The following is a 56,318-nucleotide window of genomic DNA, read 5'->3' as shown; positions in this document are numbered from 1 at the left end:
GCGGATCCAGGCGCAGCGAGCGGCGGAGGATGAACTGGCCGATGCCCCGGGGTGACAGGTGCGTGCGGCGCAGCGAGAAGGCGATGACGAAGCCGCTGAGCACGAAGAACACCTCGACGCCGCGGTGCCCGAAGTGCGCCAGGCGGACCATCCACTCGGATACCACGCCCGCCCCGGCGAACGTGAAGAGGCCCACGGCATGCGGCAACACCACGGCGAGCGCGGCGAACCCGCGCAGTCCATCCACCAGCGTCATCCGGCGGGCGGACGTCCCCGCCTCTCGGGAGGGCTCGGCCTCCAGGCGGACGGACGAGGGCCCGGAATCGGCCGGGCCCGGCGTTTCAAGGAGGGGAAGCGTCGAGGGGGAAGACATGCGGGGCGCGAACAATCGAGCGCGGCTCAAGCATCCGCCGTCGCCGCTACGGGGGGTTTGGGGCCTGCCTGGGGCTCGACCGTTACCCGGACGACCCGGGGGCCTTCCACCTCCTCCACCTGGATGCGCCACATGTCGAGCTTGAGCGAGTCCCCCTTCTCCGGGATGCGGCCCAGCTTCGCCATGATGTAGCCCGCGATCGTCGTCACCTCGACGTCCTCGTCATCGATCTCGAACGAGACGTCCAGGCGGTCCTCGAGGTCATCCAGTTGGGCCGTGCCCGGCAGCTCGAAGCGACCCCCCGGCAGAGAGCGCACCTCGTCCACCCGCCGGCCGAGCTCGGCCACGTCGCCCACCACCTCGGCCACCACGTCCGCGATGGTCACCAGCCCCGACGTTCCGCCGTGCTCGTCCACCACCAGGGCCGTCTGCCGGCGCCGCCGGCGGAACTCGTTGAGCAGCTGCTCCAGCGTCACGTGCTCCGGCACGTACAGCACCGGCCGCTGCACCTGCGACAGGCTGCGCAGCTCGCCCCTGGAGAGGAGGAAGAAGAGGTCCTTCACGTTCACCACCCCCTCCACCTCGTCCATGTTCCCCCGGCACACCGGCAGCCACGTATGGCCCGCGGCGCGCGCGTCCGCGACGCACTTGTCGAGCGGCTCCTCCATGTCCAGGAACTTCACCTGGTTGCGCGGCACCATCACCTGGCGCGCCGTCTTCTGCGCCATCTCCAGCGAGCGCTCCAGCAGCTCCGCGCGCGCCGTGGTGATGGCCCCCGCCTGCGCCGAGCTGTGGAGGATGACACGCAGCTCCTCCTCGCTGTGCGCCTCCTGCGACTCGTGCGCGGTGTGCAGGCCGAAGGCCTTCAGCACCCAGCCCGCCACGCCGTTGAGCAGCCAGATGGCCGGGTAGAAGACGAAGTAGAAGACCCGCATCGGCAGCGCCACCGCGATGGTCGTCACCTCGGCGCGCTGAATGGCCAGGCTCTTGGGCGCCAGCTCTCCCACCACGATGTGCAGGAAGGTGATGATGGCGAAGGCGATGGCCACCGACAGCGAGTGGGCCAGCGCCACGCCCGCCGCCTCCGGAACCAGCCGCGTCAGCACCGGCTCCAGCAGGTGGGCGAACGCCGGCTCACCCAGCCACCCCAGGCCCAGCGACGCGAGCGTGATGCCGAACTGCGTGGCGGACAGGTAGGAATCCAGCTTCTCCACCATCTTCAGGGCGGCGCCAGCACCCGGCCGCCCCTCGTCCGCCAGGGCCTGAAGGCGGGTGTGGCGGATCTTCACGATGGCGAATTCGGTCGCCACGAAGAACCCGTTGGCCAGGACCAGCAGGATGGCCAGTCCGAGGAAGACCCATTCCATAAGAAGAGCTCAGGCGCTCAGAAGAGCGCCTCGAACTCGGGGTCGCCCTTCAGCGAGTCGAACATCGTATCCGTGGCCAGCCAGCCCTGCACCTTCTGTCGATCCACCGCCACGGCCTTCTGCAGATAGGTCAACGCATCCGGCCGGCGGCCCCAGAGGGCGTAGAGGGCGGCCAGGTTGTAGTTGAGCAGCAGGTCCTCGGCGTTGAGGGCGCGCGCCTTGTCGTAGGAGCGCTCGGCCTCGGCGTAGAAGCCCTTCTGGGCGTAGCAGATGCCCAGGTCCAGGTGCGCCTCGAAGTTCTCCGCGTCCAGGCGGACCACTTCCTTGAGCTGGGTGATGGCCGAGCGGTAGTCGCCCTCGTCCATCAGCAGGGCGGCGAGCTCGTGCCGGGGGAAGGCGTCCTGCGGATCCAGCTCGATGGCCGTCTGCAGCTCGCGCATGGCGTCCTCGATACGGCCCTGGTCCGCGTAGGTGAGACCCAGGTTGAGGTGCGCGTCCGGGTACTCCGGATCCAGCTCGATGGCCTCGCGGTACTCGGCCACCGCCATCTCCGCCGCATGCGTGGAGAGGAAGCAGGCAAGGTTGTAATGAGCCGTGGGGCTCTCCGGCTCCAGCTTCAGCGCGGTGAGGTACTCGCCCAGGGCCTCGCGGAAGAGCTTCTTCTCGGCGTAGACGGTGGCGAGGTTGTCGTGCGCGTGAGCGGAGTCGGGGTCGAGGTCGATCGCCTTCTTGAACTCCTTGATCGCCTCGTCGAGCCACCCGCGATCGGCCAATTCGATGCCGCGCGAGTTGTGCTCGTCGGAGAGTACGATGTTGTCCTTTTCCCGGGCCATGAATTCGCGGGGCAATCTACGCGCCGCCTCTTTCAGGGCGCAAGGAAGAGTCACTCCTCCCACCGAGGGCTCGGTGGGACCACCCTCAGGCTGCCCCGACGGGCCCGCCCCAGAGGGAGACCGGCGCAGGAAAGGGGTGCTCGCCCCCTCCCCTGGCAACCAGGAGAGGAGGCGGATGGCGAACTACTTGCGGCGCTCGCGAGCGCGGCGGCGCTTGAGCGACGCCTTCTTCGAGGAAGCGCGATTGGACAGCTTCTTCTTGCTGCGGTTTCCCTTCTGGGCAGGCATCTTCTGGTACTCCGTATTAGCGGAAGTGGGCCGCACTGGCGGCAGCGAATCGCCCTTTTTTCACGCTCCCGGCCCGGAAGTCCACGGAATTTCTTGGCCCCGTCCGTCCTTGCCAGGGGCCGGACAACGGGGCACAACCCCGACCCAAGACCGATGATTGACAAACTCGAAGAGGTGGAGCGGAAGTTCGAGCGCCTCACCGCCGACCTGTCCAACCCGGACATCATCAGCGACACCGCGAAGCTGCAGAAGGTCTCCAAGGAGCGTGCTGGCCTGGAGAAACTGGTGGAGACCTTCCGCACGTACCGCAAGGTGGTGGACGACCTGAAGGAGGTCGAGGCCTGGCTTGGCAGCTCGGACCCCGACGAGAAGGCCTACGCCCGCGAGGCCCTGCCCGGCCTCAAGCAGCAGCGCGAGGAGTTGGAGCAGCAGCTGAAGATCCTCCTGCTGCCCAAGGATCCCAACGACGAGAAGAACGTCATCCTGGAGATCCGCGCCGGCGCCGGTGGTGACGAGGCGGGCCTGTTCGCCGAGGAGGTCATGCAGATGTACCTCCGCTACGCGGACCGCAAGGGCTGGAAGTCGGAGATCATCGACATGAGCCCGGGCAGCGTGGGCGGCGTCAAGGACGTCACCATCATGCTGTCCGGCGAGGGCGTCTACAGCCACATGAAGTACGAGTCCGGCGTGCACCGGGTGCAACGCGTGCCGGCCACCGAGGCGCAGGGCCGCATCCACACCTCCACCATCACCGTGTCGGTGATGCCCGAGGCGGAGGACGTGGACATCAAGCTCAACCCGGCCGACATCGAGATGCAGGTGATGCGCTCGACGGGCTCGGGCGGCCAGAGCGTGAACACCACCGACTCCGCGGTGCGCCTCATCCACAAGCCCTCGGGCATCGTGGTGAAGTGCCAGCAGGAGAAGAGCCAGACCAAGAACCGGGCCATGGCCGAGCGCATGCTGCGCGCCAAGCTCTATGAGATCGAGCAGGAGCGCATCCGCAACGAGCGCGACAGCATGCGCCGGGGCCAGGTCGGTACCGGTGACCGCTCGGAGAAGATCCGAACCTACAACTTCCCGCAGGACCGGCTGACGGACCACCGCATCGGCCTCACGGTGCACAACCTGCCGGCCATCATGTCCGGCGGCGTCGAGGACGTCATCACCGCCTGCCGCACCCACTATCAGGCCGAGGCCCTCAAGCAGCAGATGGGTGGAGGCCCCGGCGCCAGCGCATGAGTGGAGAAACCTGGACCATCCGCAAGGTCCTCACCTGGACGACGCAGCACTTCGAGAAACGAGGGGTGGACGCGCCCCGGCTCACCACCGAGGTACTGCTCGCCCACGTGTTGAAGACGACCCGGGTGCGCCTGTACGTGGACCTGGACCGGCCGATGGAGAAGGAGGAGCTCGCGACCTTCCGCGCCCTCATCGAGCGGCGCATGGCCGGCGAGCCCACCCAGTACCTCACCGGGGTGCGGGAGTTCTACAACCGCCCCTTCAAGGTGGACTCGCGGGTGCTCATCCCCCGGCCGGAGACGGAGTTGCTGGTGGAGGCCGCCCTGCACAAGCTGCCCAAGGACGGCCCCGGCACCGCGCTGGACGTGTGCACCGGCTCGGGCTGTATCGCCATCAGCCTCGCGGCCGAGCGGCCCCAGGCCACGGTGCTGGCCACGGACCTGTCCCCGGACGCCTGCGCGCTGGCCCGGGAGAACGCCCAGGCCCTGGGTGTGGCGGACCGGGTGACGATCCTGCAGGGCAACCTCTACGCCCCCCTGCCCCCGGACGCCCGCTTCGACCTGGTGGTGTCCAATCCCCCCTACATCGCCTCCGGGGAGATTCCAGGCCTGTCCGCCGAGGTGCGCCGCGAGCCCCATATGGCGCTGGATGGCGGACCGGATGGGCTCGTGCTCATCCGCGAGGTCATCAAGGGGGCCCGCCGTGTCCTCAAACCTGGCGGGCTGCTTGCAATGGAGATTGGCGAGACGCAGGGAGCCGCCCTCGTGGCACTCCTCCAGGCCGCGGGTTTCGAGGACGCGCGGGTGGAGAAGGACCTGGAGCGGCGGGATCGCCTCGCTTTTGGGACACAGCCCGTGGCCGTCGGGCCACAGGGGTAAGACGGGACAGATGGACAAGATCATCGTGAAGGGTGGCCGCCCGCTGCAGGGCGAAGTGAACGTATCGGGCGCGAAGAACGCGGCGCTCCCCATCCTCGCCTCGGCGCTGCTGGCGGACGGCAAGAGCACCTACCGCAACGTGCCGGACCTGGCGGACGTCAAGACCATGCTCAAGGTGCTGGAGACCATGGGCTGCGGCACCGAGCGGCTCACCGGCCGCAAGAAGGACGTGTGCGAGGTGGCGGTGGAGGGGCCCATCACCCCCGAGGCCCCGTACGATCTGGTGAAGACGATGCGCGCCTCCGTGCTGGTGCTCGGCCCGCTGGTGGCCCGCTTCGGCCGCGCCCGCGTGTCCATGCCGGGTGGGTGCGCCATTGGAGCCCGCCCCATCGATCAGCACCTCAAGGGCCTCAAGGCCCTGGGCGCGGACATCACCCTCACCGAGGGCTACGTCGAGGCCAGGGCGAAGCAGCTCAGGGGCGGCACCGTCAACTTCGACGTCATCACGGTGACGGGCACGGAGAACGTGATGATGGCGGCCGTGCTGGCCAAGGGCCGCACCGTGCTGGAGAACTGCGCGCGCGAGCCCGAGGTGGAGGAGCTCGCCCGGGTGCTCAACAAGATGGGCGCCCGCATCGAGGGCGCGGGCACCTCCATCATCACCATCGACGGGGTGGACGCCCTCAAGCCGGTGGATCACGCCATCCTTCCGGACCGTATCGAGGCGGGTACGCTCATGGTGGCAGCGGCCATCACCGGCGGTAACGTGCTGGTGAAGCACGCCGTCCCCGAGCACCTGGAGTCCGTCATCCTCAAGCTGCGCGAGACGGGCTGCACCATCACCGCCGAGGAAGGGGGCCTGCGGGTGAAGGCCCCCAAGGTCGTCGACTCGGTGGACGTGAAGACGACCGAGCACCCCGGCTTCCCCACGGACATGCAGGCCCAGCTCATGGGGCTGATGACGGTGGCCAGCGGCACCTCGGTCATCTCGGAGAGCATCTTCGAGAACCGCTTCATGCACGTGCCGGAGCTGCACCGGATGGGGGCGGACATCACCATCCAGGGCCACACGGCGGTGGTGAAGGGGGTCAAGAAGCTGTCCGGGGCCCCCGTCATGGCCACGGACCTGCGCGCCAGCGCCTCGCTCGTCCTGGCCGGCCTGCGCGCCGAGGGGAAGACCGAGGTGGCGCGCATCTACCACCTGGACCGTGGCTACGAGCGCCTGGAGCGCAAGTTGCGCAAGCTGGGAGCCGACATCCGCCGGGTAAAGGCCTGAGCCTGGGGGGCCTCCAGGTTTGCGCACGTGAACACATTGCAGCGGCCGGGTTGCATCTCAAAAATCATGCGACCTATCATTCTCTGAACGCCCAGGGGTGGCAGCTTCCCTGGTCGCCCCCCACGGGAGCGTAGCTCCCCCCTACAGGAGAATGACCCACCCCATGAATTGCCCCGGTTGCAGCGTCGAGATGGCCGATCTCGAAGGCGACCACGAGACGTTGCGCAAGTGTGGAGAGTGCGGCGGGCTGTGGATAGACGTCGCGGATCTCAACCGGATCCTCCTCCACAACAACCTTCCCGGGCTCGAGAGCCAGGGCGGCAAGGTGGACGCGGAAGCGCTCACCGGCCAGTGTCCCGAGTGCCAGGTGGATCTCATACGGGTCGACGGTGGTGATCGTCAGCACCCGCTGAACTACGACACCTGCGAGTCTTGTGGCGGCATCTTCCTCGAATCGGAGTTCGCCGACGCCACGGACGCGAAGGTCGCCGAGCAGGAGATCATCGACTTCTTCCGCCACTTCAGCGTCAAGAAGAAGTCGGCCGCTGGCTGACGCCCCACCGAGGGCGCCCCTCTCGTGCCACCCTCCGGGCCCGTACCAACGGGCCGGGAACACCCCTGTTCCGTCCTCCCTCCAGTCCCCCTCCCGGGATGAAAGCGTCGGGTTGCTTGTTGGCGAACCTTGACACCCGGGCGCCAGGGGATTGAGTAGGCGCCCGAATGCCAAGAGGGAACGGAATGCGACGTCTGGGGTGGGTGTGGCCGTGCGCGCTGCTGCTCGCCGGCTGTCCGAGCGGCTGCGCCAACAAGGACTCCGAAACGCTGGATGCGGGACCGGTCGTCACCGGGCCCCAGCAGCTCGGCGAGAAGGAGCCCAACGACCGACCCGAGCAGGCTCCAACCCTCGGGAGAGACTCGACGGTGAGCGCCAGCCTGGGCGCGGATCCGTCCAAGCCCGACGAGGACTGGTACCGGCTCGCCCCGGACAGCCCGCGTGTGGCCGACGTCAGCGTCTCCGGCATTCCCGGCGGCGACGTGGTGCTGGAGGTGTATGATGCCCCCGGTATCCGCAGCGCTGGCATCAACAGCGCGGGAGAGGGCAAGCCCGAGCGCTTCCCCAACCTCTACGTCGAGCGCGAGCGCTGGGTGCGCGTGGCCTCGGCGCGCAAGGGGACCGGCGGCGCCTATACGCTCGAGGTGCGCTACCACATCCCCGAGGACGGTGTGGAGCGCGAGCCCAACGATCGGGCCGTCGATGCCTCCCCACTACAGCTCGGACAGGCGGTGGCGGGCTTCCTCGGTCATGCCGGTGACGAGGACTGGTACCGGCTGGAGCTACCCGAGTCGGTCGCCAGCACCCCGTCGGCTCCGGCTCCGACTGGAACTCCGGCTCCAGCTCCCGCCCCGGGCGACTCCACGGGCGCCGGGCAGCCCGCCACGGACCCGGCCCAGGCTCCCTCCGAGGGCATGGGTGCTCCGCCTCCGCCGTCCGGCTCCTCCGCCGAGACGGCCCCGGCCACCCCGTCCGAGGAAATGGCCAACGCGCCCACGGAAGAGGCCAACCCGGCAGGTACCGGCACGCAGCCTCAGCCGGGAGGCTTCCAGATCCCCATCCCCGTTCCGGGCCAGGGATTGCAGCCCGCCGCGCCAGAGGAGCCTCCTGCGGTGGCATTGAAGATCGAGCTCACCGGCATCGAAGGCGTGCGTCCGGAGCTGTCGGTGCTCTCGGCGGCCGAGGCCCCCCTGTTCACCACGCCCAAGGGCAAGGAGGGTGAGGGCTTCTCCCTGCGCAACATCGGCGTGCGTGCGAACGATCGCGTGGTGTACCTGGTGGTGAAGAGTGGCTGGACGGGGACGGGCAAGAACGCGAAGCGCGGCTTCAACTCGGAGAAGTCCTACACGCTCTCGGTGTCCCTGGAGGAAGCCGGGGCGAACGCGGAGCTCGAGCCCAACGACGAGCTGTACAAGGCCACGCCCCTGCAGGTGTCCGGCACGGGCTTCAAGGAGGGTTTCCTCTCGCCCAAGGGGGACGTGGACAACTTCGTCCTGAAGACGACCGAGCCGGTGCTGGCCAGGGTGGAGCTATCCGGCGTGGAGCGCATGGATCTGGAGCTGTCCGTGGTGCAGCCCCCCGAGGGTGAGGGCCAGAAGGAGACGGTGCTCCAGCGGGCCAACGATGGCACCATCAAGGAGCCCGAGCGCCTCAACAACGTGGCGTGCAGTGGCACCTGCTACTTCCGGGTGCAGAGCGCCGCGCGCAAGGTGGAGGGCAAGTGGGTGCGCGACTACGAGAACGCGGAACAGCCCTACCGCATCTCCGTCACCACCGTCCCCGACGACGGCAGCCAGGAGCGCGAGCCCAACAACACCGCCAACCGCGCCACCGAGATCATCCCGGGCAAGGCGGTACGTGGCACCGTCTATCCCCTGAAGGACGTGGACTACTACCGGCTGGACTTGTCGGAACGGCCCGTGCGGACCTCGTTGAGGGCCACGCTGCTGGGCATCCTCAAGGTGGACGTGGGTCTGTACCTGCACCGCCTGGGCGAGGACGGAAAGCTGTCACTCGTGCAGACGTCCGATCGCGCCAAGGGGGATCAGCCCGAGGTCATCCGCTACAGCGCCGAGCCGGGCGTCTACATCCTGGAGGTCCGCGATGCGCGCAACCGCGAGGCCAACTTCCAGGACGCGTACCAGCTCACCATCGAGGAAGGCGAATAGCCCACCCACCCCGCTACTTCTCGTTGACAAGCCGCGTGCGGAACCCTACTTTGAGACTGCTTGCGACGCGGTGGTAGCTCAGCTGGTAGAGCACGAGCTTCCCAAGCTCGGGGTCGCCGGTTCGAACCCGGTCCGCCGCTCACCAGAGGCCGACAGTTCCTCGCCAATCGAGGGATTGTCGGCCTCTTCTTTTTCCGGCTCACGGTGCCTGTCACGAAACGATCGGGTCTCCTCCCTCCCTGGAGGAGTTGCCGACCCTGTCGTTTCCCGTGTCATTTCGAGCACCCGACCTGCCTCGGAGTGCGGGCGGTGCCACCGAGGGAATTATTTCTCGCGGCCAGTTGTGCAGAATCCGCGTGAATTCATTCGTTACCCGCCTGCTCCGTAGCCGTTCGACCCTCCTCTTCCTCGTCGCCGCCCTGCTGCTGATGGCCCAGTACGCCATGGCGGCTGCCCCCGAATCGGAGCCGGGGGCAGGTAGCGCCGAGCAGGCCTCCTCCTTCCTCGAGCTCGTCTCGCGTGGCTTCAGCGGCGCCCTGCGTGCCGTCGTCGTTCCTCCAGGCGAGGCCCTCCAGCCCCACTTCTCCGTTCACGAGAACCTGAAGGAGGCGCGCTGGCTCGCGATGGGCTCCAACACCCAGGCTCCCACCCCCGTCACCGACGAAGGACTGAAGGCGCCGGGTCAGCCGGGTGTCTGGAGGCTGGGGTCCGCGGTGCACGCCGTCATCACGCCTGTGCGCTTCGACGGCTCGAAGACCCACCTCAACGGCTACCACATCGGCCGTTGGCCGGCCCGCACCGCCAACCGCACCGGCCGCTACGCCCCGCCGGAGCTGCTCATCGAGGTGACGCCCCAGAACCAGGACTTCGCCATCTCCGAGCACTTCCGCCTCCGCAACTTCCTCACCAAGGACCAGGCCTCCGTCTGGCCCAAGTACCTCGCGCTCGATCTGCGGCTGGTGGACAAGCTGGAGCTGGTGCTCCAGGAGCTGCGCACCATGGGCTACCCCGCGAAGGGGCTCCATGTGATGAGCGGCTTCCGCACGCCCCAGTACAACGGACCCGGAGAGAATGGCCGCGCGAAGTTCAGCCGCCACACCTACGGCGACGCGGCCGACGTCTGGCTCGACGATGACGGCGACGGGCAGATGGATGATCTCGACGGCAACGGGCGCATCGACGTCAAGGACGCCGAGGTGCTCGCCCGCGCCGTCGACCGCGTGGAGCAGCGCGTGCCCGAGCTCGTCGGCGGCTATGGCACCTACCGCGCCAACCGCGTGCACGGGCCCTTCGTGCACATCGACGTGCGCGGCACTCCCGCCCGCTGGAGCAAGCGCTAGCCGCTCACGCCTCCGCAAGTCGCGGAGGACCCACCCGCCGGGGGCGCCGGATTCACCTCCAGCGCCCGCAGCACCTCCGGGTCGTGATGGTAGAGATCCTTCCGGAACTCGACCTGCCCCTCCGCGTCCACGAAGGCCGTCCAGTAGAACAGGTACACCGGTACCGGCGCGGGAAGCTCCACCCTGCGCGGCCCGCCTCCCGCCTCCATCGCCGCCGACAGGGACGCCTCCGTCCAGCCCTCGTGGCCCCGCAGCATGAAGTCCGCGAGCTTCGCCGGCTCCGCGACCCGGATACAGCCGTGGCTGAAGGCCCGGTTCGTCCGCTCGAAGAGCGCCGGGTTGGGTGTGTCATGCAGGTAGATGGAGAAGCGGTTGGGGAAGATGAACTTCACCCGGCCCAACGGATTGGAATCGCCCGGTGCCTGCATGAAGCGATAGGGCAGCGTCCCCTCCTCCAGCCCGCTCCAGTCCACCGAGTGAGGATCCACCTCCGCCCCCGTGGCCTTCTCGAGCACCTTCAATCCGAGCGCCTCGGCCGCCCCCGCATCCTCCCGCAGCTTCGGCAGCACCTCGTTCGTGGTGATGCCGCGGGGCACGTACCACGCCGGGCGGAGCACCAGGTACTCCACCTCATCCATGAAGACGGGCGTGCGCCACGCGGGTGTCCCGATGATGACCGGCATCCGCAACACCGTCCGGCCCTGATCCACCGCCTCGAGCTCGAAGGCAGGTAGGTTCACCCTCACGTGCCGCGGCTCCAGCGCCCTCGGCGCCCAGCGCCAGCGCTCCAGGTTCACCAGGATCTGACCGATGCGCTCCTCCACGGGCACCCGCAACGCCGCCAGCGTCTCCTGACCCACCATGCCGTCCACTTCCAACCCGTGCCGCCGCTGGAAGCGCTTCACCGCCGCCTCCAGTTCCGCGTCGTACAGGTCCTCCGGCGGCGGAGTCAGGGGCGACTCCGGGACCTCCATCGTCGCGAGGACGAGCTCGTCCACCATCGCCAGTGTGCCCACCCCCGGAGTCCCCGGATGGAGCAGCCGCTCCTCCGGGGCCGGCGGCAGGTCCCCCGTGGCGCGTAACCGTTCCCGCAGCACCACCACCCGCGCGTCCTTCATCCCCCGCTCGAGCAGCTCACCCTCGGGAATCAGGGGCCAACCCCCAGCGGCGGCGATGGCCCGGTAGCGCGCGAGCGCCTCCCTCAGCCGCACGAACCCCTCGTCGTTCGGAGAGAGGCTCCGCAAGGCACCGGCCAGATCGCCGCTCGCGAGGAGCCCTTCCAACACCGCCGCGAGCGCCTTCGCATCCGGAGGGCTCGTCCGCCAGTGGATCCGCCGCGAGGGCACCTGCCCGGACAGGAGATGCGAGGCATAGGTGAGCACGCTCGACGTCAGCCCCAGCTCCACCTCCACCCACGCGTCCTCCGGCCCGCCGCCCAGCGTCAGCCGACGCAGGGACGCCTCGAGCGCCGAGCGGTGGTAGCGCTCGGGCCGCAGCCCCTCCGCCTCCGCCTCGCAGAGCGCCGCGAGATACTGCCCCACCTCGGGCCGCACCCTACCCTCATAGGAAAACCACGCGGGTTGGAAGCCGCGTGTCTCGTAGAAATGCAGCAGGGCCTTGGACGTCTCCCTCGAGTCCTCCTCCGCCCGGGCCCGCACCGCGGATTCGAACGGAGGGGGGGCTCCACCCGCGCCCGCCCCGAGCGCGGGCATCCCGAGAAGCAAGCAGCACAGCAGGACAAGCCAGGAGCGCATGGGATGACGGTAGGCATCTCCGCGGCACGAAACAGGCGAGCAGGCATACCCGCTCGCTTCCTCAACCGTTCAGGTCGGGAGCTACCCGGCCAATCAAGCCTTGACTGAACGTTCTTTCAGTCACACTCTGAGAGCGTGAAACCCCGTCCCGTCTCCAATCCGCCCAACCCCTGGGACACCACAGCGGTGGAGTACCTGGAGGAGATTCCTCCCTCGAAGCTGGAAGTGCTGGAGGATCACAGCCGCGAGGTGCTGGGGCGCAACGACAGCCCGGACGTGGGCTTCACCTGGAGCGTCAACCCGTACCGGGGCTGCCTCCACGCGTGCGCGTACTGCTACGCCCGGCCCTACCACGAGTACCTCGGCTTCGGAGCCGGCACGGACTTCGAGACGAAGCTGGTGGTGAAGCCGCGCGCCGCGGAGCTGCTACGCGCGGCCTTCGAGCGCAAGAGCTGGAAGGGGGAGACGGTGGCCTTCAGCGGCGTCACCGATTGTTACCAGCCACTCGAGGCCTCGCTGCGGCTCACCCGGAGTTGTCTGGAGGTATGCGCCGAGTACCGCAACCCGGTGGGCATCATCACCAAGGGCCCCCTCATCGAGCGGGACCTGGACGTGTTGCGGACGCTCGCGCAAGAGGCGCGGCTGTCGGTGTACATCACCCTGCCCTTCCACGACGAGCAGGTGGCACGCGCCATGGAGCCGTACGTGGCCACGCCCCGGAGACGCCTGCAGACCATCGAGCGGCTGGCCGCCGCGGGCATCACCGTGGGCGTGGCGGTGGCGCCCCTCATTCCCGGGCTCAACGACGAGGACATGGCACGAGTCCTCACGGCGGCGCGCGAGGCTGGCGCCACCCGAGCCTTCTACACGCTGCTGCGGCTGCCCGGTCCCGTGCAGGCCGTCTTCGAGGAACGCCTGCGCGAGAAGCTCCCCCTACGCGCCGAGCGGGTGCTGCACCGCATCCGCGAGACGCGAGGAGGCCAGCTCAACGATTCACGCTTCAGCGTCCGCATGAACGGCGAGGGGCTCTACGCGGAGACCCTCCGCAAGCTCTTCGACACCATCGCTCGCCGGGTGGGTCTGCATACCACCTGGGCGATGGATGAGGCGGAGAAGGAGAGCCCCTTCCGTCGCCCCATGAAGCCGGGCACGCAGCTCAGCTTCTTCTGAACGTTCCCCTCCAAGGGGTCTGCGTAGGGATTCGAAGGCGGTCGGAACCGTCTAGAAGCGCGTACGGCCATCCGAACCTCAGGACGCTCGAAGGGAACAAGAAACCGGCGCCCAGGGCCTTACCACTGGGGGGACTTGACGTGACCCGACTGGCACGGCGAGTGCTCTTCGCTCAAGCGCCATGTTTCAACACCCCACGTATCGAGCGAACCCCATGAACCGACGACTCCTCACGACGCTTCTACCGATCTGCCTCCTGGGCAGCCCGGCCTGCATCGATGTCCCTGACATCGACCCACCGGGCCAGACGGTGGGCAACTTCTCCCTGTCCATCGACCCGAGTCAAGCCAGTGTCCTCCAGGGCGGCAGCCGGGGCATCCAGCTCTCGCTGAGTCGCAGCGGAGGCTTCACCGACAGCGTGACCGTCCAACTGATCAATCCTCCCTCTGGAATCAGCGCGCAGCCCGTCACGATCGGCGCTGACAGCACTTCCGCCACGCTGACCATCTCAGCAACGAGCAGCGCTGCTCCCGGTCCCAAGACGCTCACCGTGAGAGGCACCTCGGGGACGCTCGCGCAGGATGTCACCGTGTCCCTCACCGTGGCACGTCAAGGGGACATCCTCGTGCAGTGGGCGAGCCCCAGTCAGTCCAAGGCCTACGCGAAGGATTCCCTCCAGATTCAGGTGCTGGTCGAGGGAGGCACGGCCGATTCCGTCGACTTGTACAAGGGAACGGACTTCCTGACGCGCCTGTCGGGGCCCTCCTACCAGTACACCTGGGATACCAGCCAGGAGACCGAGGGCGAGTACCAGCTCACGGCTCGCGCCACGGTTGGCGGTGACACCTTCACCAGTAGCACCCGGACCATCGTGGTCGACCACACGGCGCCCAAGGTGAGCACGCGAGCACCGGCCCCTGGAGCCACATCCGTCTCGGTCCGAGACACCATCCAGGTAAGCTTCGACGAGGCGCTGAAGGCGTCGTCCGTGACCGACGCTTCCGTGGTGTTGAATACGGGGGGCGCATCGAACATCGCCAAGACGCTCTCGTTGTCGACGGATGGAAAGACGCTGACCATCAGCCCCTCGGCGCCGCTGTCACTCCCCGCCGATGTGTCCATCACCCTGGGCACGACCACGGCTCCGCTGATGGATCTGGCGGGCAACGTGCTGGTGTCCTCGTCCTCCTGGAACTTCACGGTGCCCACCTGGCTGCCGCTCGGTGGAGCCATCAGCGCGGTGACAGACAACACGCCCGCGGAAAACGTGGCCATGAAAGTGGGTACGGATGGCAACCCCGTGATTGCCTGGTCCGAGTCCGCTGGTGCCACGAAGAACATCTACGTCAGGCGATGGACCGGCACGAAGTGGGAGGACCTCGGAACCGCGATGAGTGCGGTCGCGGACACGGGTACGCATGCCGACAAGCCTGCGCTCACCCTGGATGCTTCGAATCGTCCCATCGTGGTGTGGCAGGAACTCACGGCCCCCTCTGGATCCGACAACCTGTATGGGCGGCGGTGGACTGGCACAACCTGGGATGCCCTACCCTCTTTCAACCTGGATTCAGCCACCTCTGGTGATAATGCATCCATTGTATTTGATAGTGTCGGCAACCTTCTCGTCTCCGCGACCCTGGTTTCAGGGGGAACCTTTGAGCGGGGACTCTTCCGCTTGATGCCCACTGCGAATAGCTGGGAATCGCTTTCGGGCAGCTTACCAGAAGGCTATACGCGACCGAAGGTCTCCACTCTAGCCACAGATGCCTCCGGAAACTGGTTCCTCGCTTTGCGTGTTCTCGATTCGGATGGTTCAAAAGGATACCAGTCCATCCCCGTTCTGAAAAAGGGACCTGCCACGAACTGGGCTCAACTGGGCGCTCCCGTGACAAGCCCGGCCAAGAACGGATGTGTTTCAGCATCTCTTGCCGTGGACGGCAGCGGCCAACCGTTCATCGCCTGGGAAGAAGGCGAAACACCTACGAGCCATGTTCACGCGGCATTCTGGCATCAGGACAGCTCGTCATGGCGGATGCTCAACACCACGGTCGACGCCAGTACGACATCGAACAAGGATCCTTCTCTGGTCTTGGATCACAGCGGGAATCCCATGGTCGCCTGGAGCGGTTACGCCTCTCCCGAGCAGTCCATCTGGGTGAGCCGCTGGAACGGAAGCACCTGGCAGCAAGTGGGTTCGAGGCTCAGCGCGGTCACGGGTCCCAGCACCTCTGGCTTCCGGCCGGCTCTGGGTCTCGACAAGAACGGCGAACCCCTTGTCGCATGGCATGAGTCCGACGGCACGGTGTCGAACGTCTACGTCTACCGCTACAACTATTAATCGCGGTCGAAGGACGAGGGCCGTGCCCGTTTCCAGGCACGGCCCTCGTCTTCAGTTCCGCGGTCTCGCGTGAAGCGCTACCAGACCTCGCAGCGCTGCGCGGCCGGGCGCACCATCTTCGCGCCTTCCTTGCACTGGAAGGCCTTCTGGAACTCCGGCAGGTTCACCACCGGCCCGTTCACCCGCCAGTACGGCGGCGAGTGCGGATCCACCACCGCCATCTGTCTCGCGAACGCGTCGCGGTACTTCGAGCACCACGACTGCGCGTACCCCAGGAAGAACTGCTGGCTCGGCGTGAACCGGTAGCTGTTCGCCTGCTTCGCCGCCTCCGGGTCCCTCGCCAGCCACGTCTCCATCGCCGCGTGCGCCAGCTTCAGGCCACCCAGGTCCGCCACGTTCTCGCCGAGCGTCAGCGCCCCATTCACCGTCAGCTCGTCAATCGCGGTGTAGCCGTCGTACTGCTCCTTCACGCACGCCACGCGCTCGCGGAACGCCTTGTCCGAGGCCTGCGTCCACCAGTCGCGCAGGTTGCCGTCCGCGTCGTACTGGCGGCCCTCGTCGTCGAAGCCGTGGGTGATCTCATGCCCCACCACCATCCCCATGGCCCCGAAGTTCACCGCCGCCGTCGCCTCGCGGTTGAAGAACGGAGGCTGGAGGATTCCCGCCGGGAAGACGATCTCGTTGAACGGCGGGTTGTAGTAGGCGTTCACCGTCGGCGGAGACATCAGCCACTCGGTCTTGTCCACCGGCTGGCCAATCTTGGCCAGCTGCCGCGCCTGCTCGAACTCCGCCGCGTTCAGGTACGAGCTCAGGAAGGAGCCACGCTCCACATTCAGCGCGTCGTAGTTCCGCCACGTGTCCGGGTAGCCAATCTTGTTGACGATCTTCCGCACCTTCACCAGCGCCTGCTCGCGCGTGGGCGCGTCCATCCACGTCAGCGTGTCCAGGTTGCGCTCGAAGGCCTTCTCGATCTCCACCACCATGTCCTGCGTGGTCTTCTTGCCATCCGCGCCGAAGGTCCGCGTGATGAAGGGCTGCGCCAGTGCCTCGCCCAGCGCCCCGTTGGTGAAGCGCACGCACTTCTTCCAGCGCGGCACGTCCTCCTTCGCCCCCGTCAGGTTCTGCGCGGTGAAGCGGAAGCGCTCCTCCTGGAAGCTCCTGGGCAGCGCCGGGATGACCGCCGTCACGTAGTGCCAGGTCAGGTACGGCCCCCACGCCGCGGGCTTCGTCGCCTTCACCAACCGGTCCACTTCGGCGAAGAAGGGCGGATGGCTGACGTTGAGCGCCTGCACGTCCTTGGCTCCCGCGGCCGTGAAGTACACGTCCCACGGGAAGGTCGCCGCGGTCGCCTTCAGGCCCTTGCGCTCCAGCCGGTGGTAGAGGTTCTTCGGCTCGCGGCGCTCCACGCGCGACAGCGAGGCCTTCGCCAGCGCCGCCTCCAGTTCCATTACCGACGCCGCGCTCTTCGCCGCCTGCTCGGGCTGCTCGCCCAGCAGCACGAAGATGTTCTTCATGTGCTCCACGTACGCCGCGCGCAGCGCCTTCGACTTGTCGTCATCCTTCAGGTAGTAGTCCCGGTCCGGCAGACCGATGCCGCCCTGATCCACCTCACCGATGACCTGGGTGGCGTCCTTGAAATCGGTGTTGGAGCCGAACCGGAACAGCGGGAACACGCTCCGCGCGTGCTGTGTGCCCACCACCTGGGCCAGGTCCCTGGCGCTCTTCACCGCCGTCAGCTTCGCCAGCTGCGCCTTCAGCACGGGCAGCGACGCCTCGAGCTGAGCCTCGTCCATGCAGGCGCCGTAGAAGTCCCCCAGTTTCTGCGCGTAGGGCGTCCCCTCGGCGGCCTTGCCCTTGGACGCAGCATCCAGGATGTCCCGGAGAATCTCCTCGTTGCGCGCCGAGATGGTGTCGAAGCCGCGCGACCAGCGCGGGCGATCCGCGGGGATCTCCGCGCTCTTCACCCAGTTGCCGCACGCGTACTCGTAGAAGTCCTCGCAGGGGTTCGCCTGCTCGTTGAGCGCCGCTGCGTCCAGCCCGGAAGGCAGCGGTTTCGTCTCGGCCACCGGCTGCTGCGGGGTGGGCGCGGACTGCGGCTGCGCGGGAGCCGGCTCCGCCGTCTTGCAGGCGGATACCAGGAGACAGCAGGCGGCAAGCAAGGCCTTTCTCATCCAGTATTTCTCCATGTGGGGCGTCGAAACGGGCCGCACCCTACTCGGCGGCTGGCGCCCTGCAACGTCTGGATGCGAGGGCCCTATGCACCCGTCCGGGACGGAGCACCGGACCGTCGAGGCCCCACACATACCGAGGAGGCCGGCCGCACTACATGGAACGAGACCCGGTCATCCCGGGTCGCTCATTCGCTGGCGCCAGGCCCGAACAGCTCCGCGGAGGCCGAATCGACCGTGCTGAAGCCACCCATCGTCAGCACACGGCCGTCCTCCAGCAGCGTGGACGTGTGGTCATAGCGCACCACACCCAGGTTGGCGGTATCCGCCCAGGTACGAGTGGCCGGATCGTACAGCTCGGACGAGGCGAGAATGCCGAACCAGTCACTGTATCCGCCCGTGACGAGCACCCGTCCATCGCTCAGCAGGGTGGCGGTGTGGTCGCGGCGGCCCGTGCTCAGGTTCGCGGCGGGCTTCCACGAGCCGGTGGCCGGCTCGTACAGCTCGGTCGTCTCCAGCGAGTGCGCGTCGTTCTCGCCGCCCGTGATGAGCACCCGGCCGTCCTTCAGCGCGGTGGCGGTGGGCAGGAGACGCGACCTCGAAGCCGAGCCCGTGAAGCTCCAGGTGCCGCTGGCCGGGTCATACAGCTCGGCCGCGTTGTTGAATCCGCCGACGACGAGCACCTTGCCTCCTCGCAGGAGCGTGGACGTATGAAGCCCTCGCTCCAGGTTCATCCTGCCGGTGGGGTTCCAGACGGGCACTGGCGGCGGCGACGGCTCCTCGAGGTCCGTCAGCACGAAGTCATCGATCTGGTGGTAGTTCTGGTCCAGGCCGATGCCGGAGGAAAACCCGACGCCGTCATAGGTGTAGTCCGGCGCGGCCATCTCGTGGCTGAAGAGCAGGCTCCCGTCGAGGTACACGGACACGGTGCCGTCCATGAAGCGCACCCGCCTGGAGTGCCACAGGGAGTCCTCGGTCCGGGGATCGTTCACGTAGGCGAGCTTGTTCGCGAACGAGTGGGTGCTGTTGGCGATCAGCCCGATGTAGCTGGCCGAGGGATCCCAATCCGGGTTGAAGTAATTGTCGATGACGATGCCGTAGCCCGGCTGGCTCACGTAGGCCGGGTTGAAGCCCAGGAAACCACCACCGGCAGGCGTGTACCCCCCCTTCTTGTAGAAGAGGAAGGCGAGTCCGTCCGCCCCACCCTGGTACCGGCCACCGATCCGATAACGGAACGAGGCCTCCCACTTGCGCGTCTCGAGCGGGGTCCTGGCCAGCATGTAGATGCCGCCGCCCGAGTAGCCGCCCACCCGGGTCAGGAATAAGGACTGGCTCGTGGCGTCATGGGTGGAGTTCGGGGTGCCACTCCGCAGCACCGTCCACTTCCCATGACACAGGTGCGTTGATGAATTCACACACCACTGAACGGCCAGAGGCTGACGCAGACAACGCGCGGGCCTGACCCCCCGCCGGAAGAGAGGGCCATCCCTCCCTCAGGGGAAGAGGGATGGGGGCTCCACTCCCAGGCGATTACTCCTTGCCCAGCATCCCGTCCTTGAGGCTGTCGTCGACCGGGCTCTTCCCCAGCCACACCGAGAAGAGCGCGTCCGAGAAGTCCTTGCCCTCCACAGAGATCTTCTGCCCCGCCTTGCTCTCGATGGTGGTCCCCTTGCCGGGCACGTACGTCAGCACCAGCTCGTCGCCCTTCTTCAGATCGGGGATCGCCGCGGTGAACGTGTCCAGCCGCTGCTGCAGCGCCGGCAGCTTGTCCTTCGCGTTCTTCTTGAAGCCATCCACGATGGCCTCGGTGATCGTCTTCTTGTCCAGATCGCGCAGCATGGACAGCCGCACGCGCTTGAGCTGATCCGACTCGATGACCTGCTGGGAGCTCCGCGACGGGTTCTGCAGGTACAGGCCGGCCGCGTACACGTTGAAGACGAGCTTCTTGCGCAGGCCCGCACCGTTGAGCTTCAACTCCTTGCCCTCGACCGTCACCGCGTCGGGGAACTGCGCTCCCGACACCTCCTTGGCGGCGGCGGGCAGCGCGAGCACGACGGCCATCACGACAGCGCACAGCGTGGCGTTCTTCATGACTCCTCCTGGAAGGGAAGGCCCCCAGGTCTAGTCAATCGAACGCCCCGCCGTCGACAGGTGGAAGGATGGCGCCGCGCGTCAGCGGCGCCCTATCCGTTCTTGCGGATGAACTCCTCCATGAAGGACACCAGCGTCCGCACGTTGTCCACCGTCACCGCGTTGTAGGTGGACACCCGGATGCCACCGGCGCTCCGGTGCCCCTTGAGGCCCACCATGCCCGCCTTCTTCGCCTCGGCCACGAACCGCTCGTCCAGCTCCGGGGTGGGCAGCTTGAAGACCACGTTCATGTACGAGCGCGACTCCTTCTCCACCGGCGCATGGTAGAAGCCCGCGTGCTTGTCGAGCGCCCCGTAGAGCAGCTCGCCCTTCTCCCGGTTCCACTTCTCCAGCTGTCCGAGTCCTCCCACCTGCTTCATCCACGCCAGCACGTTCCGGCACAGGTAGATGGCCAAGGTCGGCGGCGTGTTGTAGAGCGAGTTGTTTTCCGCGTGGGTCGAGTAGCGGAAGATCTTCGGAATGTCCTTGCGGCCGCGGGCGATGAAGTCCCCGCGGGCCACCGCTATCAGTACGCCCGAGGGGCCCAGGTTCTTCTGCGCGCCCGCGTAGATGAAGGCGAAGCGGCTCACGTCCATCGGCTTCCACATGAAGTCCGAGCTCATGTCCGCCACCAGCGGCACGTCCCCCACCTCGGGCCAGCGGTGCCACTGGGTGCCGTAGATGGTGTTGTTGCTCGTCATGTGGACGTAGGCCGCCTTCGGGTCCACCGTCAGCTCGTCCTGGCGGGGAATCCGCTCGTAGCGCTTGTCCGGCAGGACCGTGGTGCCGGCGATGCGCACCTTGCCCAGGTACTGGGCCTCCGCGTAGGCCTTCTCGCTCCAGACCCCCGTCATCAGGTAGTCCGCGCTGGCGCCCGGGGGCAGGAAGTTCATGGGCACCTGGGCGAACTGCTGCGAGGCCCCGCCCGTGAGGAAGAGCACCTGGTGGGTATCCGGGATGCCCAACAGCTCGGTGAGCAGGGAGATGGTCTCGGAGTGGACGGCGTCGTACTCCTTGCCCCGATGGCTGTGCTCCATGACAGACATGCCCGAGCCCTGGAAGTCGAGCAGCTCGTCCCGTGCGCGCTCGAGTGCGGGCAGGGGCAGGCCGGCCGGGCCGGGGTTGAAATTGATGACGCGCATGGTTGTGACCTCACGAAAGTGAACAACCGCGCGGCCATTCTGCCCCACGCTTCCCTCGGGGGAAGCAGGAAGCGCGGCGTCCGTCCACCGGCCAGCGTGTGGCCATTCGTCCTTCCGGAGGGTCCATGAGCCAGGTGGGTTCCTCTCGGGAACTGAGAGAGTGGGTGGTACGGGCGGCACGGGGGGAAGCGCCTGCATTCAGCGAGCTCTACCGACGCACCCGGCCCCTGGTGGCCCGGTTGACGTCCAGTTTCGCCCCGCTAGACCCGGACGAGGTGGAAGACGTGATCCAGGAGACCTACGTACGCGCGTTCAAGGCGCTTCCCCGGCTCAAGGAGCCGGCGGCCTTCGAGGCCTGGCTGCTGTCCATCGCTCGCAACCGGGCCCGCACCCGGCTGGAGCGCAAGGGCCAGACGCGCCGGATGGACGAGGAGATCTCCGATCCCCAGCCCGAGACGGTCTCCGTGGTGCCCGAGGCCCTCCAGCTGGAGCGGGACATGGCCGTGGTGCGCCAGCTCATCGACGAGCTGCCCGAGGGTGAAGAGAAGAAGACGGTCTACCTCTTCTATGTGGATGGCCAGCTGTCCGCCCGGGAGATCGCCGAGAGGCTTGGGGTGGGCAAGAGCGCCGTGACGATGCGCCTGGAGCGCTTCCGGGCCCGAATCAAGCAGGAGCTGCTCCGGCGCGTGCTCGCCGGACGCTGGGAGTGAGACGGATGAGACACCTGGATGCCGAAGCCCTGCGAGCCCTGACGGCCGGTGAGCCGGAATCGGTGGCGTACTTCCGCGAGCACCTCTCCCATCCGTGCGAGGCCTGCATGGACTTCCTCGCGAAGACACCCGGCCCCGGGCTGCTCGACGGCCAGGTGGACGCCCTGCTGCTCCACCTCGCGCCGGCCAGGCAGGAGGAGCCCCGTCTGGACGAGGTGGGTTTCGCCCGTGTCCGTCGCGGCCTGCGCGGTCCCACCCAGCCCTGGCTCAAGGCGGCGGCGGCGGCGGCGCTGGCGGCCGGCCTCGCGGGGCTCGTCGTCCTCACCCGCTCCCAGGCCCAGCCGCATGGGCAGCGGGCGAGCGACTGGAACGGAGTGAAGGGCGTGAGTCGGCTCGCCCTGGAGTTGTCCGTGGTGGCCCGCGAGCCGAGCGGAGCGCTGCACCGGATGGATCCGGGCGCCACCGCCTCGCAGCAGGACGTGCTGGTGCTGCGCTACCACGCCACCGAGGTCGGCGAGGCCCTCCTCTTCCAGCAGCGCGGTGGCGCGGAGCCCGAGTTGCTCGGCCGCTTCCCGCTCCAGGCCGGCACGCACGAGCTGGAGGGCCCCCAGGGCCTGGTGGGCATCAGCCTGGAGGGCGAGTCCGGGCCGCTCACCTTGTGGTTGATCGGTTTCCCCTCGGATCAGGCGCTCCCACCCGAAGAGGTACGCGAAGCACTCACCCGAGGCGACATGGAGGAGCGTTCCATCCTGGCCGTCAACCGGTTCGACCTCCACGTTGGCGGCGGTAAAGGGCAGAATCTCCGCCCATAGTGAGGCGATTCGTCATCACGCTGTTGGCGGTGCTCGCGGCCTGCGCGGGTCCGGGCTCGTTCGAGAAGGGCGACAAGGGCGGGCTCGTGTCCGTGAAGGTGGACGAGACCGCGCTCTCCAATGCCTACGCACCGCGGCGACTGGCCCTGTTGGTGGGCGTGTCGCAATTCCAGGACACGCAGTGGCGCGACCTGCGCTACTCCGGCAAGGACGCGGAGGACCTGGCCGCGGCGTTGAGGGATCCGGCGCGCGGCCACTTCGATCAGGTGCGTGTCCTCACCCGCCCGGAGGAGACGACACGGGCCTCCATCCTCGGCGCGCTCCGCCAGTTGCGACGGGAGGCCTCGCGGCCGGATGACGTGGTGGTGGTGTACTTCTCCGCGCACGGCACGCTGGCCCGCGACAGCAGGGGCGAGCTCAAGCGCTACATGGTCACCACGGACGCCGCATACCGGGCCATCCCCCAGACGGCGCTGTCCATGGACGCGCTGAAGTCCGAGTTCGACCAGCTGCCCTCGCGCCGCCGGCTGATGGTGCTCGCCACCTGTCACAGCGGCAGTGGCAAGTCGCTGCTTCCCCGCGAGCTGGAAGCCGAGCTGACCGGCATCAAGTCGGGCTTCTACGCGCGCCCCCTCGAGGAGTCGAGCCGCGCCTCCATGGTGTTCGCCGCGTGCGACTGGGGCGAGACGGCCCGCGAGGACGAGGGACTGAAGAACGACATCTACACCCACTTCCTCATCGACGGGCTCAACGGCGCCGCGGATCGCAACATCGACGGGGCCGTCACCGCCACCGAGGCCCATGACTACGCGCGCCGCCACACCTATGCCTTCACCGAGGGAAGGCAACGGCCCTCGGCGGAGATCCTGGAGGTGGGCGCGGATCCCGTGGTGCTCTCCGGCCGCATCGACCGGACGGGCCGCCCGGAGCTCTTCTCGTACCATCCCCGGCTGGACGGCTTCACCCTGAAGGTGGATGGGGAGACGCGCACGGAGCTGCCCGGAGGCACCGCCGTGACACCCGGCCGCCGCACCGTGGAGCTCACCAAGGGCGACGGCATCCTCATCCGGGAGGTGGTGGACATCGCCGAGGGCGAGCGGCTGCCGCTGGAGCGGCTGCTGTCCCAGGCCTTTCCGCGCCGCTCGCTGGCGCTCATGGGCGGCATGTTCTCCTTCGTGGACGCACGAAGCCGCGCCGAGCTGCTGCCCGCCTCGCCGGAGCTGGCGCTGGTGCTGCGCCTGGAGGAGCGTCCCCTTCCGGACCTGAGCCTCATCTTCGACGTGAGCGGAGGCCGGGGCCGGCGAAGCCTCGACCTGGGGCCCGACTCCCAGGTGCCCTTCCTCTACACCTCGCTGTCACTGGGGGCCGCGGTGCCCTACACGTGGCGGTGGGAACGCCTGTCGCTCTACGCGGGTCCTCGTGTGGCCGCGCTGTTCCTCCAGAGGTCCTTCCAGACGGAGGTCTTCACCGGGGCACAGCAGTACTTCACCTTCAGCCCGGGCGTGGTGGGCGGCGTGGTGTGGCGGCTGGGCGAGCGGCTGGAGCTGAGCTCCCAGCTGCAGATGATGGTGACGTACGTGGTGGTGGACGGACAGGGACAGGCCGTGGGTTTCACCGGCGGATGGGCCGGCGTGGGGTATCGCTTCTGATGCGCCAGAGCTTCTACAGCGTGCTGATGGCGCTCGCCCTCGTGGCGAGCGCGTGCGGGGGCTTCGACAACACTCCCTTCCGCACGGGGAACGTGCGCGGCCGCCTCACCGAGGCCGACCCGAATGTGGCTCGGGTCTCGCTGGTGGGCAACCCGGGCGTGAGCTGCACCGTGGAAGCGGACGGGAGATTCCTGCTGAAGCGTGTGCCGGCCGGTCCGAAGGAACTCTTCATCGTGGCCACCCAGAGCAAGGCGGTGCGTCTGCCGGTGGTGGTGCCCGGAGGCGGCTCGGCGCGACTGGAGGACGTGGAGCCGCGAGAGGCCGGCTTCCTGAATCTCCAGGTGAAGGCGCCCTCGCGCCTGGGAGTGGCCGGCGGGCGGGTGTCCGTGACGGGCACGCCCTTCGAGCAACTGGAGCTCGCGGACGACGGGGTTCTGCGCGTGGGTCCGCTCCCCGCGGGTTGCTACCTCCTGGAGACGTCCGTCTCCGGCTTCCGGGTGGACCAGACGGAGGCCTGCGTGGAAGAGCGCGAGGTCAAGAAGGTGAAGATCGAGCTCTCCAAGAAGGACGAGGACCTCGACGACCCCGATTGCGCCGTCGCCGGCTGCGAGCGCGGCAGCTACTGCCTCTCGGATGGCCGCTGCGTGGAATGCCTCTCGAATGACCAGTGCGCCCCGGGGCTCACCTGCCGGAACGAGCGGTGCGAGGGCCCCGGCGCGCCGTGCGCCCCATGTGATGGAGACTGGAAGTGCCGTACCGGTGCGAGCTGCGAGGTGCTTCCCGAGGGGAGCGCGGCCTGTGTCGCGCGGTGTGATGCCAGGGTGGGGTGCTCCCAGGGATTCACCTGCCAGGAGGGACGGTGCCTGCCCGCACCGGCCCAGCTCGCCGGCTGCACCGCGTACCAGCACATGGGCGCGCCGTGTGGCGGCGACGAGAGCTGCCGCGCTCGCGGCATCACGCAGGGCCTGTGCGTCGAGAAGACCTGCACCTATCGCTGCACCGCGAATACCGAGTGCCCGGAAGGCTTCGCCTGTACGCCCTCGGAGGCAGGCGCCCTCTGCCGCCCGAACCCGGCGCCGTGAATCCTTCCGCTCGCCGCCTGGCCGATCGCACGACAGGCGACAGTTCCTTCGTTGAGAATTGGCGAGAACTCGCGGCCCTCGCCCGCTCGGTGTAACCGCGTTTCAAGCTTTCGGTGGGGATGAATGCCCTTTAGGGCATACCCCACGAACGCCCGCGCCAGATGTCGGAAATGGCGTTACGCTCAGCGGCCATGTGGAAGAAAATCTGGCTACTCGGCGTCCTGATGACAGCGACCGCGCTGTCTGGTTGTTCCTCTTGCGGAAATAATGGGCCCGGAGGAGGAAACGATGGCGGTATCCCCGGTGGCGGTAACGCCACGCTGGGCGCGTTGACGATCGAGCCGGCCAACCCGGTCCTCGTCGTCTCCGGGAGTACGGGGGTCGTCCAGAACTTCAAGGTCATCGGCACCTTCACCGACGGTCACACGGAGGACATGTCGGGCCAGGCCTCCTTCACCATCGACGATACGCGGCTGGGAAGCTTCGGCGGCGGAACGAGCTTCACCTCGAGCGCTGACGTCGGCGGAACCAGCATCGTGCGGGCCCGGGTGGGCACCATGTCCGCCTCCACGCCCATCACGGTGAAGCTCGATCAGAAGGTGTCGGACACTCCGCCGCCCTCCTCGGGCCTGCCTCCGGTGCCCGCGGATCCGGGCTCGAAGTTCGGCGGGACGGTGGACACCTCGTACAAGCCGGAGATCGTCTACCCCAACAACGGCGTCCTGGTGCCGCCCAACCTGGGGCAGTTGGAGATCCACATCAAGCCGAACAACGCCTCCACCACGTTGTTCGAGCTCGCATTCTCCAACAGCATCACCGACGTGCGCGTGTACCTGCGCTGCTATCTGCCAGAGGGCCTCGCGCTGCCCACTGGCGTGAGCCGCGGCTGCATCTACACGCCCGCGGCGAATGTGTGGACGTTCCTGGCCGAGAGCAATCGCGGTAAACAGCCGGTGAAGCTCATCGTGCGCTCCACGACCGACTCGGGCGACGACAAGGTGGGCGTCTCCAATCCCATCGCCATCCAGTTCGCCCCCGACGAGCTCAAGGGCGCGCTCTACTACTGGACCACCAAGGAGACTGCCACCGGCGTGATGCGCTATGACTTCGCTGGTACCGGCGCCCAGGAAGCCTCGCCGATCCTGCTGAAGGACGACATCGACCCCGGCGTGAACTGCGTGGGCTGTCATGCCCTGAGCCGCAATGGCAAGAAGCTGGTGGCCGAGGTCAACGACCAGGATGACGGCCGGCTCGCCCTGGTGGACCTGGCGACCTTCAAAGAGGACAGCAAGGCGACCCTGGGTCCCGGGAAGCAGAGCACCTTCGAGTCATGGAACCCGGATGGCAGCAAGTTCGTCGGCGTCTTCGGCAACAGAGGCGCCACCGACTACGGCCTGCGTATCTTCAACGGAGATACCGGAGCCTACGAGGAGTCGATTCCTGGCACGGGTAACTCGACCAGCCCCGCGACCCACCCGGACTGGAGCCCGGATGGCCAGACGATCGCCTATACCTCTCCGAGCCATCATGAGTCGAACCAGCGCGGCTTCAAGGGCGCCATCAAGATGGTGACCCGGACGCCGAGCGGCTGGAGTTCCCCGGTGGAGGTGGTGCCAGCCCAGGCCGGCAAGCACCGTTACTACCCGGCCATCGCGCCCGACAACTCCTTCCTCGTGTTCAACGAGTCCACCTGCGAGATCGCGGGCGACGCGCACTCCACCTGCAACGGGGACACCGACAGGACCGCCATGCTGTGGGCCGCGAAGCTACAGGCTGGCGCGATGCGGGTGGAGTTGACGAAGGCCAACCAGGGCGGCGTGATGGACGGCTCCGAGACGAAGCTGACCAACAGCTACCCGAAGTGGAGCCCCTTCGTGATGCGCGGCCTCGGGGATGACAAGAGCCGGCTGATGTGGGTGACGTTCTCCTCCTCCCGCTTCTACGGCCTGCGCTCCCCGCCCCCTCCCTCCCGTGATGCGTCCGAAAACGACAAGAGCACCCTGGTGTGGATGGCGGCGGTGGACCCGGACAAGGTCAACGCGGGAGAGGATCCCTCCTTCCCCGCCTTCGCCCTGCCCTTCCAGGACATCACCACCTCCAACCATATCGCCCAGTGGGCCCAGTACTTCGTGAGCGACGGGTGCTCCACCGTGGGCGAGGGGTGCGGCGGCACGGCGGGCGCCACCTGCTGCAACGGTCTGCAGTGCGTGCAGCTCAACCAGGATCCGCCCATCCCCTGCGAGGAGGACGGTGCCTGCGTGTGCAATGCCATCCCCCAGTGCGCGAAGGTGCAGGAGAAGTGCTCGACCGCCGCGCCCTGCTGCGACGGCCTGCTCTGCCTGGATGACACCACCGGTGGCGACTGCGAGGGCAACAACTGCTCCTGCAAGCCGCCATGCGCGAGCGAAGGTCAGGCGTGTGGCGCCGCCGCGTGCTGCGCGGGCCTGGCGTGCGTCGCCGGCACGGGCGGCGACACCTGCCAGCTCATCCTGAAGTAGCGTCAGCCACTCCGGCGGCTCCGGTGTCCGCCGGAGCCGCCCCCCACCGGGCGGGCTCCTCCGCCCGGTGAAGCTTCACGGTGACAGGACGAGGCCGTCCGACACGCAGGCCTCCACGGCGGCGCGGATGTCGGCCTCGGCCACCCCCGTCGCCGCCGCCACCTGGGCCGGCGTCAGCCCCTCCACCGCCATCTTCAACGCCAGCAGGGAGCGGTCGCTCGCGGCCAGGTACATCGTCACCAGTCGCTCCGGGTGCCGCCACAGCAGCGCCATCTCCTGTCCCGGCTCCGGCCGTCCCCGCCCCTTCGCCCGCACGTACGCGCAGAGTTGGAAGGGGTGCTCCAGGGCCACCAGCGTCGGGTTCACCGTCAGCCGCTCCACCTTCTCCGGCACCGGCTCCATCGACGTGTACACCGCGAAGTCCGCCCACTCGAAGCGCGCCAGCGCGGGCAGGAAGTCCGGCAGGCCACGCCGCTCCGCCTCGTCCGCGAGGAAGCCCGGGAAGCCCTCGCCCAGGTGGTTCATCTCGAAGGGCCGCGAGGGCCTCGACGCCTCGTAGGCCCGCGCCAGCTCCACCCACCCCGCCTCGTCCACGCTCGCGCGCGTCAGCGGGTAGAGCTTCTCCAGCGTGGCCCTGCCGTGGTGGCGCACCATCCGGCCGTAGAGCTCCACGCGCGAGCGCGGCGCGTCCCAGCCCGGGTGCGCCGCGTACAACCGCTCCAACGCGTCCGGGCCCGGCGTGGTGAAGAACTCCGTCATCGAATCGAAGAAGCCGCGCAGCCCCGGTTTCATCGCGTCACCTCCGCCAGCACCGCACGGGCCCGGTCCGCCTCGTCCAACACGGCGTCCAGCGAGGGGATGTCCTGGTCCCACTCGATGAGCGTCGACACCGGCCCCGTGCGCTCCAGCACGTAGCGGTACAGCGACCACACGTCGTCGCAGACCGCCGCCCCGTGCGTGTCGAGGATGACTTCTGGCAGGCGCTCGTGCCCCGCCAGGTGGATCTGCACCACCCGCTCCAGCGGCAGCGCGTCCACGAAGGCCCGCGGATCATACCCGTGGTTGAGCGCGTTCACGTAGACGTTGTTCACGTCCAGCAGCAGGCCGCAGTCCGCCTGCTCCACCACGTGCCTCAGGAAGGTCGCCTCGTCCAGGGTGCCCCCCGGCATGCGCGCGTAGTAGCTCGGGTTCTCCAGCAGGAAGGGCCGGCCCACCCGCTCCTTCACCTCGCGCACCCGCGACACCACGTGCTCCACCGCCTCCTCCGAGAAGGGCAGCGGCAGCAGATCATAGAGGTACGCCCCGCCCAGCCGCGTGTAGCAGAGGTGATCCGAGAAGAAGGGCGCGTCCACCCGCTCCACCAGCGCCTTCAACCGCGAGAGGTAGTCCTCGTCCAGCGGCTCCGGTCCGCCAATGTTCAGCGCCACCCCGTGGGGCAACACCGGCCAGCGCTCGGTGCACGCATCCAGCACGCGCTGGGGTCGGCCTCCGAGCGTGAGGAAGTTCTCGGGGATGATCTCCACCCAATCCAGCGCACGGGAGGTCTCCGGGAGCTGCGCGTAGAACTCGCGCCGCAACCCGACGCCCGCCCCGAGCGGCTTCAATCCATGTCTCCGCGCGTAGCTCACCGGCACGTTGGCACCTCGGAAAAGACACGGGCGGAGGGAAGAGACTCCCCACCGCCCGGAAGAGAACCCCCGATGACCCGGGGGCTATCCATTACTGCGGCTTGGCGGCGCCACAACCGTCCTTGCCGCACGCGTGCTCGCTCCCCTTCTCGGAGGTGGAGGACGCCTTGTCGCCGCCGCACTGGGCCTCGCCGCCCTTCTCCTGGGTGGCAGCCGCGTCGCCCTTGCAGGAGGCCTCACTGCCCTTCTCCTCGGTGGCGGCGGTCGCGGGCTTCGCGGTCGCACAGCCGGTGGCCAGAGCGCCGAGGGAGAGGGTGCCGACGATGGCGGCCATGGTCTTGATGTTCATGGTGTTTCCTTTCACTGCGTGAGGGAGGACTGCACGTGGCGAGGAGCCCCGTCGCGGGAGACGATGGGATCGCGGTCTGACATACGCACTTCGGATTTCGCGGTTACAGCCCCCTCGAGACCCGGAGCCGTCAGGGCCTCACGCACGGGGCTGTCTCGTGCGCTCTCGAGCTCGACTCCGTCTGGTCCGGGCGCCACACCGAGCGCTTCTAACAGAGGCTCCAGCCCGGCAAAAGCGGGCCGGGACAGGTGACGATCCAGTAGCACCTGGAAGAGCGGCTGGCCCGCGACGGCATCCACCGCCGCCCCGAAGGTGTCGAAAGTTGCAGTGGAGCCGGAGCCGGCGAGCCGCTCGAGCACCGTGTCGAGGCTCCGCGTGTTGCCAGTGACACGGCGCAGCTCCACGTCCAGGCGCAGGGCGAAGAGCGCCCCCGTCCAGTACGTGCCCTGGTAGGAAGCGCCGCGGGTGATGACGTCCTCCATCGTCCGCGAGCCCACGGCGGCGCGCCCTCGCGCGAAGCCGGCGAGCAGCTCCGTCCAGGCCCGCTCCGGCGTCTGCCTGCCCGAGCGCGCCCGAGCCAGCTCCGTGTAGTAGGTGGCCAGGCCCTCGGACAACCAGGCGATGCGCGGCACGAAGGTGGGGTGTGCCAGGTGGAGGAGCTCGTGCACCGCCACCCAGTCGCTCGCGAACGCCGCGGGCGCCGCGTCCTGGCCCACCAGCAGGGAGATGCTCGGTGGCGAGCTCCACAGCACCATGCCGAAGGGCGCGGGCTGCCCACGCCCCGGCATCGGGACGAGACGCACGGTGATGCGCGGGTAGGGGAAGGAGCGCCGCACCGTGAGCACCTCGCGCGCGGCCTGGTGGATCCACGCGCAGAGGGCCGCGTCGTCCATGCGCGACATGCGGCCGAGCACCGCCACCTCCACCACCGCTCCCGGAAGCCGCACCGTGCACCGCCGTCCGCCGAAGCCATGGAAGCCCGAGTCCACCAGATCTCCACCCTCCAGCCTGTAGACACCGCTCGCGTCCGGTGTCCACGGAGGCAGCGCGTCCACGCCCTCCACCACCAGCTCCGCGCGCAGCGACGGCGTCACCCTGCGCGGACGCAGCAACCAGGCCCGGCCCGCGACATGCCAGGCATCGCCCTCGCCCATGCCGGTGAAGAAGTCGGAACGTGTCCCTCGCGCTCGCGCGTCCAGTGGGTAGCGGTAGCGCAGCAGGCGCGTGTCCGGCGGGACGAGGACCCGGCCTTCCGAGGAGACGCTCCGCTCGTGGCCCGGGCCCTCCTGGCCGAGGACGCTCACCCGGTCGACTCCGCCGGGTTGGGTGAAGAGGAAGTCCCGCGGCGCATCCTCACGGACCCGGGTGAGCTCCACGTCCAACGCGGCCCCGGGCTCGCGGACGTAGGTGACGCGGTAGCGCAGCGCCGGGGTTTCCCCTGCCGGGTGGAGCACGTGCGTCCGAGCGGGCTGGCAGCCCCACAGCGCCCCCAGCAGGAGGACCCATGCCGAGAGGGACAGCGCCGGCCAGGACGAAGACATCACGCACCTCCTCTTCCACTCCCTGAGCGGGTCGGCGGACTGCCGCGTCCCGGCCCCCATGCCCGCCCCCCCATCCCCGCTCCCCGTTCTCGCGTCGGTAAATAATTCGGGTAAAATTTTGACAGCCCCCTGTTGTACTCTGGTACAGGTCGCGAAATCGCCTACAAGCGCCTGTAAAATCAGCCTCTTAGCTATTTCAAGACAGGCCGGGACGACCACCGGGGCTCCTGTCAGTTTCTTTGCGGACAGGGAAGGTCGTATCCGAAAACGTTTATTGCAAATCGGTAAACGCCTCCGCACAGTGGAAGGGTGTCGGAGAGGCCGGGTACTGAGAAGGAAACTCCCCGTCCAGGACGCGCAGAGATGAACGAGAACGCACTCAACGCGAACGTGGGCCTGAAGCTGCGTGGTCTGCGGCTCGCGCGGAACATCAAGCAGACGGATGCGGCCAAGGATCTGGGAGTCTCCCCGGCGTACTTGAACCTCATCGAGAAGGGCAAGCGGGTGATGCCCTTCCCGCTGCTGTGGAAGGCCCTGCGCTACTTCGACCAGGACCCCGAGCAGTTCATGTCCACGCTCGGCGAGGGCCGGGTGGACGAGGCCCTGGCGAAGCTGCTGGACGAGCCACTGCTCAAGAGCCTCGATATCGATCCCGAGTCGCTGCAGAGCCTGTCGGCGGAGCCGAAGCTGGCGGGCACGGTGGCCGCGCTCTTCAACCTCTACAAGAACACGCGCACGCAGCTGGAGAACGTGCTGGCGCAGCTCAACGCCGAGGAGCGGGCGCGCACGCAGTCGATGCCGGGCAGCTCCGCGGGGCCGGGCCTGCGCTTCGACTACTCGCCCTTCGACGAGGTGAGCGACTTCCTCCAGACGCACCACAACTACTTCCCCGAGCTGGAGGAGCAGGCCGAGGCGCTGCGGCGTGACTTCAAGCTGGGCCGCCTGCTCAACAGCCCGCAGCTGATACCACTGCTGGAGGAGCGCTTCGGCTACCGCGTGCGCTTCGAGTCCGCGGCCAGTGGCTCCTCGGTGGTGCGCCGGTTCGATCCCGAGGCCCAGGAGCTCATCCTCTCGCCGGACCTGACGGAGCAGCCGCTCAAGTTCCAGATCGCCGCGTCCATCGGCCTGCTGGTGCTGGACCGGGAGAAGCTGGTGGAGCGGATCGTGGGCGCGATGCGCACGCGGCACGCGGAGACGCAGCGGCTCATCAAGGTGAACCTGGCCAACTACTTCGCCGGCGCGCTGATGCTGCCCTACGGGGACTTCTTCAAGGAGGTGGAGCGCACGCGCTACGACGTGGAGCTGCTCTCCAACCTCTTCGGCACCACGTACGAGACGGTGGCCCACCGGCTGTGCAACCTGTCGGACCCCAAGCGCAAGGGCCTGCCCTTCCACTTCCTGCGCTCGGACATCGCCGGCAACATCTCCAAGCGCTACAGCGGCACCGGCATCAAGTTCGCCACGGGTGGTGGCTCGTGTGGCAAGTGGGCCGTGCACCTGGCCTTCCTCAACCCGTCGCAGCTCACGCGGCAGTACTCGATGATGCCGGACGGCACCTCGTACTTCTGCTTCGCGAAGGTGCAGCTGCAACCCATCGAGGGCTCCATCGTGCGAGGCACGGCCTACTCCATCGGCCTGGGCACGCACGCGGAGAACGCCAAGTACCTGGCGTACGGGCTGCCCACCACGGATCTGCGCAAGGACGCGGTGCCCAGCGGCATCTCCTGCCGCTTCTGCGAGCGCACCGACTGCAACCAGCGCGCGGCGGCCAGCTACCGCTTCGCCTTCTCCTTCGACGAGTACACCAAGAAGGACTGCTTCTTCTCTCCCCTCCTCGTGCACGAGGCCGGCCGCGGCGGTGACCACCGCGGTGGCCATGGCAATGGCTCCGGCAATGGCCCCGGCGAACACCGGGAGCAACCACGTACGGATTCGCTGGACAAGACGGCGCGGCGCCGCAACAAGGGCGAGGAGCACTGAGCCCCACGAACATGAGCCTCTCCGACACCGAACGCGCCCACATCCTCGAAGCCCTGCAGCACCAGCGCAACGCGCTCGCCACGACGCGCATCACCGGAGAGCCCGGGGAGATCGGCAAGGGGCTCGTGCACCTGGCCGAGCTGCACGGCATGCTCGAGGAGCACGCCGAGAGCCGCCGCCACTACGAGGAGGCGCTGGGCTACTTCCAGACGGCCGGGGACAAGCACGGCCAGGCGCAGGTGTACTTCGGCCTCGGGGTGGCGCGCGCCCACTTCGAGGACCACCGGGGCGCCATCGAGCACATCGCCAAGGCCGCGTTCCTCTTCAACGAGCTGAAGGATCAGGAGAACGAGGCGCTGTGCCGGGCGGCCATCGGCGAGTCGCTGCGCTCGCTGGGCCAGGCCAAGGCCGCCGAGGAGAAGTACCAGGAGGCGCTGCTGCTCTACCGGCAGTCGAAGAACGGGCCGCGGATCGCCCAGCTGCTGCTGGACATCGGCGACATCCGCATGGAGGCGGGCGAGTACGAGGCGGCGCGCAAGCGTTTCGCCGAGGCGCTGCCGCTGCTCGAGAAGGAAGGTGAGCCGGAGCCGCTGGCGCTGTGCCGGCTGCTGCTGGGCGAGGCCGAGGGCCTCCTGGGCAACCACAACTCGGCGCGTCCGTTCCTCCAGGCCGCGGCGGACATGTACGCGGATCTGCACGACCATGTGTACGAGGCGCGGGCCCGGTGGGACCTGAGCATCGCGTACACCTTCGCCCAGGAGTGGAAGGCGGCGCGTGCGGAGATCGAGGCGGTGATTCCCCTCTTCGAGGAGCAGGGGCGCCACGACGATGTGGCCAGGGCGCGGAAGGTCCTGGCGCACTTCGACGCACGCGGGGTGTGAGTCAGGCGTGGAGCCCCGCGCCCACCGCCAGCGCGAGCAGACCCAGCACGCCGGCCGCGTAGAGCGCGTACTTCCACTCACCGCGGATGCCCAGGGTGGTGCCGGCCACCACCAGCCGCACCACGGGCGTCACCAGCAGGGCCGAGGCCGCGCCCTTGCGCAGCACGTCGATGGCCACGTGCACGCTCTCGGACTCGGGCAGGGCCTCCAGCGCCAGCGAGGCGAGGAAGAGCCCTCCGCTGCACATGGCACCGCCCCGGAGGAGCCGGGAAATCCACTGCTCCCCCGCCTCGGCGCGCGCCACCTGCGCGGGGCAGGCGCCACCCGTGGGCGCCTCGGAAGTACCCTGGACAGGAAGTGCCGTCTCCGGGTGAACCGTGTTCTTCAGGTCCAAGGGGACAGCACCCGTCATCACCACGGGACCTTCTCTCGTCATTGTCTCGGCCACAGTCCCTCCCCCCCCTTCCACAGCATCTGGGCCGCCACCAGTAGCAGCACCAGAGCGAACAACCGCCGCAGCACCGCCGTGGGCAGACGCGGCATCAGCCGGCTCCCCACGGACGCGCCCGCGAGCACCCCCACCACCAGCGGCGCCACCAGCGCGAGCTTCACGTGCCCGCGCCAGGCGTAGGCGGCCACGCTCGCCGCCCCCGTCACGCCGATCATGAGGTTGCTGGTGGCGCTGGCCACCTTGAAGGGCACTCGCATGCCGTAGCTCATCAACGGCACCTTGAGTGGACCCCCGCCCACCCCCAGCAGGGCCGACAGGCCCCCGGCCACGAAGGAGCCGGAGATGCCCAGCGGGAAGTTGGTGGGCACGTAATCCTCGACACGCTGCTCCGGCGGCGCGCGCACCAGCAGCATCTGCGCCGACACGTAGAGGGTGAAGAGACCGAAGACGAGCGCCACCCACGCCGGCGCCAGCAGGCCCGCCACCAGTCCCCCGACGATGGCGCCCATCACCGTGGCCAGCTCCAGCGTCAACCCGAGCCGAATGTCACTGAGCCGACGCTCCACGTAGCTGGCCGCCGCGCCGCAGGAGCTGGCCACCACGCACATGAGGCTCGCGGGGACCGCGTCCTCCAGGGGGACCTTGAAGCCCAGTACCAGCATGGGGACCAGGATGACCCCTCCACCTACACCCAGCAGCGCACCGGTCGCACCTGCGAGGACACCGGCTGAAATGAGGAAGAGAAGCGTCATACCCACGAAGAGGATAGGGGTCACCTCGCCGATCGGATAGCGGCATTCCCCTTGACCTCCGGTGCTCGATCGGTCGGCCGCTTCCCACCCGTGTCCCCACTGCTACGCGGCGTATGCCCCGATGGTTCCCTCGGGGAACTCCTCGAGGAAGCGCGCACGCGCGCGCGGAGTGAAGATGCCGCGTGTCATGTACGCCAGCAGACGGCGCAAGACGGCGCGAGTCTGATCCACCGCGGACTCCACCTCGGCGGCGAAGTCGAAGGCGTCGTTGCGGTACAGCTCCTGGAAGCTCAGCTGCGACCAGGCAGGCAAGGCCCGCATCCGCCCCAGGGGGCTGGAGAGGTACAACCCCGCCAGGTAGAGCCCTCGCACCCACCCGTCCACCTCCTGCTTGGTGGGTGCCCGCTGCAACGACTCCTGCGAGGCCAGCCGCACCAGCTCGTAGATGCCGCGGCCGATGCCCTTCACCGGGAAGCCGGCGCTCTTGGTCACCTCGAACTTCGAGCGCAGGCGCGGGCTGCCCACCAGGTCCACTCCGTGCAGCTCGCGCAGGTAGAAGAGCGTCTGCGTCCATTCGATCTTCCGGTGCGCGGCGAGCGCGTGCTCACCCCGGCGCCGGTGGCGCACCACCAGCTTGTCGACTTGCGGATGGAGCGCGCGATCCAGGGACAGGTGGGTGAAATAGCCAGCCAGCAACGCCAATCCCGCCTCGGTGCCCACCAGCGCTCCGGCGGCCACCAACTCCGCCATCTTCAGCCCCATGCCGACGGGCGCACGCTCGTGGTACAGCCGCGCGAACGGGGGCCACTCCCGCCCGGTGTAGCAGGCGTTGATCCCTCTGAGGACACCGTCACACAGGGGGAGATCCGGCAGCGCCGCGCCGAAACGTGCGTAGGCGAGATCCTCGGACAGCGCGCGCACGAAGTCCTCGGGCAGCTCGCCCGGGTTGGCGGCCAGTCGCTCGATGGCCGTGAGATGCAGCAGCAACGAAGGCATGTGCCGGACCTATTCACCAGGGCATGTCATTGCAATGACGGAAAACCCGACCGTTCTTGCCTGAAACATTCGCGGCGCTACAGTCACCAACCCCTATATCCAGGAGCCCGTTTCCCGCATGAACTTCAGTTTCATCTCCGGCGAGGCCGCCCGCGCGAGCGGTGAGCTGCTCGTGATTCCCCTCTTCGAAGGCGAGACCGGGGACAAGCCGCCCGCGCCGCTGGCCGGTGCGAACACCGCGCTGGAAGGACGGCTCGCCGCCGCCGCCGCCCAGGAGGGCTTCAAGGGCAAGGCGGACCAGACCTTCGTGATGCACACGCTGGGCAGGCTCGAGGTGGAGCGCGTGGTGCTGCTGGGCCTGGGCTCGCGCAACAAGTACACCCCCGAGGTGCTGCGTCTGGCGTCCGGCCGCGCCGCGAAGACGGCCCTGCGGCTCAAGGCCCGCACGCTGGTGTTCTCCGTGCCCGAGACGCAGGACGCCGTCACCGCCCTGCGCGCCGTGGTGGAGGGCCTGGAGCTGGGCGCCTACCGCTTCGAGCGCTACAAGTCCTCGGCCCGGGAGGAGAAGAACGCGCCGAAGCCGACCACGGTGCGGCTGGCCCTCCCCGCGGGCCTGGAGAAGACGAAGGAGCACGATCAGGCGGTATCGCTCGCGCAGCGCGTGGCCGAGGCCACCAACTGGGCGAGGGATCTGGTCAACGAGCCCCCCAACGTGGTGAACCCCGAGCGGCTCGCGCGGGCCGCGCAGGACATGGGGCGCGACGGCGGCCTCAAGGTGACCGTGGGGGGCCGCAAGGAGATCGAACGGCTCAAGATGGGGCTGTTCCTCGGCGTGGCGCAGGGCAGCGCGAACGAGCCCAAGCTCATCCACGTCGAGTACACGCCGAAGAACGCCCGGCACGCGAAGAATCCCCCGGTGGCGCTGGTGGGCAAGGCCATCACCTTCGACTCGGGTGGCTTGTCGCTCAAGCCCACCGACTCCATGGTGGACATGAAGACGGACATGGCCGGCTCGGCCGCGGTGCTGGGCGCCATGAGGGTGATCGCCACCCTCAAGCCGCCCTTCCCCGTGCACGCCTTCATTGGTGCCTGCGAGAACATGCCCTCGGGCACGTCCTACCGGCCCAGCGACATCCTCACCTCGCGCGCGGGCAAGACGGTGGAGATCACCAACACGGACGCCGAGGGCCGCCTGGTGCTCGGCGACATCCTCACCTGGGCGACCGAGCACAAGCCCGCGGCGCTCATCGATCTGGCCACGCTCACCGGAGCGTGTGTCGTCGCCCTGGGCAACTACATCGTGGGCGCGTTCGGCGACCATGACGCCACGGTGAACGACGTGCTGGAGGCCGCGCGCGCGGCGGGCGAGGAGATGTGGCGCATGCCCGTCACGGATCTCCAGAAGGACTCGCTGCGCTCGGAGGTGGCGGACATGAAGAACGCCGGCGAGCGCTGGGGCGGAGCCATCAACGCCGCCCTCTTCCTCAAGGAGTTCGTCGGCGACACGCCGTGGGTGCACCTGGACATCGCCGGCCCGTCCGTCAGCCCCAAGGAGCGCGGATACCTGGGCAAGGGCGGCACGGGCGTGGGTGTACGCACGCTCGTGGAATACGTGCGGCGCCGCGCCACCCAGCTCGAGGGGAGCGAGGCCTCCGAGGCCCCCGCGCCCAAGCCGGCGCGCGGTGGCCGCTCGAAGGGCTGAGCACCCGCTCAGGTCTGCTCGGGCGCCACGGGCAGCGGGTGGACGCTCTCGAAGAGGGCGTTCACCGTCTGGGGCACCTCGTCCGGAGCGTTCGCGGGCCAGGTGGCGAGCATCATGAAGACGTGGCCGGCGCTGCCGTCGCGCACCACCACCCGGCCACGCACGTTGTCTCCCACGGCGAAGTCGAAGCCCACGGCGCTGTCGGACATGGACAGCGGCTCCGGATCACTCGTGACGAAGCCGGGCTGGCTGCGCAGGCCCAGCGTCAGCCGCTCGGCGAACTGGATGGGCGAGGCCACCGCCGGAGCCACCTGCAGCACCACCTGGGCGCCGCTGGAGCGGTGACGGAGGACGACGGGGATGGCCAACCCCTCGGGGGTCTGCTCATCCGTCTCGTCCAGCAGCCAGTCCCCGCCGGGCTGGGTGAGCTCGAAGCCGAGGGCCTGGTGCACGTAACGTTGAGGGCCGGACTGCTCCGCGCCCAGGGACTGTTCCCGAGCCACCGCACCGGAGCCTCCCGTCCCCGGGTCGGACGGCTCCCTCACCGCCTGCTTCGCTCCGCTGCATGCCGTGCACAGCGCGACCAGGCCCCACCCCATCAACCGCCTTGCGTCCATGTGTTCTCCCCCGGCCTGATGGCCTTGGGGGCACAAAGTGGGTACGGGGAGTAACCGCGGCCAGGGGGACTGGCGCGGGAGCCGGAGGCAGCTGTCAGGCGGCGGAAACTTCGTCGGCGATGGCGCGCGCGGCGGCCAACGGCTCCGGGGCCGTGTGGATGGGACGGCCCACCACCAGCAGGTCCGCCCCCGCGCGCACCGCGAAGGCAGGCGTCTCCGCCCGGCTCTGGTCTCCCCTCGCCGCGCCCGCGGGGCGGATGCCCGGAGTGCACAGGAAGGGCGTGGGGCCGAGCTCGCGGCGGAAGGCCTCGGCCTCACGGGGCGAGCACACCAGCCCGTCCACGCCGGCCCGCACCGCCAGGCGCGCCAGCCGCAACGCCGCCTCCTCCGGAGCACCGGACAGGCCCACCGAGGCCACGTCCTCGGCGGACATGGAGGTGAGCACCGTCACCGCGAGCACCCGGGGCGCCTCGTGTCCCTTCGAGCGAGCGCCCTCGCGCGCGCCCTTCACGGCGGCCTTCAGCATGGCCTCGCCCCCGGCGGCGTGCACGGTGAGCAGGGACACCCCGAGCGCTCCGGCGCGCGCGGCCGCGAGCTCCACGGTGTTGGGGATGTCGTGCAGCTTCAGGTCGAGGAACACCTTCGCGCCCAGCTTCTGGAAGGCGGCCACGGCGGCCGGGCCGTGCTCGACGAAGAGCGAGAGGCCCACCTTCGCGTAGGCCACGTGGGGAGCCACCTGCTGGTAGAGGCGCACGCCCTCCTCCAGCGGAAGATCCGCGGCGAGCGCGAGCCGGGCCCGCGCCTGGGAAGCATCCGTCACGAGAGTCCCTCCTGGAGATCCCTGTAGCTGCGGTAGAGCCGCTCGGACATCTCGCCCGGCAGCACGTTGCGCGCGGAGAAGAGCGCGTAGGAGACGAAGGCGTCGAGCGCCTCGAGCATCATCGCGCGAGCCAGCGCCTCGTCCCCGCCGGAGACGTTCTGGCGGATGCGCTCCACATCCACCCGTCCGTCCGGGCCGAGCGTCACCCCCTCGTAGGCCGCCTCCAGGCCGGGCTGGGGCGACTCGAGGAAGCCCCGCAGCAGGTCCGGGTTGGCACCGGCCAGGCGGATGGCGGTGTGGATCTGCGCGAGCAACACGTTGAAGCGCTCCTCGGGGCCGAGGGGCGCCACGGGCGGTGGAGGCACCACCATGAAGGTGCCGGAGGCCCGCCTGGGCAGGGGCGGCGTGGAAGCCTTCTGCTGCAGCACGAGCGCGCCGTCCCGCGAGCGCTCCTCCACCCAGGTGAGGAAGGAGAAGAGACTGCCCTCCCAGAGGGAGCGCAGCGCGCCCAGCGTGGTGCCGGTGGCGGCCCTGGCGAAGAGGGCCTCCTCCCCGGGGGGCGGAGGCTCCGAGCCGGCCACCACGGGCGTGTCGTCCGGGAAGTGCTTGCGCAGCCGGGCCACCACCTCGCCGCGTTTGATGCCCTGGAGGACGAGATCCTTGGTGCGCTCCTGCAGCTTGACGGAGTCGCCCTCGGGCGGGCGTCCCTCGAGGAAGAGGAAGCTGCCCTCGGACATCTCGAAGAGGTTGAGCAACACCTCGCGCACCAGGTACGTCATGGCGCTGTAGAGGTTGGCCTCGGAGAGGAACCCCTCGCGGGTGAGCACCGCGCCGATGCGCTGGGTGGGCGTCACCTTGCCGAGCGCGTGGTGGAGCTGCTCCGGGGTGACGAGGCCCAGCTGCACCACCACCGCGCCGATGCGCTCGTGGTGCACGCTGGAGACGGCGAAGATGGGCTGCCCGTCCCGGAAGGTGACGGTGCGCTGCACCATGCCGTGCTGGAAGATGAGCTGACCGCTGCGGATGCCGGAGATGACGTGGCCGAGCACCTCATCCACGGCCAGCGAGCTCAGGCTGCCGGCGAAGAAACCGGTGAGGTGGGCGGGCTCCCGCAACAGCACCATCCCCTCGGGCGAATGGAAGTGCGCCGCGAGGGGACGGTTGGGGGTGAGGCTGGCGGCGAGCGGGCGCTCCAACTCGAGCGTGCCCGGCTCACCGCTCAACCCCAGGCGAGGCGTGGCCTTGGGGCGTGTTGCCACGCGCGAGGCTCCTTACTTCTTGGCCTGCAGCTCGGAGTCGATGACGCTCTTGAACTCGTCGAAGGGCTGCGCGCCGGACAGGAGGATGCCGTTGATGAAGAAGGCCGGGGTGCCATTGACGCCCACCTTCTGACCGTCGGCCATGTCGGCCTTCACGATCTCCGCCTTGGCGCCGGAGTCCAGGCACTTGTCGAACGCCGCGGAGTCCAGGCCCACCTTCTTGGCGTGCTCCTTGAGCTGGGGAACCTCGAGCGCCTTCTGATTGGCGAAGAGCGTGTCGTGGTACTCCCAGAACTTGCCCTGGTCATGGGCGCACAGCGAGGCCTCGGCGGCCTTGGGCGCCTGCTGGTGGAACTCCAGCGGGAACTGGCGGAACACCAGGCGCACCTGGTTGGGGTAGGCCTTGAGGACCTCCTCCACCGTGCCGATGGCGCGGCTGCAGAACGGGCACTGGAAGTCGCTGAACTCCACGATGGTGATGGGCGCGTTCTCCGGACCCTTCGACGGACCCGTGGCGGCCACCTGCTTGCGCTCCACCGGCGGCTTCGGCGGCTCGGGCAGGGTGATCTGCACGTTGGCGTTCTTCTTCAGCTCGTTGAAGTACTCGCGCGCGCGCTCCTGCTTCTTGGAGCCGTTGAGGAAGTCGACGATCTGCGGCTTGACCTGCTCGAAGGTGGTGCCCGGGGGCAGCCGCTCCTTGGCCTCGTCATACAGCTTCTTGATCTCCGCCTCGGGCGGCTGCGGGATCTTGTCGTCGACCTCGGCCTTGATCAGCTGCTCCTCGGTCAGGTTGCGCTTCTTGGCCTCGGCCTGCACGAGCTTCTCCACCACGAAGCCATCGAGACCCTGCTTGCGCAGCTGGAACTTCTGCTTGTCGAGGTTGGCCAGCGGCTCCTTGATGCGCTCGTTGAGCTCACCGAAGGTGATCTTCTGACCGTCGCCGAAGGTGGCCACGACCGTGTCCGCGGAGGGCTCCGCCGTGGTGCCGGCGGTGGCGGTCGGGGTGGCGGCGGTCGCCGGGGCCTTCTCCTTGTTGCAGCCGGAGAAGAGGGAGGCCGCCAGGAGAGCGGCCATGAGGGTGGAGGTAGAGCGCATGTGCATGGGTATTTGGGGTCCTTAGTCGAGAAAACCCCGGACCCGCAAAGAAATTTCTTCAGGCCACCAGGGGCTTGAGCCCCAGCTCCGGCAGACGCAGCTCCGGCAGATCCAGGTGCTTGCGGGCCGGAACGATTTCGTAACTGGAGGGATCGGCCAGGACGGCCTTCACCAACTTCTGGTTGAGCGCGTGCCCCGTCTTGAAGGCCTTGAGATGGCCGATCACCGGGCGCCCGAACAGGGAGATGTCCCCGATGGCGTCCAGGATCTTGTGGCGCACGAACTCGTCCGGGAAGCGCAGGCCGTCCGGGTTGAGGATGGAGAACTCGTCCACCACGATGGCGTTGTCCAGGGAGCCGCCCCGGGCCAGGCCCATCTTCTTGAGCATCTCCACGTCGCGCAGGAAGCCGAAGGTGCGCGCGCGGGAGATCTCCTTGGCGAAGCACCGATCGGTGAACTCCATCTCGAAGGACTGCTCGGTGATGAGCGGGTGCTTGAAGTCGACGGTGCAGGAGATGCGGAAGCGGTTGCAGGGAGAGAAGCTGGCCTCCTTGTCACCATCCACCACGGAGACCGTCTTCTTGATGACCAGCAGGCGGCGGGGCTCCTCCTGCTCGCGCACGCCCGCCTCGGCGATCAGCGCGGCGAAGGGCGCGGCGCTGCCATCCATGATGGGCACCTCGGGGCCGTCCAGCTCCACGCGCACGTTGTCCAGCCCCATGCCGGCCAGGGCCGACATCAGGTGCTCCACCGTGCCGACCTTGACGCCCTCCTTGCCCAGCGTGGTGGCCAGCGACGTGTCCACCACGAACTCCGTCAGCGCGGGGATGGCCACGGGACGGGCCGTGTCCGTGCGCACGAAGACGATGCCGTGGTTCGCTGGCGCGGGCAGCAGCGACAGGTTCACCGGCGCGCCGGAATGCAGCCCCACGCCCTGGCAACGAACGGGCTGTGAGAGGGTGCGCTGGTTGTAGGACGTGTAAGCCATGGTTCGGTGTCGCCTCTTCGATGCGGGTGCTTCCCTACCCACCCCCGGACCCACCGCCGGGGACAGGCCCGTCAATGTTCTCTACCCATCTGACGCGCCGCGTATCGATGCAAGCCACACGCCAGTAGACCCACCTCTGGGAGGGAGCCCGTCGAGGGTCCCCAGGAGTCCCAAGGGCTGGAATTCACTGGAGTTTTTGACTGGCCTTCCGGGAGCTCCAAGGCGTCCGACGCCCCGCTCCCCCCTCGACTCGCTGTGCACCTACCCCGTCACCGTGACAATTGTGTCAGAACTTCCACTTGCAGCCCTCCGTCCTGACGCGTCATGCCGCGACCCAATAGCGCAGGCGGACGCCTGGAATCAAACGGTTGGCGAACGAATCCGTGACGTAAGGGGCACCTAGGGTGACGGAATCACGACATCCGTGTCTCATCGGGTGGCGGCGAGGAACCGGTCCCGGAGCAGCTCGGCCTCGGCCCGGTCGAAGGTGAAGCCCCGGAGCTGGGCACGCCGGCTGACGGCGGCGAAGGTGTTCTCCAGCACCATGGAGAAGCCGCGCAGGTCCTCGATCAGACGGGTGCGCACGGCGGGGCCCTCGGGCGGCCAGGGCAGCTCGGTGAGCAGCGCGCTGAAACGATCGAAGGCCTCGTAGTCCACGTAGCGCAGCAACTGGTAGCTGCCGTCCTGGAAGTAGCCGAGGAAGGCCACGATGCTGGAGATGACGGACTCGGCGGACTGCACGTCGTCATTGCGCAGGTGCCCCTCGGCGGCACGGCACAGCTGGGCGAAGACCCACAGATCCTTCCGCAGCCGCTCGGCGGCCTCCATGGAGGAGGCGAGCTGCTCGAAGGGGGCCTCGCCGGAAGCGGAGCCGGGAGCGAGCGCCTCGGTGAGGGCCACCACCTGGGCCTGGAAGAGCTGGGTGAAGGCGTAGGAGGCGCGGGCGGCGGCGGCGCGGTCGCGGTCCAGCTCCACGAGGACGTCCCGGGCGATGCGCTCCGTCTCGCGGGCGATGTCCCGGGCGACGCGCAGGCTCGTGGCCTGGAGGGGCTTGGGACCGGCCTTGGGAGCGAGCTCGTTCTTCAGGAAGCCCACGAGGCTGAGGGCCTCGCTGCGCACCAGGGCGAGCAGCACGCGCACGCGGCGGGGGATGGGCCCCTGCGCGTCCTGGCTCACGTAGGCCAGGTAGTGCAGCAGGCGGAACAGGCCCAGATAGGCGGTGGTGAAGAGGGGCCGGGTCTCCGGCGGCACCGTGGAGAGCAGCGACAGCAGGCGCACCGAGCGCAGCCGGTCGTACTCCAGGCGGAACTCGTTGAGGCGGCAGGGCCGGAAGTACCGGTTGAGGACGATCTCCCGCAGGACGAGGTTGCCCACGTCGTTGAAGAGGTTCAGCCCGCACACCGGCAGTTGCAGCAGGTGGTCGATGAGGTTGCGCAACGACTCGAAGGACTGGCGCAGGACGAAGAGGCTCTCCTGGGGCGTCTCCTGATCCTGCTCGCCCTCGATGCGCGAGCGGCGCATCCGGTCATCGGAGAGCTGCGTCTCCACGTAGCGGCGGAACTGGAGCTTCTGGGTGGAGTCCGGATCCAACAGGTGCCGCGCGAGGCGGATGGCCTGACTGAGGGTGGCGCGGACGTCCTTGAGCTCCTCGCGGAAGTCGCGCGTGACGAGCGGCTGCTCATGGGAGTCGATGACGCCGTTGTCATGCAGGTGGACGTAGCGCTCCACGCCCCGCAGGAGCATCTCGAACTCGAAGAGGAGCTCCTCGCGGGCCTCCACGGGCAGGGCGCGCAGCCAGCGCTCGCGCTCGGCGAGGAAGCCGGCGCGGTTGCCCTGCGAGGTGCGCACGAGCTCCTCGTAGAAGTCACGGGGAACGCGAGACATGTGAGGCGGCTGGGCCGCGGTCGCGGTGGTGCTCACAAGAGTGTCCCCTGCGCCGAGGTGGGCGCCTTCTTGTTGAAATAGGAATACGCGTGGTGCGTGGCCACGCGGCCCCGCGGCGTGCGCTGGAGGAAGCCTTCCTGCAGGAGGAACGGTTCGTACACGTCCTCGATGGTATCGCGCTGCTCGCCCACGCTGGCGGCGATCGTCTCCACGCCCACCGGGCCCCCGCCGAACTTGTCGAGGATGGTGAGGAGGATCTTCCGGTCCATCGCGTCCAGGCCGGAGGCGTCCACGCCGAGCCGGGTGAGCGCCTGGGCGGCCAGCTCCTGGGTGATGCGGCCATCGCCCTCCACCTGGGCGAAGTCGCGCAGCCGGCGCAACAGCCGGTTGGCGATACGGGGCGTGCCCCGGGCGCGGGTGGAGATCTCCCTCGCGCCATCGCGCTCCAGCTTCACCCCGAGGATGCGCGCCGAGCGGTTGAGGATCATCTCCAGGTGCCTGGGCTCGTAGTACTCGAGCCGCTCCTGGATTTGAAAGCGGTCGCGCAGCGGCGAGGTGAGCAGGCCGGTGCGGGTGGTGGCGCCGATGAGGGTGAAGGGCGGCAGGTCGATCTTCATCGCCCGGGCGGCGGGCCCGGTGTCGATGGTGATGTCCAGCCGGAAGTCCTCCATGGCCGGGTAGAGATACTCCTCGATGGCGGCGTTGAGGCGGTGGACCTCGTCGATGAAGAGGATGTCGCGCTCGTTGAGGTTGGTGAGCAGGCCCGCCAGGTCCCCCTTGCGCTCGAGCGCGGGGCCGCTGGTGACGTGGATGCCCACGCCCAGCTCGGTGGCCATGAGGTAGGCGAGGGACGTCTTGCCCAGACCCGGGGGCCCGGAGAAGAGGCAGTGATCCAGCGCCTCCCCGCGGCTCCTGGCCGCCTGGACGTACACCCTGAGCTTGTCGACGACGGCGCTCTGGCCCACGTACTCGTCGAAGGTGCGCGGACGCAGCGAGGCCTCGACGCGGACCTCGTCGTTGAGCGCCTCTCCCGTGAGCGTGTCGTCGGACTTCCGCTTCGACTTCGCCATACCAGTCAACCCTCTGCCGTCACCCTACCAGAACGGACCCCGTGTCGCGGGTCCTCTCTCGGCGCTAGACTCCGCCCTCCCGCCGTCAGGCAGCCTGCCCAGGGAGCCAGCCCGCCGTGAAGGGACTCGTCTTCGAACTCTCCATCCCCAAGTACGTCCTCGCCAAGGGGATTGGTGGCCTTTACCCGAAGGCGCACTACGGGCACGGGAGCTGTCTCTCTCTGCGTGACCTGGCCTCCCCCACCCTGCCCGGACCGGACTGGGTGCGGCTGCGCCCGCTGCTGACGGGACTGTGCGGCTCGGACATGGGGACGCTCTTCTTCAAGCTGAGCCCACAGATGGAGCCCTTCAACAGCTTCCCCGCCGTGCTGGGACACGAGGTGCTCGCCGAGGTGACGGAGCTGGGGCCCCAGGCCCGCGGCGTGGAGGTGGGCCAGAAGGTGGCGGTGAACCCGCTGCTCCCCTGCCGCCTGCGGGGCATCCAGCCGCCCTGCCCACCGTGCGCCTCCGGCCAGGAGAACGGCTGCGAGCACACGGCCGAGGGCTGCCTCGCGCCCGGGCAGATGCTCGGCTTCCAGAAGGACCTGCCGGGGGGAATGGGGACGGAGATGGTGGCGCACCCCTCGCAGCTCCACCCGCTGCCAGAAGAGGTGGGCGACAAGGCGGGCGTGTTGGTGGAGCCCCTGGCGGTGAGCCTGCACGCGGTGCTGAAGGTACCGCTGAAGAATGAGGACCGGGTGCTGGTGATTGGGGGCGGACCGGTGGCCTTCGCGTGCCTGTGGGCGATCCGCGCGCTGGGCTCGCGCTGCCACGTGACGCTGCTCGCGGCCGAGGACTACCAGCTGCGGCTGGCCCGGCAGCTCGGGGCGGACGAGGCCTTCCGGGTGATGCGGGACGACACCGCCGAGGCCGAGGAGGTGGCGCGGCGCACGGGGGCGAAGGTGTACCGCCCCATCCTCGGCCCGCCGGCGCTCATGGGCGGCTTCGAGGTGACGTTCGACTGCATCGGCAGCGCGGCCTCGGTACAGGACTCGCTGCGCTACACTCGCTCGCTGGGGAAGGTGGTGCTGGTGGGGGCGGCGGGGCTCCTCGAGCGCGTGGACTGGACGATGGTGTGGCGCAACGAGCTGACGCTGCTCGGCTCCTACGTGTACGGACTGGAGAGCTTCCGGGGCCGGCGCGCGCACACCTTCGAGCTGGTGTTGGAGCTGCTCGCCCGCCGGGAAGGCCCGGACCCGAGCATGCTGGTGACACATACCTTTCCGCTCGCGCGTTACCAGGAGGCCATCGAGGCAAACCTGGCGCGTGGCCGCTCGCAGTCGGTGAAGACCGTCTTCGATCTCTCGGAGAACCCATGAATCCATCGTTCCGTCCCCTGCCCTTCCTCAACGAGGCCCGTGCCGAGTCCGTGTCCGCCGTCCGCCTGAAGAAGCTCCGCCGGGCCGCGCAGCAGGCACGTGATGCCTTCACGGCCGGGGGCCCCGTGGCGGCGCTGGCCACGTGCAACCTCGTCACGTTCCCCTACCCGTCGCAGTTCGCCTTCAGCGGAGGAGCCCTGTCCCCGGCACCCTACGTGATGATGACGAACCGGATGCAGGTGGTGCAGTACCTGGAGGACGGGGTGACGCGCACCCTGATCTTCAACCCGAGCGACTACGAGCGCGGCCAGGCGGCGCCCTTCTACAAGTCGCTGCGCGAGAAGTACGGCGACTTCCTCTCGGATAAGGTGATGACCCGGCGGATCGGCACGGTGCAGGGCCACCTGGCGGCGCTGGGGCTGAAGCCGGAGGACGTGGACTACATCGCGTACGATCACCTTCACATCCAGGACGTGCGGCGGTGGCTGGGCGGAGATGGGGAGCCGGCGTACTTCCCGAGGGCGAAGCTGCTGGTGCAGCGGGCCGAGTGGGAGTCCGTGAAGAACCTGCACCCGCTGGAGAAGGTCTGGTACGTGCCGGGCGGGACGGACGGGGTGCCGGAGGAGCGCGTGGTGCAGCTGGAGGGGGACACGTGGCTGGGCCGGGGCGCGGCCATCCTGGCCACGCCGGGGCACACCCTGGGGAACATGTCGCTCGCGGTGGCCACGGACAAGGAGGTGTTCGTGGTGAGCGAGAATGGCGTGGCGTCGGAGAGCTATACGCCGCTGCAGTCGCGCATCCCCGGAGTGCGCTCCTACGCCGAGCAGATGGGCTGGGAGGTGGTGCTCAATGGCAACACCCGCGAGAACTCGCTGGAGCAATACTCCTCGATGATCGTGGAGAAGGTGTTCGCGGGCCCGTCTCGAGTCGAGGGCTCCTTCGTCAATTTCCACCCCTCCTCGCTGCTGACGAGCTCGCTGGTGGCACCGGGCCTCTCGCCCACCATCACCCTGCCCGCGCCGAACCACGGGGACCTCCGCCCAACACCCGCGGCCCGCCGTGCCGCCTGAGAAAATGAGCGGCCAGGCATGTGACTGCCCGGCCGCTGTCCGTTCTTCGACAACAGTCGATTGAATGGAGGTGCAAAAACCCGGTGTTTCGTTAGAGCCCGGAGTTCAACATTCGAGATCGCATCCATGACCCCCGACCCCACCCAGACCACCCCTTCCGAAGCCTCGTCCATCGAAAAGCTGGAGACAGGATTGGAGCGCGATGTCTTCCTGCGTACGCTCTTGCGCCACCTGGCTGGCACCCTGGAGGAGGTGGTGGGCGTGAAGGAGGCCTCCGGCTTCGTCAGCGTGGTGGGCCAACGCATGGGCGAGGAGATGAACGAGGGTTACAAGAAGGCCCTGGCCCTCCCCGAGCTCAACCGTGAGCAGGTCGCGCAGGTGCTCGTGGATCTGAAGCGCCGCATCCAGGGGGACTTCTTCATCATCGAGCAGGATGAGGAGAAGATCGTCCTGGGCAATCTCGCCTGCCCCTTCGCGGAAAAGGTCCTCGGACGCCCCTCCCTGTGCATGATGACGTCCAACGTCTTTGGCTTCATCGCCTCGGAGAACCTGGGCTACGCCAAGGTGTCGCTGGAGCAGACGATCGCCCGGGGAGACAAGGGCTGCCGGGTGGTGGTCTATCTGAAGCCCACCGCCGCTCCATCCGTCGAGGGGCGCGAATACATTCGCACGCACTGATGGGTACCACCGTCGGTCCGGCAGAGCTGTTCTCCCTTCTGTCCCGCCTGCTGCCCGAGCCCTTGCTGCTCGTCACGGCGAGCGGCGAGGTGGTCGACAGCAACACCGCCAGCCGGGAGTTGCTGGGACTCCAGGCGTCCGCACTGCACGGCCGGTCGCTCACGGAGCTCACGGAGGAAGCCCCCGAGCGTGTGAGCGGTTTCCTCAGGATCTGCGCGCGAAGTACCGACCCCCTGCCAGGAGGCTTCACCCTCAAATCCCCTTCCGGGAGCAGGGTGCGCCGGGGTTGCCATGGGGCACGGCTCGGCATGAGGGGAGAGGACCGTGAGCCACTGGTGTTCGTGCGCTTCTCCAACGAGGTCGGGGGGAGCGCGGCCTTCGGCCTGCTGGGCCAGAAGGTGGATGAGCTCACGCGGGAGGTGTCCCGGCGGCGTGAGGTGGAGCAGGCCCTTCGTGCGTCGGAAGCGCGCCTGCGCCGGATCGTCGACTCCAACATCGTGGGCGTCTTCTTCTGGAAGCTGACCGGCGAGGTTACCTACGCCAACGATGACTTCCTCCAACTGGTGGGCTACCGCCGCGAGGATCTCGAGTCCGGCCGGCTGAACTGGCGCCGGCTCACCCCGCCCGAATACACCATGTCCGATCAGGCCCACGTGGAGCTCCTCATCCACACGGGCCGTCACCCCCCCTACGAGAAGGAGTATCTGCACGCGGATGGCCACCGGGTGCCCGTCCTCGTGGCCTCCGCCACCTTCCTGGACAACGCCGAGGAGGGCGTGGCCTTCGCCATCGATCTCACGGCCCGCAAGCGCGCCGAGGAGCACCTGCGCCTGCTCGTCGATGCGTCCACCGCCCTCGCGGCCTCCCTCCATTTCGCGGAGACGATGGACCGCCTGCTGCACGTGCTGGTCCCGCGCTTCGCCGACTGGTGCGGCGTGTTCGTGCGCGATGAGGACGGACTCCCCAGGCTCCTGACCACCCACCACATCGACTCCGCACGAACCCGGCTGGTGAGTGCGGCACTCGAGAAGCATCTCCCCTCGCTCGATGCACGCCACGGGGTGGGCACCGTGCTCCGGACGGGGCGAAGCGAGCTGCTCTCCCCGATGACGGACGAGCTCCTCGAGAGCGTGGCCCGGAGCCGCGAGCACCTGGAGCTCCTGCGCGAGGGCGCCCCCAGCGCGGGAGTCGCCTTGCCCCTGCTCTCGGGCAGCCAGGTCATGGGGGCGCTCCTCCTCGTCCACCTCGACTCCAGACGCCTGTACGAGCCCCAGGATCTGCTCGTCGCGGAAGAGGTGGCGCGAAGGGCCTCCATCGCGCTGGTGAATGCCCGGCTCTTCGAAACCGCCGAGACGGAGCGCCATCGTGCCGAGGAGGCCAGCCGTCTCAAGGATGACTTCCTCTCGACGGTGAGCCACGAGCTGCGCACGCCCCTCACCTCCATGCTGGGCTGGTTGCAGTTGCTGCGCAAAGGCACCCTCTCGCCGGAGAAACACAAGCGGGCGCTCGAGGTCATCGAACGCAACACACGCCACCAGGCACAGCTCGTGGGAGATCTGCTGGATGTCAGCCGCATCCTCACGGGAAAGCTGCGTCTGGAGGTCGAGGCCGTGATGCTGCCCGGCGTGGTGGGTGCCGCCATCGACACGGTACGGCCCGCGGCCGAGGCCAGGGGCGTTCACTTGCGCTCCAGGCTCGATGCGAACGTGGGCCCGGTGAGAGGCGACGCCACGCGGCTCCAGCAGGTGGTGTGGAACCTCGTGCAGAACGCGGTGAAGTTCACCCCCGCGGGCGGCCAGGTGGAGGTGTTGCTCCAGCACAGGGACGCGCAGGCGGTCATCACCGTGGCCGATACCGGTGAGGGCATCGCGCCCGACTTCCTCCCTCACCTCTTCGAGCGCTTCCGCCAGGCGGACTCCTCCACCACGCGCAAGCACGGGGGCCTCGGGTTGGGGTTGTCCCTCGTCAAGCACCTGGTCGAGATGCATGGCGGAAGCGTCGAGGCGCACAGCGCGGGTCTGGGCAGGGGAGCCACCTTCATCGTGCGGCTCCCCCTCCTGAAGAGCGTTGGCGAGGCACCGGGAGGGCCCGGGGCTGGCGACTTCCAGGAGGAGTTCCGTCTCCCCGACCTGTCCGGGCGGAACCTCCTGCGGAGGAAGGACGAGGCGGACACCTGACGCAGTGGACCCTTCTGGCGCGCTCGCCCGCTCAGGTCCCCGGCGGCTTGCGCGGCAGGTCCGCGCTGAGCACGGCCTGCATCAGATCGACCAGGCCGGGCCACGCCTCGGCCGAGAGCCACAGCCCTTCCAGCTCATGCTCGGCGTTCATCACCAGCGAGGAGGACTCGAAGAGGCGCGCGGATACCACGCCCTCCTTCGGGAGTGCTCCGGACACCCGGAGTCGCTGCCCGTCCCAGCTCAACCCCTCCGGCATCACCTGGTCGAGCACCGTGCGCAGCGCCGCCTTTCCCCCGCCGAGGCGCAGCACCCCCTGCACCAGGGCCGAGGCCGCCCGGGACTCCTCCAGCTCCACCCGGCCCGGGGTGAGCAACGTCAGGTTGTAGCGACCCGACGCGAGCTCCAACCGCTCGACGGCCACCTCCGCCCGCAGCTTCCAGCCGGAGACCTCGAACCGCACGTCATAGGTCTGTGACAGGTTGACCCAGTCCCCGAGCGTGAGCGCGCGCACGTTGCGCAGCGCCGAGCGCGTGAGGGCCTCCACCCGAGCGTGGGGCAGCCGCAACCTCCGACGGGCCACGTCCACCGTCACCTGGCTGGACAACCCCGAGGGTAATTTGCCCACCCACTCCTTCGCACTCTCCCACCACCGCGAAGCACCGGTCATCGCAGCTCTTCCTCCTGGCGCACCTGCCCGTAACCGGACTCTACCCCACGTACGACTTCATTCCCGTCTGGAAGGAGACCCGGTCGAGGGTCCTGGGCACCCCTCGCACTGAAAGGGAAGTCCCCGTGTGCCCCCGGCCCCGCTGTGATTAAATGATTCCAGGCATGACGATCGGTTCCCCAGAAGGTCCCCCCCCGCCTTGGCAGGAAGTCCACCGGACGGTCCTCACCACCCTCGATGCGCTGGCCTCGTCCACCGGATGGATTCCCACCGCCGCGACGGTCGGCATCGAACCGATCTTCGAACGTGTGCTCCAACAGATCTGCGGACCCCACGGCCTCACCCCCGCGGCCTACATCGACGTCATCACCCAGGACGCCGGGATGCGGCGCGAGGTCCAGAAGCGCCTCGCGCGGCTGATGGAGCACCCGGGGCTGATGAGCATGCGCCGCGAGGCCCAGCGCCGCGAGGCCGAGCACCAGCTCCACGTCCTGCACTATGTCCTCTCGGGCCGGCAACCCCCCGACTGGGTGTGGACGTCGCTCGATGAGGAGCAGCAGAACCAGCTCCGGGACGCGGCGGAGTCCGGCGAGGAGCGCGATCCGGTGCTCCTCCCGCGCGTCCAACGGGCCCTCCAGAAGCTGGCCACGGACGCCACGAAGTACGGCCAGTGCGAGGACTGTGGCGACCCCATCATCCTGGAGCGCCTGCAGATCGTCCCCTGGGCGGAGTGCTGTGCCGCCTGTCAGCGCAAGCGCGAGGGCGTCCCGGACGTGCCGCCCGAGCCCCAGGTGATCGTCACCTACTTCTGACCGCGAGCCCCCTCCACCACGCGCCGGGCGATGGCGCGGAGGTAGAAGCCCCGGATGTCATCCCCTGCCATTTCCCCTCTCCCGAAGGGAGAGGGAGCTAGGCACTGGTGCGCAGAACCTTGAGGGCCTCGCGGAGGAGGGCCTGGAAGGCGGCCTCGCCGCCGAGCCGCTCGCCCGCGGACTCCGCCGCCTTCTCCGCCTGGGGCTGCTTGTAACCCAGATTCACCAGCGCCGAGACCAGGTCCGCCATATGCCCGGCCACGGGCGCGGCCGACGTCGCCTGGGTCGCCACCTGCTCCAGGTGCAGCGTCTTCACCTTGTCCTTGAGCTCCAGCACGAGCCGCTCGGCCGTCTTCTTCCCCACGCCGTGAATCTTGGTGAGGCGCGACACCTCGCCCCGGCCGAGCGCGGCCACCAGCTCCGGTACCTCCATGCCGGAGAGCACCGCCAGCGCGAGCCTCGGCCCCACGTGGGACACCGAGTTGAGCAGGAGGAACAGCTCCTCCTCGGGACGGGAGAGGAAGCCGAACAGCTCGAAGGCGTCCTCGCGCACCACGGTGCGCACCCGGACCTGCACGGGCTCGCCTTCCGGAGGCAGCCGCCCCAACGTGAGCGAGGAGAAGAACACGCGGTACCCCACGCCCCCCACGTCGATGATGGCTTCCTCGAGACTCTTCTCCTGAACGGTGCCGCGCAGTGCAGCGATCATCGCGCCTCCGGTCGCCGATAGGACGGCGTCAACCTGTCCGTGAGCTGGGCCCGCGCCGACTTGCGCCGCGTCTTCGACACCTTGACGCCCGCGAGCGGCACACCGGCCCGGCCCTGATTGAGGTGGCAGATCGCCACCGCGAGCGCGTCGCTGGCATCCGCGCGCTCCAGAATCTCGATGTCGAGGAAGGTGCACACCATGCGCGCCACCGCGTCCTTGTCGGCGGCTCCGCCCGCGCCCACCGCGCGCTTCACCCGGGCCGGCGGGTACTCGTGCACGGAGAGCCCCGCCTGGGCGGCGGCCAGCAGCGCCACCCCACGGGCGTGCCCGAGGATGAGCGCACTGCGCGCGTTGCGGAAGGTGAAGACCCCCTCCACCGCCACCGCCTGGGGCTTGTAGAGCTTCACGGCCGTCAGGAGCGAGCCATGCAGGTCCTTCAGCCGCAACTCCAGCGGGGCATCGGGGTCCACCTTGATGACGCCATGACCCACGTGGACCAGCCTGCCGCGCCGCTCCTCCACCACGCCATACCCCATGAAGCGGCTGCCGGGGTCGATGCCTAGAACGCGCAAATTCCTCTCCGGGGACAACGGAACAGGGGTTCAGCCAGCCCTATAACGCGCGGGCCGCCCCCCTGTCGATGTGCCCGTCTCCCCCACTACGCGGAGAGCGACTCCATGAGGGCCTCGTCCATCTCGAAGTTGGCGTGCACGTTCTGCACGTCGTCGTTGTCCTCGAGCAGCTCCATCAGCTTGAGCATCTTCCTGGCGTTGTCGCCCTCGATGCGGACGGTGTTCTGCGGAATGTACGTCCACTTCTGCTCGCCCAGCTTCAGGCCCGCCTGCTCCAGGCTCGCGGCCACCGCGTGCAGGTCCGCCGGTGCGGTGCGCACCTCGAAGCCCTCGTCGCCCTGGTTGAGCACGTCCTCGGCGCCGGCCTCGATGGCCTTCTCCATCACCAGATCCTCGGACGGGCCCGGCTTCACGGTGATGACGCCCTTCTTGTGGAACATCCAGTTCACCGAGCCTTCGGCGCCCAGGTTGCCGCCCTCCTTGGAGAACATGGAGCGCACGTCACTGGCGGTGCGGTTGCGGTTGTCGGTGAGGCACTCGACGATCACCGCCACGCCCCCGGGGCCGTAGCCCTCGTAGACGATCTCCTCGTAGCTCTCCCCCTCCAGCTCGCCGGTGCCCTTCTTGATGGCGCGCTGGATGTTGTCGTTGGGCATGTTCGCCTCGCGCGCCGCGAGGATGGCCACGCGCAACCGGGCATTGCCCTCGGGGTTGCCCCCGCCCAGCCGCGCCGCGACGGTGAGCTCCTTGATGAGCTTGGAGTAGAGCTTGCCCTTGCTCGCACCCATCGCGGCCTTGTACCGCTTGAGCTTCGACCATCGATTGTGACCGGACATGGGGAGGTAACGCTCCTGGGAGAATGCCGCGCCTTCTGCCTCGGACGGAGAGGCGAGTCAAACACCGATGACTTCCGGCGCGGCGCCGGGCCAGCCCGGGTCAGGCCGCCCGGGAGGGACTCGAGGACTCGAAGGCCTCGGAGAAGGGCTCCTCCTCCTCTTCCTCGGCGCGCAGGACCGGCTCGAAGAAGGGCGGGATGGACTGGGGCACCGGCTCGCGCTCGGCGATGAGATTGGCCGGCACCAGCACCCCCTGCGCGTACAGGAGCGTCACCACCTCCAGGGTGGTGACCTCCGGCAGGCCGCACTCCAGCAGGGCGGTGTGCACGGTGCGCTGACCATCGAAGAGGCGGATGACCTGGCCCACGTCGTCGGGCAGGGACTTGAGCACGTCCGCCAGCCGCTTGAAGTCCACGGTGAGGCGGGCGGACAGGGGGATGCCCAGGGTGCACAGGGCCGCGAAACGCTCGGCGGCCGGCATGAGCAACGCGGCGTAGATCTTCAGGTTGAGCAGCGGCTTCCCCTCGACGAGCTCCTCCCCGAACGACACGGCGTAGGCGCCCGAGCCGAAGAAGAGCAGCCGTCGGATGGCGGTGAGCCCCCGCTCCCCATCGAAGGAGGCGTCCACCACGTGGCCCTGGCGGAAGGACAGCCAGCCCTCGTTGTCGCGCAGCTCCACGCGGCCGGCGCGCGAGCCGCACAGCAGCGCATGGAGCACCTGCACCAGGGGCATGCGGAGGGTATGGGCCTCGTAGGCGGGAGCGAAGGCTCCGCGGCCGGCCTTCAACCGGGCGAGCGACACCAGCACCTGCGGGGGCACGGGCTGGAGGAGGTAGTCGTCGGCGCGCACGGCGTCGGCACGCTCGCGATGGTGGGGCTCCTCGTGGCGCGAGAGCAGGTACACCGGGAGGTGCTCGGTACGGGCGTCGGCGCGCAGCCGCGCGCAGAGGGTGAAGCCCTCCATGCCATCACCGGTGGCCTCGGCGGGGACGATGACCAGATGCGGCAACGGGCGGCCCTCGCCCAGATCCCCGAGGATGTCCTCGATGGCCGGGGCGGCGAGCACCTCGAAGCCGGCGCCGACCAGACCCATGGCCAGCGAGGCGCGCGCGTCCTTGTCGGACTCGACGAGCAGGACGCGCGGACGGAAACGGTTGGAGCGCCGCCGGGGACTGACGTCCGCGGAGGCGGAAGACGGAGTGGGCTCGAGGACTGTGGCGCGGGGCGTGCTGGCAGCCATGAGAAGCTCCTGGAGCGACAAGCCTGGAAGAGCGGACATCCACTTCCAGCAAAAAAATACGAGGTTCCGCGAAAGAAGACTATCTGGAAACGCGTGTGCTCCCCGCTATACCTGACAAGAGTGTGTCACCGGAAGCCAACTACCTGAAATTGTTGGGTAAGTGTCAAGCGTGAGGGAAAGGAAACGCTCGACGGGCCGGGGGGCGAGGCGCCAGAGTGCGCGGCCTATGACGCGACTGATGCTGGTGTGGACACTCATGCCGCTGGTGGCGGTGGCGCAGGAGACGAGGGCGCAGGAGACGCCATCCGCGCCCACGACCGAAGCGGTGCGGCTGGAAACGAATCGGGAGAACTTCGGAGCGGTGGTGGCACCAGCGGCGCTGCCGGATGGGGCGACGGCGGTCTCCGGGTGGGTG

General features: G+C 68.5%; 49 protein-coding genes and 1 tRNA gene (2 of these 50 cut by a window edge). 23 read left to right on the top strand and 27 right to left on the bottom strand.

Annotated elements, in window-relative coordinates; all coding sequences use genetic code 11:
• The 3 genes in view from JQX13_RS33725 to JQX13_RS33715 are tightly spaced (at most 26 nt apart) and all read right to left on the bottom strand, a layout consistent with a single transcriptional unit that may run on beyond the window.
• A protein-coding gene (locus JQX13_RS33725; protein WP_203403576.1) for an acyltransferase family protein crosses the window boundary here: on the bottom strand, positions 1–373 show its start. It extends 782 nt beyond the left edge of the window; the window shows 373 of its 1,155 coding nt (coding positions 1–373); its start codon is at positions 371–373; its stop codon lies off the left edge, out of view.
• Between the two features lie 26 nt (positions 374–399).
• Positions 400–1,740 (bottom strand): hemolysin family protein, encoded by a 1,341-nt coding sequence (locus JQX13_RS33720; protein WP_203403575.1) that lies wholly within the window; start codon positions 1,738–1,740, stop codon positions 400–402.
• A gap of 17 nt (positions 1,741–1,757) precedes the next feature.
• Positions 1,758–2,573, bottom strand: coding sequence for a tetratricopeptide repeat protein (locus JQX13_RS33715; RefSeq protein ID WP_203412331.1), 816 nt, complete (start codon positions 2,571–2,573; stop codon positions 1,758–1,760).
• A gap of 441 nt (positions 2,574–3,014) precedes the next feature.
• Between JQX13_RS33715 and prfA the strand changes: the two genes are divergently transcribed.
• From prfA to JQX13_RS33680, 7 genes are all read left to right on the top strand, one after another.
• The gene (gene prfA, locus JQX13_RS33710; protein ID WP_203403574.1) at positions 3,015–4,103 is read left to right on the top strand and encodes a peptide chain release factor 1; all 1,089 of its coding nucleotides are present in this window, start codon (positions 3,015–3,017) and stop codon (positions 4,101–4,103) included.
• Positions 4,100–4,981 (top strand): peptide chain release factor N(5)-glutamine methyltransferase, encoded by an 882-nt coding sequence (gene prmC / locus JQX13_RS33705; protein ID WP_203403573.1) that lies wholly within the window; start codon positions 4,100–4,102, stop codon positions 4,979–4,981. The genes prfA and prmC overlap by 4 nt, the downstream gene beginning before the upstream one ends.
• A 10-nt stretch (positions 4,982–4,991) precedes the next feature.
• Positions 4,992–6,257: a UDP-N-acetylglucosamine 1-carboxyvinyltransferase gene (murA, locus tag JQX13_RS33700; RefSeq protein WP_203403572.1), complete on the top strand. Its 1,266-nt coding sequence runs from the start codon at positions 4,992–4,994 to the stop codon at positions 6,255–6,257.
• A 163-nt stretch (positions 6,258–6,420) separates the two neighbouring features.
• Positions 6,421–6,810: a zf-TFIIB domain-containing protein gene (locus JQX13_RS33695; protein WP_203403571.1), complete on the top strand. Its 390-nt coding sequence runs from the start codon at positions 6,421–6,423 to the stop codon at positions 6,808–6,810.
• 185 nt (positions 6,811–6,995) lie between these two features.
• A complete protein-coding gene (locus JQX13_RS33690; protein ID WP_203403570.1) occupies positions 6,996–8,978 on the top strand; it encodes an ABC transporter substrate-binding protein in 1,983 nt (660 codons plus the stop codon).
• Positions 8,979–9,045: 67 nt separating this feature from the next.
• A tRNA-Gly gene (locus JQX13_RS33685) sits at positions 9,046–9,118 on the top strand.
• Positions 9,119–9,334: 216 nt separating this feature from the next.
• Complete coding sequence (locus tag JQX13_RS33680) at positions 9,335–10,318, top strand: D-Ala-D-Ala carboxypeptidase family metallohydrolase (RefSeq protein ID WP_203403569.1); 984 nt, start codon at positions 9,335–9,337, stop codon at positions 10,316–10,318.
• Here the strand turns inward: JQX13_RS33680 and JQX13_RS33675 are convergent.
• Entirely contained in the window at positions 10,315–12,072 is a 1,758-nt protein-coding gene (locus JQX13_RS33675) for a L,D-transpeptidase family protein (protein ID WP_203403568.1), read from the bottom strand. The genes JQX13_RS33680 and JQX13_RS33675 overlap by 4 nt on opposite strands.
• 135 nt (positions 12,073–12,207) lie before the next feature.
• On the opposite strand from JQX13_RS33675, the gene JQX13_RS33670 reads away from it, so the two are divergent.
• Complete coding sequence (locus tag JQX13_RS33670; RefSeq protein WP_203403567.1) at positions 12,208–13,242, top strand: PA0069 family radical SAM protein; 1,035 nt, start codon at positions 12,208–12,210, stop codon at positions 13,240–13,242.
• Between the two features lie 214 nt (positions 13,243–13,456).
• On the top strand, positions 13,457–15,580 hold the full coding sequence (locus JQX13_RS33665; RefSeq protein WP_203403566.1) for an Ig-like domain-containing protein: 2,124 nt from the start codon (positions 13,457–13,459) through the stop codon (positions 15,578–15,580).
• A 77-nt stretch (positions 15,581–15,657) separates the two neighbouring features.
• Here the strand turns inward: JQX13_RS33665 and JQX13_RS33660 are convergent, their stop codons facing one another.
• The 4 genes from JQX13_RS33660 to serC form a co-directional block, all read right to left on the bottom strand.
• A complete protein-coding gene (locus JQX13_RS33660; RefSeq protein ID WP_203403565.1) occupies positions 15,658–17,751 on the bottom strand; it encodes a M13 family metallopeptidase in 2,094 nt (697 codons plus the stop codon).
• Positions 17,752–17,936: 185 nt separating this feature from the next.
• On the bottom strand, positions 17,937–19,163 hold the full coding sequence (locus JQX13_RS33655) for a kelch repeat-containing protein (RefSeq protein WP_203403564.1): 1,227 nt from the start codon (positions 19,161–19,163) through the stop codon (positions 17,937–17,939).
• A gap of 115 nt (positions 19,164–19,278) precedes the next feature.
• Entirely contained in the window at positions 19,279–19,839 is a 561-nt protein-coding gene (locus tag JQX13_RS33650) for a chalcone isomerase family protein (RefSeq protein ID WP_203403563.1), read from the bottom strand.
• A gap of 92 nt (positions 19,840–19,931) precedes the next feature.
• Positions 19,932–21,020, bottom strand: coding sequence for a 3-phosphoserine/phosphohydroxythreonine transaminase (gene serC, locus JQX13_RS33645; protein ID WP_203403562.1), 1,089 nt, complete (start codon positions 21,018–21,020; stop codon positions 19,932–19,934).
• 125 nt (positions 21,021–21,145) lie between these two features.
• On the opposite strand from serC, the gene JQX13_RS33640 reads away from it, so the two are divergent.
• From JQX13_RS33640 to JQX13_RS33620, 5 genes are all read left to right on the top strand, one after another.
• Positions 21,146–21,730, top strand: coding sequence for an RNA polymerase sigma factor (locus JQX13_RS33640; RefSeq protein ID WP_239014010.1), 585 nt, complete (start codon positions 21,146–21,148; stop codon positions 21,728–21,730).
• Between the two features lie 5 nt (positions 21,731–21,735).
• Complete coding sequence (locus JQX13_RS33635; protein ID WP_203403561.1) at positions 21,736–22,542, top strand: hypothetical protein; 807 nt, start codon at positions 21,736–21,738, stop codon at positions 22,540–22,542.
• Positions 22,542–24,191, top strand: a complete 1,650-nt coding sequence (locus JQX13_RS33630; RefSeq protein ID WP_203403560.1) for a caspase family protein — start codon at positions 22,542–22,544, stop codon at positions 24,189–24,191. Before JQX13_RS33635 ends, JQX13_RS33630 begins: the two co-directional genes overlap by 1 nt.
• On the top strand, positions 24,191–25,273 hold the full coding sequence (locus JQX13_RS33625; RefSeq protein WP_203403559.1) for a carboxypeptidase regulatory-like domain-containing protein: 1,083 nt from the start codon (positions 24,191–24,193) through the stop codon (positions 25,271–25,273). Before JQX13_RS33630 ends, JQX13_RS33625 begins: the two co-directional genes overlap by 1 nt.
• 191 nt (positions 25,274–25,464) lie before the next feature.
• Positions 25,465–27,771, top strand: coding sequence for a TolB family protein (locus tag JQX13_RS33620; protein ID WP_203403558.1), 2,307 nt, complete (start codon positions 25,465–25,467; stop codon positions 27,769–27,771).
• 75 nt (positions 27,772–27,846) lie between these two features.
• On the opposite strand, the gene JQX13_RS33615 is transcribed toward JQX13_RS33620, so the two are convergent.
• From JQX13_RS33615 to JQX13_RS33600, 4 genes are all read right to left on the bottom strand, one after another.
• The gene (locus JQX13_RS33615; RefSeq protein ID WP_203403557.1) at positions 27,847–28,563 is read right to left on the bottom strand and encodes a DNA-binding domain-containing protein; all 717 of its coding nucleotides are present in this window, start codon (positions 28,561–28,563) and stop codon (positions 27,847–27,849) included.
• A complete protein-coding gene (gene bufB / locus JQX13_RS33610) occupies positions 28,560–29,405 on the bottom strand; it encodes an MNIO family bufferin maturase (RefSeq protein WP_203403556.1) in 846 nt (281 codons plus the stop codon). Before bufB ends, JQX13_RS33615 begins: the two co-directional genes overlap by 4 nt.
• 85 nt (positions 29,406–29,490) lie before the next feature.
• Positions 29,491–29,748 (bottom strand): hypothetical protein, encoded by a 258-nt coding sequence (locus JQX13_RS33605; protein WP_203403555.1) that lies wholly within the window; start codon positions 29,746–29,748, stop codon positions 29,491–29,493.
• 11 nt (positions 29,749–29,759) lie between these two features.
• Positions 29,760–31,289: a hypothetical protein gene (locus tag JQX13_RS33600; RefSeq protein ID WP_203403554.1), complete on the bottom strand. Its 1,530-nt coding sequence runs from the start codon at positions 31,287–31,289 to the stop codon at positions 29,760–29,762.
• A gap of 363 nt (positions 31,290–31,652) precedes the next feature.
• Here JQX13_RS33600 and JQX13_RS33595 point away from each other — a divergent pair, with 363 nt between their 5' ends.
• Together JQX13_RS33595 and JQX13_RS33590 are read left to right on the top strand one after the other, a co-directional pair.
• Positions 31,653–33,269, top strand: a complete 1,617-nt coding sequence (locus JQX13_RS33595) for a helix-turn-helix domain-containing protein (RefSeq protein WP_203403553.1) — start codon at positions 31,653–31,655, stop codon at positions 33,267–33,269.
• Positions 33,270–33,280: 11 nt separating this feature from the next.
• On the top strand, positions 33,281–34,150 hold the full coding sequence (locus tag JQX13_RS33590) for a tetratricopeptide repeat protein (RefSeq protein WP_203403552.1): 870 nt from the start codon (positions 33,281–33,283) through the stop codon (positions 34,148–34,150).
• A 1-nt stretch (position 34,151) separates the two neighbouring features.
• On the opposite strand, the gene JQX13_RS33585 is transcribed toward JQX13_RS33590, so the two are convergent.
• The 3 genes from JQX13_RS33585 to JQX13_RS33575 form a co-directional block, all read right to left on the bottom strand.
• On the bottom strand, positions 34,152–34,562 hold the full coding sequence (locus tag JQX13_RS33585) for a hypothetical protein (RefSeq protein ID WP_239014009.1): 411 nt from the start codon (positions 34,560–34,562) through the stop codon (positions 34,152–34,154).
• A 20-nt stretch (positions 34,563–34,582) separates the two neighbouring features.
• On the bottom strand, positions 34,583–35,353 hold the full coding sequence (locus tag JQX13_RS33580; protein WP_203412329.1) for a sulfite exporter TauE/SafE family protein: 771 nt from the start codon (positions 35,351–35,353) through the stop codon (positions 34,583–34,585).
• 102 nt (positions 35,354–35,455) lie between these two features.
• Positions 35,456–36,349 carry a zinc dependent phospholipase C family protein gene (locus JQX13_RS33575; RefSeq protein WP_203403551.1) on the bottom strand — a complete coding sequence of 298 codons (894 nt, stop codon included), beginning with the start codon at positions 36,347–36,349 and terminating at the stop codon, positions 35,456–35,458.
• A 118-nt stretch (positions 36,350–36,467) separates the two neighbouring features.
• On the opposite strand from JQX13_RS33575, the gene JQX13_RS33570 reads away from it, so the two are divergent.
• On the top strand, positions 36,468–38,051 hold the full coding sequence (locus JQX13_RS33570; RefSeq protein WP_203403550.1) for a leucyl aminopeptidase: 1,584 nt from the start codon (positions 36,468–36,470) through the stop codon (positions 38,049–38,051).
• Between the two features lie 8 nt (positions 38,052–38,059).
• On the opposite strand, the gene JQX13_RS33565 is transcribed toward JQX13_RS33570, so the two are convergent.
• From JQX13_RS33565 to ruvB, 7 genes are all read right to left on the bottom strand, one after another.
• Positions 38,060–38,668: a hypothetical protein gene (locus tag JQX13_RS33565; RefSeq protein WP_203403549.1), complete on the bottom strand. Its 609-nt coding sequence runs from the start codon at positions 38,666–38,668 to the stop codon at positions 38,060–38,062.
• A gap of 94 nt (positions 38,669–38,762) precedes the next feature.
• Positions 38,763–39,488 (bottom strand): orotidine-5'-phosphate decarboxylase, encoded by a 726-nt coding sequence (gene pyrF, locus JQX13_RS33560; RefSeq protein ID WP_203403548.1) that lies wholly within the window; start codon positions 39,486–39,488, stop codon positions 38,763–38,765.
• Positions 39,485–40,747, bottom strand: coding sequence for a DUF4388 domain-containing protein (locus JQX13_RS33555; protein WP_203403547.1), 1,263 nt, complete (start codon positions 40,745–40,747; stop codon positions 39,485–39,487). Before JQX13_RS33555 ends, pyrF begins: the two co-directional genes overlap by 4 nt.
• Before the next feature lie 12 nt (positions 40,748–40,759).
• Positions 40,760–41,848: a thioredoxin domain-containing protein gene (locus JQX13_RS33550; protein ID WP_203403546.1), complete on the bottom strand. Its 1,089-nt coding sequence runs from the start codon at positions 41,846–41,848 to the stop codon at positions 40,760–40,762.
• Between the two features lie 52 nt (positions 41,849–41,900).
• Positions 41,901–42,830, bottom strand: coding sequence for a UDP-3-O-acyl-N-acetylglucosamine deacetylase (lpxC, locus tag JQX13_RS33545; RefSeq protein WP_203403545.1), 930 nt, complete (start codon positions 42,828–42,830; stop codon positions 41,901–41,903).
• Between the two features lie 429 nt (positions 42,831–43,259).
• Positions 43,260–44,714 carry a hypothetical protein gene (locus tag JQX13_RS33540; RefSeq protein ID WP_203403544.1) on the bottom strand — a complete coding sequence of 485 codons (1,455 nt, stop codon included), beginning with the start codon at positions 44,712–44,714 and terminating at the stop codon, positions 43,260–43,262.
• Between the two features lie 32 nt (positions 44,715–44,746).
• Positions 44,747–45,784, bottom strand: coding sequence for a Holliday junction branch migration DNA helicase RuvB (gene ruvB, locus JQX13_RS33535; RefSeq protein WP_203403543.1), 1,038 nt, complete (start codon positions 45,782–45,784; stop codon positions 44,747–44,749).
• A gap of 116 nt (positions 45,785–45,900) precedes the next feature.
• Here ruvB and JQX13_RS33530 point away from each other — a divergent pair, with 116 nt between their 5' ends.
• The 4 genes from JQX13_RS33530 to JQX13_RS54625 all read left to right on the top strand — a co-directional run bounded on the left by JQX13_RS33530 (position 45,901) and on the right by JQX13_RS54625 (position 51,067).
• Positions 45,901–47,142 (top strand): zinc-dependent alcohol dehydrogenase, encoded by a 1,242-nt coding sequence (locus JQX13_RS33530; protein WP_203403542.1) that lies wholly within the window; start codon positions 45,901–45,903, stop codon positions 47,140–47,142.
• Positions 47,139–48,212 (top strand): hypothetical protein, encoded by a 1,074-nt coding sequence (locus JQX13_RS33525; protein ID WP_203403541.1) that lies wholly within the window; start codon positions 47,139–47,141, stop codon positions 48,210–48,212. The genes JQX13_RS33530 and JQX13_RS33525 overlap by 4 nt, the downstream gene beginning before the upstream one ends.
• Positions 48,213–48,338: 126 nt before the next feature.
• Positions 48,339–48,890, top strand: coding sequence for a methanogen output domain 1-containing protein (locus JQX13_RS33520; RefSeq protein WP_203403540.1), 552 nt, complete (start codon positions 48,339–48,341; stop codon positions 48,888–48,890).
• The gene (locus JQX13_RS54625; RefSeq protein WP_239014008.1) at positions 48,890–51,067 is read left to right on the top strand and encodes a PAS domain-containing sensor histidine kinase; all 2,178 of its coding nucleotides are present in this window, start codon (positions 48,890–48,892) and stop codon (positions 51,065–51,067) included. Before JQX13_RS33520 ends, JQX13_RS54625 begins: the two co-directional genes overlap by 1 nt.
• A 31-nt stretch (positions 51,068–51,098) precedes the next feature.
• On the opposite strand, the gene JQX13_RS33505 is transcribed toward JQX13_RS54625, so the two are convergent.
• A complete protein-coding gene (locus tag JQX13_RS33505; RefSeq protein WP_239014007.1) occupies positions 51,099–51,692 on the bottom strand; it encodes a hypothetical protein in 594 nt (197 codons plus the stop codon).
• Positions 51,693–51,898: 206 nt separating this feature from the next.
• Between JQX13_RS33505 and JQX13_RS33500 the strand changes: the two genes are divergently transcribed.
• A complete protein-coding gene (locus JQX13_RS33500) occupies positions 51,899–52,546 on the top strand; it encodes a TraR/DksA family transcriptional regulator (protein WP_203403539.1) in 648 nt (215 codons plus the stop codon).
• Positions 52,547–52,643: 97 nt separating this feature from the next.
• Here the strand turns inward: JQX13_RS33500 and ruvA are convergent, their stop codons facing one another.
• The 4 genes from ruvA to JQX13_RS33480 form a co-directional block, all read right to left on the bottom strand.
• Entirely contained in the window at positions 52,644–53,255 is a 612-nt protein-coding gene (gene ruvA, locus JQX13_RS33495; protein WP_203403538.1) for a Holliday junction branch migration protein RuvA, read from the bottom strand.
• Positions 53,252–53,827 carry a crossover junction endodeoxyribonuclease RuvC gene (gene ruvC / locus JQX13_RS33490; protein ID WP_203403537.1) on the bottom strand — a complete coding sequence of 192 codons (576 nt, stop codon included), beginning with the start codon at positions 53,825–53,827 and terminating at the stop codon, positions 53,252–53,254. Before ruvC ends, ruvA begins: the two co-directional genes overlap by 4 nt.
• A gap of 86 nt (positions 53,828–53,913) precedes the next feature.
• Entirely contained in the window at positions 53,914–54,663 is a 750-nt protein-coding gene (locus tag JQX13_RS33485; RefSeq protein ID WP_203403536.1) for a YebC/PmpR family DNA-binding transcriptional regulator, read from the bottom strand.
• Between the two features lie 100 nt (positions 54,664–54,763).
• Positions 54,764–55,903 (bottom strand): response regulator, encoded by a 1,140-nt coding sequence (locus JQX13_RS33480; RefSeq protein WP_203403535.1) that lies wholly within the window; start codon positions 55,901–55,903, stop codon positions 54,764–54,766.
• A 226-nt stretch (positions 55,904–56,129) separates the two neighbouring features.
• Between JQX13_RS33480 and JQX13_RS33475 the strand changes: the two genes are divergently transcribed.
• Positions 56,130–56,318, top strand: partial view of a hypothetical protein gene (locus tag JQX13_RS33475; RefSeq protein ID WP_203403534.1) — the 5' end (the start) only. 504 nt of this gene lie beyond the right edge of the window; the window shows 189 of its 693 coding nt (coding positions 1–189); it begins with the start codon at positions 56,130–56,132; its stop codon lies off the right edge, out of view.

The organism is Archangium violaceum (assembly GCF_016859125.1).
GTDB lineage: Bacteria > Myxococcota > Myxococcia > Myxococcales > Myxococcaceae > Archangium > Archangium violaceum_A.
Note: the sequence above shows the minus strand (reverse complement) of the source record. Positions and strands in the feature narration are given on the sequence as shown.

What these genes read in the sequence shown, in the direction of transcription:
- JQX13_RS33720 (WP_203403575.1), bottom strand. Translation starts at nt 1,740, where the DNA reads ATGGAATGGGTCTTCCTCGGACTGGCCATCCTGCTGGTCCTGGCCAAC.
- JQX13_RS33715 (WP_203412331.1), bottom strand. Translation starts at nt 2,573, where the DNA reads ATGGCCCGGGAAAAGGACAACATCGTACTCTCCGACGAGCACAACTCG.
- prfA (WP_203403574.1), top strand. Translation starts at nt 3,015, where the DNA reads ATGATTGACAAACTCGAAGAGGTGGAGCGGAAGTTCGAGCGCCTCACC.
- prmC (WP_203403573.1), top strand. Translation starts at nt 4,100, where the DNA reads ATGAGTGGAGAAACCTGGACCATCCGCAAGGTCCTCACCTGGACGACG.
- murA (WP_203403572.1), top strand. Translation starts at nt 4,992, where the DNA reads ATGGACAAGATCATCGTGAAGGGTGGCCGCCCGCTGCAGGGCGAAGTG.
- JQX13_RS33695 (WP_203403571.1), top strand. Translation starts at nt 6,421, where the DNA reads ATGAATTGCCCCGGTTGCAGCGTCGAGATGGCCGATCTCGAAGGCGAC.
- JQX13_RS33690 (WP_203403570.1), top strand. Translation starts at nt 6,996, where the DNA reads ATGCGACGTCTGGGGTGGGTGTGGCCGTGCGCGCTGCTGCTCGCCGGC.
- JQX13_RS33675 (WP_203403568.1), bottom strand. Translation starts at nt 12,072, where the DNA reads ATGCGCTCCTGGCTTGTCCTGCTGTGCTGCTTGCTTCTCGGGATGCCC.
- JQX13_RS33665 (WP_203403566.1), top strand. Translation starts at nt 13,457, where the DNA reads ATGAACCGACGACTCCTCACGACGCTTCTACCGATCTGCCTCCTGGGC.
- JQX13_RS33660 (WP_203403565.1), bottom strand. Translation starts at nt 17,751, where the DNA reads ATGAGAAAGGCCTTGCTTGCCGCCTGCTGTCTCCTGGTATCCGCCTGC.
- JQX13_RS33650 (WP_203403563.1), bottom strand. Translation starts at nt 19,839, where the DNA reads ATGAAGAACGCCACGCTGTGCGCTGTCGTGATGGCCGTCGTGCTCGCG.
- serC (WP_203403562.1), bottom strand. Translation starts at nt 21,020, where the DNA reads ATGCGCGTCATCAATTTCAACCCCGGCCCGGCCGGCCTGCCCCTGCCC.
- JQX13_RS33640 (WP_239014010.1), top strand. Translation starts at nt 21,146, where the DNA reads ATGAGCCAGGTGGGTTCCTCTCGGGAACTGAGAGAGTGGGTGGTACGG.
- JQX13_RS33635 (WP_203403561.1), top strand. Translation starts at nt 21,736, where the DNA reads ATGAGACACCTGGATGCCGAAGCCCTGCGAGCCCTGACGGCCGGTGAG.
- JQX13_RS33625 (WP_203403559.1), top strand. Translation starts at nt 24,191, where the DNA reads ATGCGCCAGAGCTTCTACAGCGTGCTGATGGCGCTCGCCCTCGTGGCG.
- JQX13_RS33620 (WP_203403558.1), top strand. Translation starts at nt 25,465, where the DNA reads ATGTGGAAGAAAATCTGGCTACTCGGCGTCCTGATGACAGCGACCGCG.
- JQX13_RS33615 (WP_203403557.1), bottom strand. Translation starts at nt 28,563, where the DNA reads ATGAAACCGGGGCTGCGCGGCTTCTTCGATTCGATGACGGAGTTCTTC.
- JQX13_RS33605 (WP_203403555.1), bottom strand. Translation starts at nt 29,748, where the DNA reads ATGAACATCAAGACCATGGCCGCCATCGTCGGCACCCTCTCCCTCGGC.
- JQX13_RS33600 (WP_203403554.1), bottom strand. Translation starts at nt 31,289, where the DNA reads ATGTCTTCGTCCTGGCCGGCGCTGTCCCTCTCGGCATGGGTCCTCCTG.
- JQX13_RS33595 (WP_203403553.1), top strand. Translation starts at nt 31,653, where the DNA reads ATGAACGAGAACGCACTCAACGCGAACGTGGGCCTGAAGCTGCGTGGT.
- JQX13_RS33590 (WP_203403552.1), top strand. Translation starts at nt 33,281, where the DNA reads ATGAGCCTCTCCGACACCGAACGCGCCCACATCCTCGAAGCCCTGCAG.
- JQX13_RS33585 (WP_239014009.1), bottom strand. Translation starts at nt 34,562, where the DNA reads ATGACGGGTGCTGTCCCCTTGGACCTGAAGAACACGGTTCACCCGGAG.
- JQX13_RS33580 (WP_203412329.1), bottom strand. Translation starts at nt 35,353, where the DNA reads ATGACGCTTCTCTTCCTCATTTCAGCCGGTGTCCTCGCAGGTGCGACC.
- JQX13_RS33575 (WP_203403551.1), bottom strand. Translation starts at nt 36,349, where the DNA reads ATGCCTTCGTTGCTGCTGCATCTCACGGCCATCGAGCGACTGGCCGCC.
- JQX13_RS33570 (WP_203403550.1), top strand. Translation starts at nt 36,468, where the DNA reads ATGAACTTCAGTTTCATCTCCGGCGAGGCCGCCCGCGCGAGCGGTGAG.
- JQX13_RS33565 (WP_203403549.1), bottom strand. Translation starts at nt 38,668, where the DNA reads ATGGACGCAAGGCGGTTGATGGGGTGGGGCCTGGTCGCGCTGTGCACG.
- JQX13_RS33550 (WP_203403546.1), bottom strand. Translation starts at nt 41,848, where the DNA reads ATGCACATGCGCTCTACCTCCACCCTCATGGCCGCTCTCCTGGCGGCC.
- lpxC (WP_203403545.1), bottom strand. Translation starts at nt 42,830, where the DNA reads ATGGCTTACACGTCCTACAACCAGCGCACCCTCTCACAGCCCGTTCGT.
- JQX13_RS33540 (WP_203403544.1), bottom strand. Translation starts at nt 44,714, where the DNA reads ATGTCTCGCGTTCCCCGTGACTTCTACGAGGAGCTCGTGCGCACCTCG.
- ruvB (WP_203403543.1), bottom strand. Translation starts at nt 45,784, where the DNA reads ATGGCGAAGTCGAAGCGGAAGTCCGACGACACGCTCACGGGAGAGGCG.
- JQX13_RS33525 (WP_203403541.1), top strand. Translation starts at nt 47,139, where the DNA reads ATGAATCCATCGTTCCGTCCCCTGCCCTTCCTCAACGAGGCCCGTGCC.
- JQX13_RS33520 (WP_203403540.1), top strand. Translation starts at nt 48,339, where the DNA reads ATGACCCCCGACCCCACCCAGACCACCCCTTCCGAAGCCTCGTCCATC.
- JQX13_RS54625 (WP_239014008.1), top strand. Translation starts at nt 48,890, where the DNA reads ATGGGTACCACCGTCGGTCCGGCAGAGCTGTTCTCCCTTCTGTCCCGC.
- JQX13_RS33500 (WP_203403539.1), top strand. Translation starts at nt 51,899, where the DNA reads ATGACGATCGGTTCCCCAGAAGGTCCCCCCCCGCCTTGGCAGGAAGTC.
- ruvA (WP_203403538.1), bottom strand. Translation starts at nt 53,255, where the DNA reads ATGATCGCTGCACTGCGCGGCACCGTTCAGGAGAAGAGTCTCGAGGAA.
- JQX13_RS33485 (WP_203403536.1), bottom strand. Translation starts at nt 54,663, where the DNA reads ATGTCCGGTCACAATCGATGGTCGAAGCTCAAGCGGTACAAGGCCGCG.
- JQX13_RS33480 (WP_203403535.1), bottom strand. Translation starts at nt 55,903, where the DNA reads ATGGCTGCCAGCACGCCCCGCGCCACAGTCCTCGAGCCCACTCCGTCT.